Raw genomic sequence first — 43,227 nt, 5'->3', positions numbered from 1 at the left:
GGCGCGCGCCCCTTGAAGCGCGTGATCCAGAAGTACGTGCAGGACCCGCTGGCCGAGGCCATCCTCGCCGGCGAGATCAAGGACGGCGAGACCGTGCCCGTGCATGCGGGAGCGATCGGCTTGACGATCGGAGACGGGACCGTGGTGAAGGCTGCCGAGCGCGCGCCGGAAGGCGTGCGGCTGAATTAAACCGCAGCACTCACCTCATACATGAAAGGCCGGGTTCTGCCCGGCCTTTTTTATCAATGAAAACCGCTACTCCGCAGCCGTGCGGAACTCGTCCTCGTCGCGGGCGGGTGCTCTCGTGCCCTCTCGCAGGAGCATGTCCTTGTCGAGGCGCTCGGCCTTGTCTTCACGAAGCTCGCGCTTGGAACGACGAAGCTGCTTGGCCGTCTTCTGCAGGGCCTGCCGGAACGCGGCATACACGTCCTTGTTCTTGGCCTCGCCGCTCATCATCTTCAGCGCGCCCATCTGGATATTGACCGTGCAGCGGTAGGTGATGCCCTCGCGGGTCACATGCACAGAAGCATTGCTCAGCCGTCCGAAATATTTTCCGGCCACCTGGCGGATATTGGTTCTCGCGAAATCGGGAAACACATCGCCCAGGTCGACATTCGAGCTTTGCACCAGAATGCTGTTTTCGGCGCCTTCAGGACTCATTCGCTCCTCCGTTGGATGAGGTTCGGGGGCTAACGGGGCACAGGCCGGATGGTTGCCGTGCAGATTCAACATAAATGTTCTCGGATCCGCACCTTCAAGGCCTGCGAGCTCGCGGCGTGTCCTGCCCGATATCCACCACCTGAACCTCGACGTTGCGTGTCGCATCGTTGCGCATGACTTTCAGCGTGACCGTTCGACCGGCTCCGGTGCGCTCGAGGGTGTCGGTGAGATCCGACAGGCGCCGCACGGGCTCGTCCCCAATGCCGACGATCACATCGCCCACGGCACCGACGGCGGGATCGACCCCGCGCAGGCCGGCCCGTTCCGCGGGCGAGCCCGGCGCCACGCCGGCGACGATCACGCCCGTGATGCCGAGCTGAGCCGTCACCGTTTCGTCGGCGGCCAGGATGCCGATGCCGGGGGTGGGCACGCGGCCGTTGCGGATGAGCTCGGGCACGACCCGGTTGACCACGTCGACCGGTATCGCGAAGCCGATCCCGGCATTGGTGCCCGACGGCGAGTAGATCGCCGTGTTGACGCCGATCAGCCGCCCGGCGGAATCGAGCAGCGGCCCGCCGGAATTGCCGGGATTGATGGCGGCGTCGGTCTGGATCACGTCCGCGATCTCACGCCCCCCGCTCGTGGGCAGCCGCCGCTTGAGCGCGCTGATGATGCCGGTGGTGAGCGATTGATCGAGTCCGAACGGATTGCCGATGGCATAGGCCGTCTGCCCGACCTTCAGATCCGCCGAGCGGCCCACCGACACGGGCGCGGGCAAACCGCCGCGACGGTTGAGGCGCAGCACCGCGAGGTCGTAGTTGGGCGCACGCCCGACCACTTCGGCGGGCAGGACCTCGCCTGAGGCAAGACGCACCACGAAGCCCGAGCCGTTGGCCACTACGTGTTCGTTGGTCACCACATGCCCGGCCGCGTCCCAGATGAATCCGGTTCCCGAACCGGACGGCTCCGCTTCCGTCATGGGGCCCTGACGCGACACGCTGACCACCTGCACCACGGAGGGCGCCACGGTTTCGAACACGCGGATCGTCGAACGCTCCAGCTCCGACAGATCGCCGCGCGCCGCGACCGGCCGCGGCTCCCGCGCGGAGTAGAGATAGCCGTTCACGTAGGGCTGGACCACGAGCACCGCGAGCAGCACCGCCACCGCCAGCATGATTGCGCGCGTTGTCCGATCCTGCATGTCAACTCCTTCACTGCATGGGACACCTTCACAAGGGACGCACGTGAGCAGACTTCGTTCCTCCCTGGATGAAGCCGCGAACAAAATTCTCCTGCGCGCGTTCGCCACGACAGATCCTTGCAGGAGAATCCGCATGTCCTCTCGCCATCTCACGATCGCCGGAATCGCCGTTGCCTTCGCCCTTCCGGCCTTCGCACAGCAGCAGAACCAGGCCATCCCCTATCCGGTGACGCCGCAGGCCACCGAAACGCAGCCCAGCCAGGCTCTCGGACAGGGCGCCGAACAGCGCCAGCAGCGCACGCAACAGGGCGGCGCGCCGCAGGACACCCAGACGCCCATGCGCCAGGGCCAGGCCAACAGCGCGCCCGCCGCGCAGGGCCAGCAGCAATCGCAAGCCGACCGCCAATACGTTCAGCAGGCGCTCGCGTTGAGCACGGTCTCGCTTCAACAATCGAACTTCGCCCTGTCGAAGGCGCAGAATCCGCGTGTGAAGCAATTCGCGGAATTCGAGATCGGCGAGCAGAACAACCTGACGGACATTCTGCATTCCTTCGCCGATCCGGCCGCGACGGCTTCGACCACGGCAGGCGCACAGGCCTCCGCATCCACCGCACCGGAATTGAGCCAGGAGGATTCCGCCGCCATGGAGCGCCTGTCGAAGGCCCAGCCCGGCGCAGCCCTGGACCGCGACTACGTCGCCCTCCAGATCCAAGGTCACCAGAGACTGCTGAAGCTGCAGGAGACCTATCTGCAGAACTCGGGCAGCCGCGAGATGACCAACATCGCCAAGCTCGCCCGCGGGCAGATCAGGGAGCACATCGCCATGCTCGAAGCGATGCAGAAGGAGCTTGGCCGCTAAAGAGTTCCAGGCTCCGCCGGTTTGCGCCGCGGGGCCGGAACCCCTCTTGCGACAGGTCGTTGCCTGAAGAGTCGCGGGCCTTTTCCCAAGCCCGCCGGAAAACCCGAGAACGAAAGCCCAAGAACCAAGAAGAGGATGATCCGATGGCGCGAGACAAGCGCGGAAACCCGCCAGAGCCGCCGGTCGACGAGGTGCTGAACGAACTGGTTCAGGAGGAAGGCGGCGATGACTTCGTCGCAGGCCCGACTCAGCGCAACGACGTCGGCAACACCAAGCGTGCGGCGGCCAAAGCCACAGGCGTGATGGGCGCGTCGAAGAAACTCGATCCCGACCTCGACATCGACCACGTGGACGACGGCCGCGTGACCAGCGGCTCCAACGCGGGCATCCGCTCGTTCAAGGACGTGCCGGACGAGGAAGACGACGATGCCGGCTTCACCCTGTCGAACGCGGAGATCGCCGAAGGCGTGTCGACGACCGCGAACAAGAGCCCGGCGCCTCGTCCCGCCAGAACCGAGGGCGCGACGGGCCCGTCCGGCATGAGCGGTGGAGCCGCCTCGCGCAAGCGCGTGCCTGCGCCTGGCAACGCGGTGGACGTGCCCAAGGGCACGCTCGTGCGCGGTCATCCGACGGCGAGCCAATCCGGCGGGAAGTCGCTGTCCTCCACGGGAGACGAAAAGCCTCCGAAGCGCTCCGCCCGCGCCGGAGGCGGACAGCAGCAGCGTCCTCTCTCGAAGGGCGGGACGGAAGAGCGCTGACGGCGACAACCAAATTTCCTTTCACCCTGGATGCGCAAGCCTCCAGGGTGATTTCGTTGCGTCGTCATCCTGATCCAATTCTGCAAGTCAGACGGAAGATGGAGTGACAGCGGACAGCTTCCCGCTTTATGCATCGTTTCAGCCCGATCGGCTTTTACGAAGCAAAGTGACGAGGAAGCTCCCATGGATAGAAGAAAAGTTCTCAAAGGCGCGGGTCTCGCCGCAGCCGCAGGCGCCGTCGCGTCGCCGGCGATCGCGCAGTCGCAGCCGGAAATCCGCTGGCGGATGGCATCGAGCTATCCCAAGAGCCTCGACACCCTTTACGGCGCCGGCGAAATGGTCGCCAAGCGCGTGGCCGCCGCCACCGACAACAAATTCCAGATCCAGGTCTTCGCGGCGGGCGAGATCGTGAGCGGCCTGCAGGTGCTCGACGCCACGCAGAACGGCACCGTCGAATGCGGCTACACCCTGTCGAGCTATTACATCGGCAAGGACCCCACCTTCATGTTCGACACCTCCGTGCCGTGGGGACTCAACGTGCGCCAGCACAATGGCTGGATGTATTTCGGCGGCGGCCTCGAACTCGTGCGCGAGTTCCTGAAGGACTACAACGTCATCTCCTTCCCGGCCGGCCAGACCGGCGCGCAGATGGGCGGCTGGTTCCGCAAGGAGGTCAATTCCGTCGCCGACCTGCAGGGCCTGAAGATGCGCATCGCCGGCATGGGCGGCCAGATCATGGCCAAGCTCGGTGTCGTGCCGCAGGTTCTCGCGGGCGGCGACATCTATCCGGCGCTGGAGCGCGGCACCCTGGACGCCGTCGAATTCTCCGGTCCCTACGACGACGAGAAGCTCGGCTTCGTGAAGGTTGCGAAATACTATTATTATCCGGGCTTCTGGGAAGGCAGCGCGCAACCGTCCGTCTATGTGAACATGGACAAATGGAACTCGCTTCCCGCCCACTACAAGGCCATTCTCGAAGCGGCCTGCGCGGAGGCCAACGCGCTGTGCATGGCCAAGTACGATGCGCAGAACGCGGAGGCGATCCGCCGCCTGGTCTCGCAAGGCGCGCAGCTTCGCGCCTTCCCGAAGGACGTGATGGAGCAGAGCTACAAGGAAGCCTTCAAGCTCTACAACGAGATCGCAGCCTCCAATGCGAAGTTCAAGAAGATCTTCGACCATTGGAACGCCTTCCGCGAGAAGGAGCTGACCTGGTTCCGCATCGCCGAGCTGCCCTTCGACTATTTCGTGAACCAGCAGCAGGGCCAGCGCTGAACCGGACGAGGCGGCGCGAAAGCGGCGCCTTTTCCTCAAGCCTGGGATCGATGCCCGCTGTGCCGCGTTGTTTCCGTAACGCGATTCCTCAAACCTACGGAGACACGGCATGAACGAGAAGGTTCACAATCAGGACAAGTCGGCCGGCACCAAGCAGCCCAAGGACGACAGGCTGCCGGAAAACTCCAAGGAATCCCTCGACGAGAAGCTCGACGAGGGTGTGGAAGAAACCTTTCCGGCCAGCGACCCGGTTTCCGTGAAGATCACGAAGTGATTCCAGGATGCACTCGCCCCAGGCCGCTCGGCCTGGGGTTTTCCATGCCCGGTTCAGTTGCGGCTCGCCACAGCGACGCCTAGGGCGGCCAGGATCATTCCAATCATCTGCACGCCGTTCAGAGTCTCGCCGAACAGGACGAAGGCCATGAGGGCCGCGACCGGCGGCACGAGGTAGAGCAGGGTCGCCACGCCCACGACGGCGCCGTGGCGGATGAGATAGAGCAGGAGCCCGATCGCCCCAACCGACAGGCCGAGCACCGCCCAGGCCATGGCGCCCAGGAGCGGCAGCGTGAGTGCGATATGTCCTTCTTCCAGCAGCAGCACCAGCGGGAGCGTGACGAGGGCCGCGCCCACATATTGGGCGAAAGCGTTCATGCGCAGATCGAGCATATTGCCGGTGCGCTTCTGCCAGATGGTCCCGAGGGTGATCGACAGCATGCCCAGGAAGCACACCCCTAAAGCGAGAGGCGGCACGCCTCCATCGCCGATCTTGGGCGCGACCACGAGGGAGGCGCCCGCAAGGCCGGTGAGAATCCCGGTCCATCGACGGGCGGAGACCTTCTCTCCGAGCAGGGGCTGGGCCAGAGCCGCCGTCACGAGGGGCTGAAGCCCCGCGATCAGGGCCGAGATGCCCGCCGGCAGGCCATGCTTCACCGACCAGAACACCCCGCCGAGATAAAACCCGTGCAGGAGAACGCCCGCCACCATGGCCTGCCCCCATTCCCGACCATCCCGAGGCCAGGGGGCGCGCACCGCCAGGACGATGCCTCCGAGCACCAGGAGCGCCAGCAGATAGCGCACCAGCAGGAACGTCAGCGGCTCGGCATGGGGCGCCACGATCCGCGCGACGATGAAACCGGTCGCCCAGATGAGCACGAAGAGCGGGGGAGCAAGGCGGGCGAGCATGGGTAAAAGCCTGGGCGGAGCAGCGCGCCGGAACCCGGCCAGCCTTCGGCCGAGTCGCGGCGCATTCATTCGGATCGGTTGGAAGGAACAGGTTTTCAGCCGAAAGACAACTGCGGAGTGGGCACATCGCGTCACCGCGCCGGTCGACCGGGTCTGCGCTCGTCATCCACAAAAAGACCGATCGGAACGAACGGGACCGTTGCCGTTTAAGACTGATCGGGCAAAGTCTCTGCCGCGGCCAGGGGACAGGCCTTGCCTCGACCGCCTCCGCCTCACCATCTCCAGCAGCCTGGAGCCCCGCTTTTGAAACGACTGCGCCTCTACTTCGAACTGCTTGTGATCACCATGAACCGCTTCGTGCTGCACGATGCCTGGGCGATCGCGAGCCATATTGCGCTGTCGGTGCTCACGTCCTTCTTCCCCTTCCTGATCCTGGTCACGGCCCTGGCCAGCGTGTTCGGCACCGGGACCCTCGCCGACGAAGTGGCCGATCTCATCCTCGAAGCGTGGCCGCAGGAGATCGCGGGCCCCATTGCCGGGGAGGTCCACAACATCCTGACCGGGCGGCGCGGTGACGTGCTGACCCTCGGCGTGGTGCTGACCCTCTACTTCGCATCGAGCGGCGTGGAGAGCCTCAGGGTTGGCCTGAACCGCGCCTACAACGTGCGCGAAACCCGGGCCTGGTGGCTGACGCGGCTCGAATCGATCGCCTTCGTGATCGGCGGCGCCTTCGTGCTCATGGCCATGGCCCTGCTCGTGGTTCTCGGACCGTTCATCTGGCGCGGGATCCTGCGCTGGGTGCCCGCTCTCCAGCCGTTCGACGCCTTGGTCGGGTTCCTGCGGGTAGGCGTCGCAACGCTCATCATCGTGGCCGGGCTGATGATGGCCCACAAGCTCGTCCCGGCCGGCCGCCGTACGCTTCGGTCGGTCGTCCCGGGGGTCGCCGTGACCCTGTTCCTCTGGCTCCTCGGAGGCTTCGCGTTCAGCTGGTATCTCGACTATTATCCGGCAGCCTATGCCTCCACCTATGGCGGCCTCGCCACCGCGATGGTGGCGCTGATCTTCCTCTATACGCTGGGTGCGATCTTCCTGTTCGGCGGCGAGCTGAACGGGACGATCCTCGCCGCCAAGCAAAGACGCCTCAGCGCCGAACCGCCGCTGCCCACCGCCAACGACGTCATCACGCTCCCCTGACGGAAACCTGCATCGCTTCAAAGATTGGGCGAAATCGTGAGCTGCAATTGTGCCGATGCGGCAGGTCGCGCCTCCGGCGCGATGCTGTAGCCGACCGACACGTCGAGTGTCGATCGGAAGGCGGCATTATGGGAGCTGAGTATCGTCTTCCCCACCAGTTCGGACATCAGGTTCGACGTGAGAGATCCCTGCGACATGTCCACATTCATGGTGGGCGACAGCCGGAACTCCAGATCCCATGCGTTCAGAGGCAGGTCCAAAGGCACGTTCAAGTTTCCGCTGAACGACTGAAGGTAGTCGGCCTGGGCATTGTCGAGGGAGCCCGTCGTGGAGAGAACGACCCGAAGGCCGCCGAGGCTTTCCCAATCCTGCGACCAGGACGTTTCCCACATGGCCTTCGACGAAAGAAACCGGCTCTCGCCGCTGCTGCGGATCAGCTCCGTGCCGATCAGGAAGTTCCAGTCCTGGAACGGCTGCATCTTGGCTCCCACCGCCTTGTCGACGCCGGATGGCGTGAAGGCGGACATCCGCGACGCGACGAGGCCGTTCGCCCATGCCTGGGTGCGGCTCAGAGAATAGGTTACGGTGGGGGCCTGCACGCGACGCGCGGCGATATCGTCGATCGACCAGGCCGGCCCGTCGGCCGTGGTCCCGCCGCCATCCTCAAGGGCATGGGCCACCGAAGAAAAACCGAGGACCAGGGGCGGCAAGACAGCAATTTTCCAAAGCCAGAAAGTCATGGATCAGCAAAGAATTTAATCTCAAATCAGACGGATTATGTAATGCCATTCGAACGTGAATCGCTTAAAAAGGGATAAACCGCGATTTACGCTGCCCGATGCCCAAATAAGCATCAAGAGCATGCCCGTCCGCGCAGGGATACTGGAAAGCCCCTCATTCTCGGGATGAATCCGTCTTGTCGATCCATGACGGGCATAAGGACGCATCGGCTGTGAGAACGGCAACGGCCGGGACTTGCCCGGCCGGCTCGAACCGCATGTGAGAGCGCGTTAGCCCACGATGCGGTATTTCACGAAACCGTCGGACGCATCGCCCATCTTCTCGACCCTGATGCCCGCCGGCTGATAGGCGGTGGCATTCGGTCCGGTCGTGAAGGTCATGGTGACACCCGCAGGCACGGCGAGCGACCAGGAGCCGTCCGCCTTCGGCGAAACTTCCTTCTTCTCGACGATATAGCGCATGATCGCATCACGGGTGAGGTCGGGCGCCTCGAACACGATGGTGGTGCCGTCGTTGCCCGGGAAGTTGCCGCCGCCGCCGGCGCGGTAGTTGTTCGTCACCACGAGGAATTGCTGATCGTCGGTGACGGGCTTGCCGTTGTAGGTCAGGTCCTTGATGCGGTGGGCATTGGCATTCACGACCTTGCCGTTGTCATCGTAGCGTGAGGCTTGGGTTGGATCGATCTTGTACTGCACGCCCGCGATCACGTCGAAATTGTAGGCCGGGAACTTGGGATTGATGAGATCCTGCTCGCCGCCCTTGGCGGGATCGATCTGGTTGTAGATCCCCGCCGAGCGTTCCAGCCACTCGCGCACCTGCGCGCCCGTGACCTTCACCACGCGGATCGTATTCGGATAGATGTAGATGTCCGCCATGTCCTTGATGGCGAGCGGGCCGGGCTTGATGTCGGTGAAGTAGTTCGGGCCGCCGCGCCCGCCGGCCTTGAAGGGAGCCGCCGCCGAGAGAATCGGCAGGTCCTTGAAGGCGGAGGCCTTGAGCTGATCGGCCACGTACCAGGCCTGCGCCTCGGCCACGATCTTCACGGAGGCATCGTCCGACACCAGCGAGAAATAGGAATGGATCGGCACCGCGGTCTTGCCGACAGGCTCGCGCACGTATGTGAGCGTGGCGTCGTGATCGATCTGAGCGGCTGCGAGGACACCCGCCTCCGAATCCACCTTCGCCACCACCTTACGGTCCACCCGGTCGTAGATCGGGCGCGCCTCGGTGCGGAAATTCGCCACCTTCCAGGCATCTCCCTCCTTCGTCAGCTCGAGGTCGATCAAGCCCAGATGGCTGCCCCAGAAGCCGGCCATCACGGCGGGCTTGCCGTGCAGGGTGCCCTTCTGCACGTCGACGCCGGGAATGTTGTTGAACTCCTTGCCGCCCGGGAACACGAAATGCTGGTGGCCGGTCAGGATCACGTCGATGCCGTCGACCTTGGCCAGATGCAATGCCGCGTTCTCCTCGCCTCCTTTTCGCTCGCCGCCCGCGATGCCGGAATGGCAGAGCGCCACGACGATGTCGGCGCCCGCCTTCTTCAGGTCAGGCACATGCCTGTTCGCGGCATCGACGATGTCGACGGTGGTGACCCTGCCGTCGAGATGGGCCTTGTCCCACTGCACGATCTGCGGCGGCACGAAACCGATCACGCCGATCTTCAGACTCTGCTTGGCGCCTGATTCATCCACGAGCTCACGATTGAGGACCATCCACGGCTTGTAGAGCGTCTCGCCGTCGGCCTTGATGGCGTTGGCGCAGACCACCGGGAATTTCGCGGCGCCCAGCGCATTCTGCAGGAAGTCGAGGCCGTAATTGAACTCGTGATTGCCCACCGTGCCGCAATCGTAGTTCAGCGTGTTCATGGCGGCCACGATGGGATGGACGTCGCCCTTCTTCATGCCCTTGCGATAGGAAACGTAATCGCCCAGGGGCGAGCCCTGGATGATGTCGCCGTTGTCGAACAGCAGGCTGTTCTTCGCCTCGGCCCGCGCCGCCCTCACGAGGGTGGCCGTGCGCGCAAGACCGACCGTGTCGTCGGGCGCATCGCGATAATAGTCGTAAGGGAAGACGTTCACGTGGAGGTCGGTGGTCTCCATGATGCGGAGCTTCACCACCGGACCGGCGGCCCAGGCGAATGGCGGCAGGCCCGCGAGGGCGGCGGTGGCGACGCCGGTTTGAAGAACGCGGCGGCGGGTGATCGACGATGTCATGAGAAGGCTTCCTCTGATGGAACGATGTTCCCTAATCCGAGGAGAGCACACCTTTTATGACAGGATCAAGATAGCCGGCTCAACGATCCTGGCGGCTCCGGACTCGACTCGGGGATGTGTCCCGGCCGTCCACACTCTTTTCGGTGCAATTTGAAGACGGGGATCCCCGGCACAAGGCTGGGGATGACCGCGGGGAATGGCCGTGAGGGATCAAGAAGCCCTGAGCGCCTCGTCGAGATCGCGGTAGAGATCCTCCACGTCCTCGATGCCGGTGGACAGGCGCAGCAGGTCCGGTGGGCACGGGGTGCCGGGGCCCTCGATCGAGGCGCGGTGCTCGATGAGGCTCTCGACGCCGCCGAGCGAGGTCGCCCTTTTCCACAGGCCCACCTTCGCGGCGGTCCGGATGGCAGCCGCCTCTCCGCCCGTCACCTGGATGGAGAGCATGTAGCCGAAGCCGCCCTCCATCTGGCGCGCGGCGATGTCATGACCGGGATGCTGCGGCAGGCCGGGATACAGAACCCGCGCCACCTTCGGGTGCGAGGAGAAACGCTGCGCGAGGTCGAGCGCGCTTTTCGCCTGCGCGGCCGCGCGCACATGGAGCGTGCGCATGCCGCGCATGAGCAGATAGGCCTCGAAGGGGCCGAGGATCGCGCCCTGCATCTTGCGGATGGAGGCGACCCTCGCCCAGAACGGGTCGGCCTTCGCGCCCGCGAGCGCTCCCGCCACCACGTCCGAATGACCGTTGAGCACCTTGGTGGCCGCATGCATCACGATGTCGGCGCCGAGACCCAGGGGTCGCGTGTGGATCGGCGAAGCGGTCGTGGAATCCACCGCCAGCCGGGCGCCGGCTGCATGGGCGATCTCGGCCACGGCCGCGATGTCGGTGATGGTCCAGAGCGGGTTGGAGGGCGTCTCGACCCAGACCAGCTTGGTGCGGCCCGGGATCACGGCGGCGCGGAGCGCCTCGAGATTGTCCGTCTCGACGAAATCGACCGCCAGGCCCCAGCGCACGGCTTCCGTCATCAGCCAGCTGCGCAGCGCCCAGTACATCACCTTGGAGGCCACTACGTGATCGCCTGGATCGAGCGCCTGGAACACGGCGGTGGCCGCCGCCATGCCCGAGGAGAACAGCAGAGCCCCGGCCTCGGCCTCCTCCAGCATCGCCAGCACGTCCTCGGCCTCGCGGATCGTCGCGTTGTCCGGGCGGCCATAGACGTAGCCGGACGAATAGGCATTGTCCTCGTCCCGGATATAGGTGGTCGTCACATGGATCGGCGGCACCACGGCCTTCGTGATGGGATCCACACGGCCCATGGCCTGAGCGGTCAGACTGCGCTTCGACCAGGGGGAACGCGACGACGACATGGGGAACCTCCGAGAGCGTGACTGGTTTCGCCACTTAGATGAAGAGACCTGCCTCATAAAGGGATTTCGGATATGCAGACAGAGCAAACCATGCCGGGCAGCCATGCAACCCCGCCCTTCCGGCGCTTCCTGGTTGCGGTGCTGCCCGTCGTGGCTGTCGCGGTGGCGGGCAGTCTCGTGACCGAACCGAGCATCCCCACCTGGTACGCGGGTCTCGAAAAGCCGGACTTTACGCCGCCGAACTGGGCCTTTCCGGTGGCCTGGACCCTGCTTTACGCCCTGATGGCGGTTGCGCTGTGGCGCATCCTGTCCCTGCCCGCGCATCGCCCCGGGCGCTCCGGCGCGATCATGGCATTCTTCGTGCAACTGGCCCTGAACTGCCTGTGGTCCTTCGCCTTCTTCGGTGCGCACAGCCTGGTGGCGGGCCTCATCGTCATCCTCGCCCTGATCGTCGCGATCTTGGCCACGATCAGAGCCTTCTGGCCACTCGACCGCCTGGCGGCCCTTCTGCTCGTGCCGTATCTCGCCTGGGTTCTCTTCGCCACGGCCCTGAACGGGGCGATCTGGCAGCTCAACGGCTGATCATTCCGGCTTGTCGAACAGGTCGGGATTGGTGTCGTAGCGGTCGAGAACGCCCACGAACGGGAGCTGGCGGTATGAATGGGCCACGTCCATTCCGTAGCCGATGACGAACACATCCGGGCAGGTGAAGCCCACGTAATCCGGCTCGATCTGCACGGCGCGCTTGCCGGGCTTTTCCAGGAGAACGGCGGTCTTCACGCTCTTGGCGCCGCGGGCCATCAGCAGGTCCTTGGCGAAGGTGACCGTGCGGCCGGATTCGAGGATGTCGTCCACGAGCAGCACGTCGCGGCCGCGCACGTCGCTTTCCACGTCCCGCAGGATCGTGACCTGCCCGGTCGAAACCGTGCCGTCGAGATAGCTGGAGAGATGCACGAACTCCACCTGCGGCGCGAGACCGGCCCGGTGCAGGGCGCGGATCAGATCGGCCGCGAACATGAAGCTGCCCTTGAGAACGGCGACGACGAGCAGGTTCTCAGGCTTGGAATTCGCGATGTCCTGCGCCAGGGCTTCGTTGCGCCTGGCGATGGCGTCCTCGTCGAAAAGAACCCGGATACGGTGAGCAGCGGTCATCGTCGATCAGTCCAGCAAATTCAGCAATCAATGGTCGCTCCCTTCACGACCATGGCGGAGCCAGGAAGTCAAACGGACTTCACGATTTTTCCGGCAAATCGGGAGCCTCAAGGCCTCTGAAGGCGATCCTGCGGCAATGTCCCGCGACCGCTTCGCTTTCCGTCGTCACCCCGCAAGTTTATGGGTTGCTAACCATAATCGGGCGATAACAGGGCGAATCGCCCGTGACGGACCTCCCGGATCCGTTGCTTCTCCGGCTTCTCCAGGAGGTTTCAGGCGCGCGTGAGAGCCTATTACGACGAGGAATTCGATGGAAGCGCGGGCGTCCCGTCCGTGCATTTCGAGAATGTGGGCGTGCGCTACGGCATGGGGCCCGAGGTCCTGCGCGACCTGACCTTCTCCATCGAGCCCCACTCCTTCCAGTTCCTCACAGGTCCCTCAGGCGCGGGCAAGACCACGCTGCTGCGCCTCATCCTGCTCTCGGTGAAGCCCACCCGCGGATTGATCTCCCTGTTCGGCGAGGACGTCTCGAGGATCTCGAAGGACGAGCTGACGGGCCTGCGCCGGCGCATGGGCGTGGTGTTCCAGGATTTCCGCCTGCTCGATCACCTGACGACCTACGAGAACGTCGCCCTTCCCCTTCGCGTCCAGGGCAAGGACGAGTCGAGCTATCGCGCCGAGGTCGTGGAACTGCTGCGCTGGGTGGGCCTCGGCGACCGCATGCACATGCTGCCGCCCGTGCTCTCCGGCGGCGAGAAGCAGCGCGCGGCCATCGCCCGCGCCCTGATCGTGCGTCCCGACCTTCTGCTCGCCGACGAGCCCACCGGCAACGTGGACCCCTCCCTCGCCCGGCGGCTGCTGCGCCTGTTCATCGAACTCAACCGGCTCGGAACGTCGGTGGTCATCGCCACCCACGATTTCAGCCTCATGGACCAGCTCAACGTGCGCCGTCTCGTGCTCGGCGACGGCCGGCTGCATATCGACGAGTGAGCCGGATGAGTGCGCCCCAGCCCTATCTGAGGAAGGCCTCTCCACAGAAGACGAAAGGAAACGACAGGCGTCCGCTGCCCGCTTCCTTGAGCCGCAACGCGCCGCTCGTGCCCGTGGATTCGGCCGGAGGGCAGGCGCTCGCGGCCGTCATCGCGATCCTCACCTTTCTGGCCGCGCTCTGCGCGGGCGGCGCGGAGCTGGTGGCCGCCAGTTCGGCGCAGTGGCGTTCGGAGATCGCCCGCGAGGTGACCATCCAGATCCGGCCCAATCCCAAGCGCGCCATCGACGAGGACGTCGCCCGGGCCGTGACGCTGGCCCGCCAGACCCCGGGCGTCGAGCAGGCGCAGGCCTTCACGAAGGAGGAATCGGAGCGCCTCCTCGAGCCGTGGCTCGGCAGCGGCCTCGACTTCAAGGACCTGCCCGTGCCGCGCCTGATTGTCATCAAGCTGAAGGAGGATGCCCGGCCCGATTTCGGGCCGTTGCGGCAGAGCCTGCAGAAGGACGTTCCCGGCGCGACGCTGGACGATCACGCGCTCTGGGTGTCGCGACTCTCGACCATGGCGAACACGATCATTGGCACCGGCATTTTCCTCGTCACTCTCGTCCTGGTCGCGGCGGGCCTCGCGGTCATCTTCGCTACGCGCGGCGCGATGGCCGGCAACAAGGAAGTGGTGGAAGTGCTCCATTTCGTGGGGGCCAACGACGATTTCATCGCCAGGGAGTTCCAGCGCCGCTTCTTCAAGCTCGGCCTGCGCGGCAGCGCCGTCGGGGCGGGCGCGGCCCTGGCCCTCACGACCGTCCTGGGCCTGGTCACGCGCTCCTGGCGCGCGAGCCCGGCGGGCGACCAGATCGAGGCCCTGTTCGGGGCCTTCAGCATCAGCTGGACGGGCTATCTGGTCGTCGTCCTGATCGCGCTCCTGGTGGCGCTGATTACGGGCATCGTGTCGCGGCTGACGGTGAGACGTTTTCTTAACGGAAATGGTTGATCCTGGGTTACCCGTGGATCAAGAGGGCTGCCTCTCCATTGCCGCATTCACCCCTATCATCACCCAAGATGACCTCGCGAACGCAATCTTGGGTGACGCCGAGCGACATGGATACCACCGAAGCCCTGGGCTGGCGATGGTCGATGCATGGCGATCCGGCGCGTCCTACTGAAAACTCCCCGATCCGGCGGCTCCTGAGCGCCGGGTTCTGGGGCTTTGCCGCCCTTAGCCTGGCCGGGTTCCTCGGCTTTCTCGCCTTCGTCTACAGCCTCGACCGTTCCGAACAGAGCCCCGAGACGCGCGCTGACGGCATCGTGGCCCTGACCGGAGGCGCCCAGCGCATCGGCGATGCCATCGATCTTCTGGCGAAGGGCTATGCCAAGCGCCTCCTGATCTCCGGCGTCAACGAGAAGACCAGCCGGGAGCAGATTTCCCGCCTCAATCCCGGCCAGCGACAGCTCTTCGAGTGCTGCGTGGACTTGGATTACCGGGCCCGCAACACCATCGGCAACGCCATCGAGACGCGCCGCTGGACGGAGCGGAACGGGTTCAACACCATCATCATCGTGACGTCGAACTACCACATGCCCCGGACCCTGGTGGAACTCGACCATGCTCTGCCGAACCTGCAGAAGATCCCCTATCCGGTCGCGGCGACCATCGATCCCCATGACTGGTGGCGCAATCCCGGGACAGCCAAGATCCTCGTCACGGAATACCTGAAGTTCCTGGCCGTCTGGGTGCGCACGCGCTTCGAGGACGACCCGGAGCGCTCCTCGGTCGCCCATATCATCAGCGGCGGCGCTCCCAGCCAGCAGGCGCATGCGGAAGCGACCGCGCGCTAGAGCATCGCTCGGGCGGATCCGGGGGCCACGTTCGTGAAAACGGATCCACTTTTCCGCACGATGCTCTAAGGTAGACCGACTCGCGGAGCCTCATGCTCCGCTTTTTCCTTTCCACGAAGCCATGCTGTTCGTCCGTTCCCTGCTGTTCAACGTCGCCTTCTACGCCAACCTCGTCCTGTGGCTGATCATCCTGATCCCAGCCTCTCTGGTGCCGCGCCGGGCGTTCATCCGCCTCGTCCAGGTCTGGGCGCGCTCGTCCCTCTGGCTGCTGCGGGTCGTCGCCGGGACGAAAGTCGAGATTCGGGGAGCGGACAAGATCCCCCCGGGCGGCGCTCTCGTGGCGGCCAAGCACCAATCCCTGTGGGAAACCTTTGCGCTGGTGACGATCTTCGACGACCCCGCCTTCATCCTGAAGCGGGAGCTGATGTGGATCCCCTTGTTCGGCTGGTACCTGCGCAAGGCGCGCTGCGTGCCGGTGAACCGCAGGGCAGGCTCGCAGGCCCTCGTGCAGATGACGGCGCGAGCCCGGGAAGAAGCCCAGCACGGCCGCCAGATCATCATTTTTCCCGAGGGAACCCGCCGGCCGCCCGGAGCGCCGGCCGCCTACAAGTACGGGGTCGCGCATCTCTACCAAAACCTGGGCTTTCCCTGCGTCCCGGTGGCCTTGAATTCCGGCCTCTACTGGCCCCGGCGCCAGTTCATCCGCCGCCCGGGCACGATCCTCATCGAGATCCTCGACCCGATCGCCCCCGGCATGGCCCGAGAGGCCTTCTTCAAGCGCATGCAGGACAATATCGAGGAAGCCTCCGACAGGCTGCTGGCGGAGGGCCGGCGCGAGCTCGGTCTCGGCGATTCGTCGCCCGCACCCGTCACCTCGGCTTCAAATATCTGATACTGCTAAGCTTTCTCGGATCTTGACGAGTCGCCCCGGGCCTCCTACATATAAGAACATATGGCGAACAAACGGACCATATCCTGGAACACGGCCATGCGGGACCTCCGCAACGACCGGATGCGGAGGGCTGGCGTGCGCGAGGAACGCTTGAAGGCAACGGCGGGGCTTCGCTCTTCCCCCACCTTGAGTTCATGGCGCGGGCTGTCGGGCCGCCGCTACATCGTGGGCGTGCATCCGCTGGACCTCAAGGAGCTGCTGGAGGTGACCGACGCGGTGATCCTGGCCGTCCATCGCGACGACACCGGAACCGCCCATGTGGTCGATTCCGCCCTCGCGGGCGGCACCCCCGACAAGGAGCCTCGGACGCGCTGGCTCGACCGGGTCCGGGAACGCGGCGCGACCGAACTGCACATCCACCGCCTGGCCGACACGGAAGCCCGCCGCCGCGAGATCCTGGCCGACCTGCGCGAGGACGCGGATCAGGTCTCCTGATCGAGCGCCGCGACGATCCTCGTCATCAGCGGATCGACCACCCCCATGCCGAGAAGGTGCTCATGGGTCGAGCGCACGTAATCCGGGTTGGCGCCGGAAATCCCCTTCCCCTGCCGCACGAGCCTCAGCACCTCCTCGAAGGAGAGCGCGCCCGCGTATTGCTTGTGCTTGCGATCGGCCACGTAGCCCAGGGCCGTGACGGCGCGGCCGTCGTCGAGCCGCACGGGCAGGTGCCGCTCCAAGTAGACGCTCGTCGCCTGCTCGCGCTCGCGCAGGTAGTGTACGGTCGCCTGAGCCTCCTCCTTCGCGACCCGGAAGGCGACGCCGTGGCAGCGTCCGCCCCGGTCGAGGCCGAGCACGAGACCCGGATTCTCGGGCGTTCCACGATGCACATGGGAAAGAACGCAGAGCGCGCGACGATAGCCGTAGAGATGCGCATGGCGGCGCTCGACGAAGGGAAAGCCCGGCCTCCACATGAGAGAGCCGTAGCCGAAAACCCACAGGTCCCCCGATCCGTCCGTCATTGTTGCCATGCCCGAACCTTGCCCGCTTTGCCGTTTAAGCAGCGCCCGCATCGACGCAAAAGCTGAGACCGCTTTTCCTCCGGGGCGCTACCAGTTAGGAAGCGGCAGCACAACAGGAGATCTCGCATGGCTGAGGCCATTCCAGCGGAAAGCCGGCGCCACAGCCGTTTCTGGCTCTACACGCCGTTTGTCCTGCTGCTTCTCGTCGCGATTGCCTGGAGCGTGGCCTGGTTCCTCATCCGGAACCGTACGGCCGAAACGCTCGATGCGTGGCTTGCCGCGGAGGCGCGCGGCGGCCGGCAATGGACCTGCACCGACAGAACCATCGGGGGCTATCCCTTCCGCGTCGAGATCGTCTGCAACACGCTCACGCTGAAGCAGGGTGCGGTGAACGCGTCTTTCGGCCGGACGGAAGCCATCGCGCAGGTCTATCAGCCACGCCTCGTGATCGCCGAGGTTGCGGGTCCCCTGCGGGTGACCGACGGGCGGGTGACGGTGCAGGGGCGGTGGGATCTGCTGCAGGCGAGCATCCACGTCTCGCAAACCGGGCTCCAGCGCCTCTCCCTGGCCGCGAACGGCCCCAAGTTCACCGTGACGGGCCTCCTGCCGCAGGAGGTCGCGAGCTCGGGCCAACGCCTGGAGCTGCATCTGCGCCCCAACCCATCGCGCGCGTCCGAAAAGGCCTATGACGCGGCGCTCTCGGTAAGGCAGGCGAGCCTTCCCATGCTCGATGGCCTCATCGGCGGCACGGAGCTCACCGATCTGAATGCGGACGTGACAGCAACCCAGACCGCGGGCTTTCAGGGCCGCCCCCTGGCGGAAGAGCTCGAGCGCTGGCGCGGCGCCGGTGGCAGGCTCGACGTGCTCATGCTCTCGGTCGCCAAGGGCCCCCGCCGCCTGGAAGCGAAGGGCACCCTCACCCTCGACGAAGAGCACCGTCCCGCGGGCCAGCTCAGCGTGGCCGCCGCCGGCCTCGACGGCCTCATCGGCAACATCACCGGCAGCCGCACGGGCGGCGCCCTGCTCGGCGCGCTGCTCGGGCAGAACCCGCGCGCCCAGGACAGGAACAGCGGTCAGCCGCAGCTTTCGCCGCTTCCCCCGCTCACCCTCAACAACGGCTTTCTCGCCATGGGGCCGTTCGTGATCCCAAACGTCCGGCTGCAGCCGCTTTATTGAGGGTGGCCTTCCACTCCTCACTTCGTCATCCCCGGCTTGTCCCGGGGATCCACGTCTCCATGCGCAGTAGTTCTCAAGACGTGGATGGCCGGATCAAGTCCGGCCGTGACGGTGAACGAAGCTCCTGAATTACGCCTTGTCCTCGCGCCGGCGGCCGAAATCGGGCTCGGGCGTTTCCTGGCCCGACGAGATGATGCCGCGCCGGATGGCCCGCGTGCGGGTGAAGAGATCGAACAGCTTGTCGCCCTCGCCCCAGCGGATGGCGCGCGCGAGCAGCGCGATATCCTCGTTGAGGCGGCCCAGCATCTCGAGCACCGCCTCCTTGTTGTGGAGGAAGATGTCGCGCCACATGGTGGGATCGGACGCCGCGATGCGCGTGAAGTCGCGAAAGCCGCCAGCGGAGAACTTGATCACCTCACCCTGGGTGACGGTTTCGAGATCCGCGGCCGTGCCCACGATGTTGTAGGCGATGAGATGCGGCACATGGCTCGTGATGGCGAGCACGAGATCGTGATGCTGCGGGCTCATGATCTCCACGTTCGAGCCCATGGCGGCCCAGAAGGCGCGCACGCGCTCGACGGCGCTCTCGTCCGCGCCGTCCGGCGGCGTGAGGATGCACCAGCGATTGTGAAAGAGCGTCGAAAAGCCCGCATCCGGCCCCGAATGCTCCGTGCCGGCCACCGGGTGCGCGGGGACGAAATGCACGCCGGCGGGCAGATGCGGCTGGACCTGCGCGACCACGGAGGCCTTGACGGAGCCCACGTCGGACACGATGCAGCCGGACTTCAGCCCCGGCTTCATGGCCTCGGCGACGGCGCCGCACACGCCCACCGGCACGCACAGGATCACGAGGTCCGCGCCTGTCACGCCCGCCACTACGTCGGTGGTCACCTCATCGGCGATGCGCAGCTCGCGCACCCGCGCCGCCACATCCTCGCTGCGGTCGACCGCCACGACGGCTCCGGCCAGATTGAGATGCTTGACGGCACGCGCGATCGAGGATCCGATCAGGCCGAGGCCGATCAGCGCGACCCGGTCGAAAAGCGGCTTCTCGAGAGGAGGGCCAAGGCGCTCAGGCATTGTTGCCGCCCTTCATGAAGTCACGCAGGGCCTCGACGACGAGGCGGTTCGCCTCCTCGCTGCCCACGGTCAGGCGCAGGGCCTGCGGCAGGCCGTAGGAATCGATCCGGCGCAGGATCAGGCCGCGCCCGGACAGGAAGGCATCCGCATCCTTAGCGGTTCGGCCCGGCTCGTCGGGGAAGTGGATCATCAGGAAATTGGCGACGCTCGGCGTCACCGTCAGGCCCAGCGCCTCAATTTCTCTCGTGAGCCAGGCGAGCCACTGCTCGTTGTGCTCGACGGATTTCGCCAGATGGGCGTCGTCCTGGACCGCCGCGATCCCGGCCGCCATGGCCGGGCCGTTCATGTTGAACGGGCCGCGGATGCGGTTCACCGCGTCGACGATATGGGCGGGCGCCACCATCCAGCCGATGCGCAGGTTCGCAAGGCCGTAGATCTTCGAGAAGGTGCGCATCATCACCACGTTCTCCGCGGTGGCGACGAGCTCGAGGCCCGCTTCGTAATCGTTGCGGCGCACGTATTCCGCGTAGGCCGCATCGAGCACCAGCACCACATGCGAGGGAAGCCCCGCATGCAGGCGCTTCACCTCGTCGAAGGGAATGTAGGTGCCGGTCGGGTTGTTGGGATTGGCCAGGAAGACGATCTTCGTCCTCTCCGTCACCTTGGCGAGGATCGCATCGACATCGGTGCGGTAATCCTTTTCCTCGGCCACCACCGGCGTGCCGCCGGCGGCGAGGATCGCGATGCGATAGACCAGGAAGCCGTGCTGGGTGAAGATGCCTTCGTCGCCCGGTCCCACATAGGCATGGGTGATGAGCGCCAGAAGCTCGTCGGAGCCCGCTCCGCAGACGATCCGGCTCGGATCGAGGCCGTACTTCGCGGCGATCGCCTCGCGCAGCCTAGTGGCGGAGCCGTCGGGATAGAGCTCAAGATGGTCGGCGTTCCGCACCGCCTCCACGGCCTTCGGCGAGGGTCCGAGGGGCGTCTCGTTCGAGGAGAGCTTGTAGATCTTCGAGCCCCCCGAGGCGGCGCTCTTGCCGGGCACATAGGCCTCGATCTTCATGACGCCGGGACGGGGTTCGGGACGAGCGGACATGGACAGGTTCCTACACAATCAGTTGCGAATGGGAATTTTTCGATTTTGGAGCATGTCCTCATCGGCGAACCGGTACCCACTTCGCCGGGACATGCTCTAAAGCATCGGACCCAAAAGTGGAATCCACTTTTGGGTCCGATGCTCCACTCTTGAGCAGCGCATCGTTGAGGCAGAAAACCGGATCCACTTTTCTGCACGATGCGCTGGCAGCTTCGCGATCATTTCACGTGGAAACGTTCGGCATGGCTTCCGACTTCCGCCAGCTGGACGAGGCTCGCGCCGGCCTCCGTCAGCTCTTTCTGGAGACGGGAGGCCGCCATCGTGCCGGGCACGGCGATCAGCTCGGACAGGCCGCTGGCGTCGGCCGCGCTCGCCACCACCTCGCCGCCGAGCTGCGTCAGCGCCTCGTTCGCCCCCCGGTGCCAGCGCTCGAACTGGGCCGCGTAGAGCACCACGTCGCGCACGGCGGCGTCGGTGAGGGGCTTGGAGATCACGAAGACCGGGGTGCCCGCCGGATGATCCGGCCGCTCGATGAAGGGCAGGCGCGCGATGATCTTCGGACGGTCCCTCTCGGCGAGCGTCCGCCACCAGGCGCCGCTGGTGGCTCCCTGGTCGAGCCGGAAAATGCCGAGATCTCCCTTCGAACCGGCCACCGCCTCGATCACGGCGGCCGCGCTCGGATGGGTGACGTAAGGCACCGTGAAGCCGAAATGGAACCGGGCCGAGTCGCGCATGGGCGCATCGCCGCCCGAGACGTCCGCGTGGACCGCGTAATTGGACTGCACGTACGTGAAGGTGCCGATGATCACCCGCCAGATGCTCTCCACCGTGTCGAGCGGAAGCAGGCCCTCGTGGCGCTCGGCCAGCGCCTTCATCATCGAGGCTTCGCGGCCCGGGCGGAAGGCGGAGCTCAGACCGGTCTCCGACGCCTTCTTCGACTCGATCAGCCGGTCGATGATCGTGCCGCGCTCCATGAGCAGACGGTGCATCGCCTCGTCGATGCGGTCGATCTCCTGGCGCAGCTCGGCAAGGGACGGGACGGGCTTCTCGCTGGTCATGGTTTCAATCCGGAACTCTCAGGGCCTTCTTTGGCCCGTTTGCAGCCGCTTGTCATCCCCGGCCATGACGGAGGCAGCCCGAGGGAGACCTCATGTTCGTTGACGGCTCGATCCGTCCGAAGTACCCGTTGTTCGGAAAACCGAACGAGACTGACGGATCCATGACCTTGTCCTCCCTCTCCCTGGAAGCGCGAAGCCAAGCCGACGATCCGTCGAGCCTTGTCATGCGCTTCGGTGCGGACGAGCCTTTGATGATGGATGCCGGGATCGCGCTCGCTCCCTGGCAGATCGCATACCAGACATACGGCACGCTCAATGCCGACCGGTCGAACGCCGTGCTGATCTGCCATGCGCTCACCGGCGACCAGCATGTGGCGAACGACAATCCCGTGACGGGCAAGCCTGGCTGGTGGCGGACCATGGTCGGCCCGGGCCGGCCGGTGGACACGAACCGCTTCTTCGTCATCTGCGCCAACGTGATCGGCGGCTGCATGGGCACCACGGGCCCGGCCTCCACCGATCCTGCGACGGGCCAGCCCTATGCCTTGAACTTTCCCGTCGTGACGATCCGCGACATGGTGCGCGCGCAGGCCGCCCTCCTCGACAGGCTCGGCATCGAGACCCTGTTCTGCGTGATCGGCGGCTCCATGGGCGGCATGCAGGTGCTGCAATGGGCGGCGAGCTACCCTGACCGGGTCTTCGCGGCTCTTCCCATCGCGGCCGCCGCCCGCCACTCGGCCCAGAACATCGCCTTCCACGAGGTCGGCCGCCAAGCCGTGATGGCCGACCCCGACTGGCGGGGCGGGCGCTACCTGCTCGAGGGCACCCGTCCGTCCAAGGGCCTCGCGGTGGCCCGCATGGGCGCCCATATCACCTATCTGTCCGAGATCGCCCTGCACCGGAAATTCGGGCGCAATTTCCAGGACCGCAGTGCGCCGACCTTCTCCTTCGACGCCGATTTCCAGATCGAGAGCTACCTGCGCTATCAGGGCATCTCCTTCGTCGAGCGGTTCGACGCGAATTCCTATCTCTACGTGACGCGCGCCATGGATTATTTCGACCTCGCCGCCGAACATGACGGCTCGCTCGCCAGAGCCTTCAAGGGTTCGGCCACGCGCTTCTGCGTGATCTCCTTCACGTCCGACTGGCTGTTCCCCACATCGGACTCGCGCGCCATCGTCCATGCGCTCAACGCGGCTGCCGCCTCCGTCGCCTTCGTGGAGGTGGAGAGCGACAAGGGCCATGACGCCTTCCTGCTCGACGAGCCTGAAATGTTCGCCGCGGCCTGCGGCTTCATCGACGCGGCCGCACGGGTGCGGGGGATCGCGTGATGGCGCCCAGTCTCGCCGTGCCGACCACGGACACGCTCACCGGCCACCGTCTCGACTTCCTGCTGGTCGCCGACATGGTCGAACCGGGCTCCCGGGTTCTGGACGTGGGCTGCGGCGACGGTGCGCTGCTCTCGCTCCTGCGCGAGCGCAGGAACGTGGACGGACGCGGCATCGAGCTGTCCCGCGAGGGGGTGAATGCCTGCCTGGCCAAGGGACTTCCGGTGATCCAGGGCGACGCGGACACGGACCTCGCCGATTATCCCGACGACGCCTTCGACTACGTGATCCTCTCCCAGACGATCCAGGCGACGCGCCAGCCCCGCGTGGTGCTCGAGCATCTCCTGCGCATCGGCCGCCGCGCCATCGTGTCCTTCCCGAATTTCGGCCACTGGCGCGTGCGCGTGGATCTGGCGCTGCGGGGACGGATGCCGGTGACGGAGAACCTGCCCTATTCCTGGTACGACACCCCCAACATCCACTTCTGCACCATCCGCGACTTCGTCGAGCTGTGCCGCGAGGTCGGCGCGCAGATGGAGAAGGCGGTCGCCCTGAATGCCGGCGGCAAGCCCATGCAGGTGAGCCTGCCCTGGTGGGTCTGGAACCTGCTGGGCTACCAGGGCGTGTTCCTGCTGAAGAGAGGGTAATTGGCTTCAGGCTCATTCCCGGCCGGAGGGGGCAAAGCCCTTGCAGGGGAAGGGAAGCCGTCGGGCAGAGCGTGCGGGTGGCCCCCTTCCCTCGCCTTGGGCTCGCCGGGGATGCACCGGAGGCGATGCACCGCAGGCTTGGCGCGCGCTGGGAATGACGTTGCCGCCTCAGGTCGACGCCAGCGGGTGCAGATCGCGCACCATGCTCTTCAGGCGCTCGTCCAGGACATGGGTGTAGATCTGGGTGGTCGAGATGTCGGAATGGCCGAGCAGCTCCTGCACCACGCGCAGATCCGCGCCGTTTTGGAGCAGGTGGCTCGCAAAGGCATGGCGCAGCACGTGGGGGCTGATCGTGTCGGCGCGCAGGCCCGCGCCGGATGCGACAGCCTTCAGGTCCCGCGCAAAGGCCTGACGGGTGAGATGGCCGGCTTCGCTTTCGGCCGGGAACAGCCACGGCCCCACGGCCCTGCCCTGTTCCTCCAGCAGCACGACATAGGCGCGCACCGCATCCCGCGCGGCATCGGTGAGGGGCACGAGGCGCTCCTTTGCGCCCTTGCCCCTCACCACCAGGAAGCGCTCGCGGGTCCGGGCCGCGCTGCGCGGCAACGAAACCAGTTCCGAGACGCGCAGACCCGTGGCGTAGAGCAGCTCCAGCAGGCAGGCCATCCGGGCAGCCCGCAGGCGCTCGGCGGGCGAGGCCTCCGGCCGGGAGACGCCCTCGTGCGCCACCCTCAACAGGCGATCGACCTGGTCGACGGAGAGAACCTTGGGCAACGCCCTGCCCCGCTTGGGGGCCGACACGGCGGCCGTGGGGTCGGCGGGAGCATAGCCTTCCACATACAGAAATTTGTGGAACTGGCGAACGGCCGAGAGCCTGCGGGCGGCGGACGTGGCCTTCAGGCCCCGTTCCTCGAGGCCTGCCATGAAGCTCCGGATGGTGGCGGCGGTCGCGCTGCCGGGCTGAACGCCCGTTTCGTCGAGAAAGCCGAGATAATCGTCGAGGTCGCGCCTGTAAGCCTCGAGCGTGTTCTTGGAAGCGCCACGCTCGGCGGCGAGCATATCCAGGAAAAGGCCGGCTTGGCGCGCGCCGCTCATGAGGACGAGGGGGAGCGCTGGGTGGGAACCGGCACCGTGATCTCGCGCGGCTCCGGATTGACGAGGGTTGCCAGCGCGAACATGGCGGCAAACCCTAAGCCCGCCAGAATGGCAACGACGAACAGAAACCGGAATAGAGTGGGCACGGGATCCTCTTTGAACGTTACCTCGGTAGAACCATGCATGGACCGCAAAGGCAAGACCTAACCTTAAGCGACTCTTCCGCCCGTCACCCGGTAAGCTCCCTGTGACAGAGCCGGAACCCCGTGCTAGGACAGGGGAATGAACACCATCAGCCGCTTCAATCCGCTCGATGAAGCCGGCGAGCAGACGCAAGGCAGCCGGCGCGGCCATCCCATCAGCCGCCAGCTCGGCGCGCGGTCGATTGTGCTCGTCGGCCTCATGGGCGCCGGAAAAAGCACGGTGGGCCGTCGACTGGCCCAGACGCTCAAACTGCCGTTCCGCGACGCCGATCACGAGATCGAGGCGGCCGCCGGCATGACGATCCCCGACATCTTCGCCATCCACGGCGAGGAGCATTTCCGTGACGGGGAGCGCCGCGTCATCGCGCGCCTGCTCCAGGAGGGCCCGATGGTGCTGGCCACCGGGGGCGGAGCCTTCATGAACGAGGAAACCCGTCAGAACGTGGCCGAGCACGGCATTTCGGTGTGGCTGAAGGCCGATCTCGACATCCTCATGCGCCGCGTCCGCAAGCGCGACACCAGGCCCCTCCTGCGCAATCCCGACCCGGAAGGCACCATGCGCCGGCTCATGGAGATCCGCCACCCGGTCTATGCCCTGGCGGACCTGACCATCGACTCGCACGAGGCGCCGCACGACCGGGTGGTGGCCGACGTCGTCGCGGCCCTCGGGGAATGGCTCGACAAGGAAAAGCAGGGGAATGCCGAATGAGCAGCGTACCGGCTCAGACCAGCGCCGCGGACGTCATCACGGTGTCCGTTCCGCTCGGCGACAGGGCTTATGACATCTTGGTCGGACGTGGCCTGATCGAGACGGCAGGCTCCCGCATCGCGGCCCTCGGCGCCCGCGCCGCCGCCATCGTGACGGACGAACATGTGGGCCCGCTCTATGCTCAAGGCTTGAGCCATGCCCTCGCGGCGAACGGCCTGCGCACCTCCCTGACCACACTTCCGTCCGGCGAGGCGACGAAATCCTATGCCAGCCTGGAGCAGGTGTGCGACGCGGTGCTCGAAGCCAGGATCGAGCGCGGCGATCTCGTTGTCGCCCTTGGAGGCGGTGTGATCGGCGATCTCGCAGGCTTTGCCGCCGCGGTGGTGCGTCGCGGCGTGCGCTTCGTTCAGGTGCCCACCACCCTGCTCTCGCAGGTCGATTCATCCGTCGGCGGCAAGACCGGCATCAATTCTCGCCATGGCAAGAACCTGGTCGGCGCGTTCCACCAGCCGAGCCTCGTTTTGGCCGACACCGCCCTTCTCGACACGCTCCCTCTTCGCGAGATGCGCGCGGGCTATGCGGAAGTGGCGAAATACGGGCTCATCGACGATGCGCGGTTCTTCGCCTGGTGCGAAGCGCACTGGAACGGCATCTTCGACGGCGGCCGCGAACGCGACGAGGCCGTTGCGCAAAGCTGCCGCGCCAAGGCCGCCGTGGTGGTGCGCGACGAGCATGAGACCGGCGACCGCGCGCTTCTCAATCTCGGCCACACCTTCGGCCACGCGCTCGAGCGGATCACGCGATACGATTCCACGCGCCTCGTCCACGGCGAGGGCGTCGCCATCGGCCTTGCCCTTGCGTTCCGCTTCTCGGCCTCCCTCGGGCTGTGCCCGAGCTCGGACGCCGAGCGCGTCGAGGCCCACCTGAAGAGCGTTGGACTTCCCACGCGCCTGTCCCATGTACCGGGGGGTTGCGGCACGGTCGACGAGCTTCTGGACGCCATGGCACAGGACAAGAAAGTGAAGGGCGGATCGCTCACCTTCATCCTCGCGAGAGGCATCGGGCAGAGCTTTATCGCACCGGGCATCGAAGCCGAGAAGGTCCGCGCCTTCCTGACGAGTGAAATCGACGCATCGTCACCATGATCGAGGAATCCGCTTCCGGCGACCTCTGGTTTGCTGCCCTGGTCGTCGTCTTCTGCCTTCTGCTGTCCGCCTTCTTCTCGGCGGGCGAGACCGCCTTCACGGGCGCGTCCCGCTCCCGGATGTTGATGCTGGAAAAGGGCGGCGACAAGCGCGCCCGCCTGGTGAACCGCCTGCTCGAAATGCGCGAGCGCTTCATCGGCACGGTTCTGATCGGCAACAACATCGTCAATATCGGCGTATCGGCCTTCGCCACCAGCGTTCTCGTCGCGATCTTCGGCGACGGAGGCGCGCTTTATGCGACCGCGATCATGTCGGTGCTCGTCATCGTCTTCGCGGAGGTGCTGCCGAAGACCATCGCCATTTCCTCGTCCGACAGCGTCTCGCTGTTTCTCTCACGCCCCATGTCCTGGGTTGTGGCGCTGCTCGGGCCGCTGGCAATCGCCATCGAACGCTTGGCGCGCCTGATGCTGCGGCCCTTCGGGATCCGCATCGGAGAGAACACGCCGATCCTGTCCGCGTCTGAGGAAATCCGCGGCCAGGTCGCCCTGCTGCACAAGGAGGGCGGCGTCGCGAAGGTGCAGCGCGACATGCTGGGAGGGCTGCTCGATCTGGAAGACCTCACCGTCTCGGAGGTCATGGTCCACCGGACGAAGATGCGCACCATCAACGCGGATCTGTCGTCTGAGGAGATCGTGCGCGAGGTGCTCTCCTCCCCCTATACGCGCATGCCGCTCTGGCGCGGAAGCCAGGAGAACATCGTCGGCGTTCTTCACGCCAAGGATCTGCTGCGCGCGCTCGACGCGGTCGGCGGCGATGCCGGCAAGCTCAGGGTGGAGGCGATCGCACTGGAGAGCTGGTTCGTGCCGGACACCACGTCCCTGCGCGATCAGCTCAAGGCGTTCCTCGCCAAGAAGACGCACTTCGCGCTGGTGGTCGACGAATACGGCGAGGTGATGGGCCTCGTGACCCTCGAGGACATCCTCGAAGAGATCGTGGGAGACATCAAGGACGAGCACGATCTCTCCGTGCAGGGCGTGCGCCTCCAGCCGAACGGCTCGGTGAACGTGGACGGATCGGTTCCGATCCGCGATCTCAACCGCGCCATGGAATGGAACCTGCCGGACGAGGAGGCCACCACCATCGCGGGCCTCGTGATCCACGAGGCGCAGACGATTCCCGATACGGGACAGATCTTCACCTTCCACGGGTTCCGGTTCCAGGTGCTGCGCAAGTCGCGTAACCGCATTACCGCCCTCCGGATCACTCCTCTTGCGCCGGTGCGGGCCAGGGAGAGCTGACTCACGTCTTGAGAAAATCGATCAGCGCCGCATTCACCGCCTCGGCCTCCTCCAGATGGACCCAATGGGTCGCTCTCGGCAGAGGCAGGGCTCGGCCGTGAGCGCAGAGCGCCAGGCTCTGTTCGCAGAGGCCGAATTCCAGGAATCGGTCCCGCATGCCCCAGATCGCCAGCACCGGCATCGCAAGAATGCCCGGCGGTCGACGGGGCGGCCTGAGCGGCAATGCACGATACCAGTTCAGCATGCCGGTGAGCGCGCCGGGACGGCTCCAGGCGCGCTCGTATTCCGCGAGATCCTGGTCCGAGAACGTACCGGCCCGGCTCGTGCGCTGGAGGGATCGCTTGAGCGTCCGGTGGTCTCCTGCCGAGAACAGGGCCTCGGGCAGATAGGGCAACTGGAAGAAGCCGATATAGGAGCTTCTCAGCATCTGGCTCGGATGGCGGCGCATATAGGGGCCGGCAACAGAGGGATGCGGCGCATTGATCGCCACCAGCCGCTCGATCCGGTCAGGATGGCGCGAGGCCGTCCACCAGGCCGCGAGGCCGCCCCAATCGTGGCCGACGAGAGAGCACGTGCCGTATCCCAACGCATCACTCAAGCCGATGACGTCCTGCGCCAGCGTGTCGAGATCGTAGGCCCTGCGGCCCTGCGGCTTGTCGCTGAGATTGTAGCCGCGCTGATCCGGCGCGAGAACACGATAGCCCGCCCTCGCCAGCGCCTCGATCTGGTAGCGCCAGGCCCACCAGAACTCGGGAAAACCATGCAGCAGAATGACAAGCGGACCGTCCTTCGGACCAGTCTCGACGCCGTGAAGCGTGATGCCGTCGACCTGGAGGCGAATGCCCGGTGTTCGGGGATCGATTGCCTGCGCCATGCTTTGCTTTCACCGAGGGTTCGAGGAGCCTGTCTCACGCGCGCGCAGCGGCAGCTTCCCGTGGCGCCTGCCGTGACGGTTCCTCCGCCGCCATGAACTGCGCACGGGCCAAATCGGCGAAGCGTCCGCCCTTGGCCACGAGTTCGTCGAACGTCCCGGTCTCGATGATACGGCCCTGATCGAAGACGAGGATGCGGTCGGCGTTGCGGATCGTGGCGAGGCGATGCGCGATGACGAATGTGGTTCGCCCTTTCATCACCTCGTCGAGGGCGCGCTGCAGCTTCTGCTCGGTTGCCGCGTCGAGGGCGCTCGTGGCTTCGTCGAGAATGAGGATCGGCGGGTTCTTCAGCAAGGCACGCGCAATGGAAAGGCGCTGGCGCTCGCCGCCCGACAGTGAGCGCCCGCGCTCGCCGACGACCGTGCCGAGGCCGTCCGTCTGGCGGGAAATGAACTCGATGGCCTGCGCCCGCTGCAAGGCTTCGATCATCTCGGCATCCGTGGCTTCGGGACGTCCGACCTGCAGGTTCTCGCGGATCGTGCGGGCAAACAGCATCGGCTCCTGGAACACGACGCCGATGTTGCGGCGCAGGGAGGCAAGGGTCAGGTCGCGAATGTCGTCGCCATCGACGCGGATGCAGCCCGATTGCGGATCGAAGGCCCGGTGCAGGAGACCAAGGGTCGTCGACTTGCCGGACCCGGTCGCGCCGACCAGGGCCACGGTTTCGCCGGGCCGGATCGCGAACGACACGTCCTGCACGGCGGAGCGCTTTCCGTCGTAGGAGAAGCTCACATTGTCGAACACGACCTCACCCTCGAAGCGTTCGACGGTCTTGGCGCTCGGCCGGTCGTGGACGGCGGGCGCCGTATCGAGGATCTCGAAGAATTCCATCAGCTTCGGAGCCTGCATGAAGAGCTGGTTGATGAAGCTCACCGCCTGTTCCAGGCGGCCGATCAGCATCGTGGCCATGCTCATGAAGGTGACGATCTCGCCGATGCTGGCGAGGCCGTGAAGATGCAGCCAAGTGCCGAGGAGGAAGATGGCCGTCACCGTGATGGTGGCCGACGCGCGAGACGCCACGGAGGCCAGCGCCCACCAGGACAGGACCGGGTTCTGCGCCTGCAGCAGCTGGTGGATGATCGTGCGCAATGAGCGGCTCTCGGCCTCGATGCGCGTGAACGACTGGATCACCGGCACATTGCCGAGGGCATCGGAGGCATGCTCGGCGAGGTTCGAGTGATAGCGCTCGACGGAGCCCTGCAGGGTCTCCGTCTTGCGCAGCACGATGGCGGTGAGCACCGCGAAGATACCGACGAGCGCCACGAGAAGAAGCCCCAGCCGCCAGTTCAGGAAGACGGTGAGCGGCAGGAGCACCACGAGGGCGACGAGTGCCGCCAGGTGCTCGCGGAAGAACCCGAGCCAGAGCCAGGACATGCCGCCCGAACCCTCCAGCATCACCTTCAGAACGCGGCCGGAATGGGTGGAGGTGTGAAAGGCGAGCGGGAGTTCGAGAACATGTTCGAAGTAATTGGCGACCACGGCGAGGCGGCGCCGGTGGGCCAGCCTGTCCGCATGAAGCGCCACGAGAGCGCCCGCCGCGATGGAGAAAAGGCCGAAGGCCACCCAGGCGACGATCAAGGGCGAGAGCACCGAAAAGGTGACGGGGGCCGAACCCGGGATCTGCGCGCGGGTGAGAACATCGATGATGCGGCCGAACAGAATGGGCTCGGCGAAGGCGGAGATCGCCAGAGCGACATTCGCCAGGGCGAGCAAGGCGCCGACCCTCAAGTCCGACCCGAGTTGCCCGAGAACCCGTACGTAAAGTCTGATCAGGTGCATGGGATCAACCTGCCAGCAGGGCGAAGACCGGTGCGAGAACTCCGCTCATGATAGGGTATTTCGTCATCCTGTTCACCCGGAATGCCATGGCTCGTCCGCATCGGCGCGTCATCCTTCGCTTCGAGCGTGGACACGATGGGTACTTCCGAGCCGCTTGCGCAGACTGCCGATCCATCTCCGCTGCGGATGTTCAGCCCGCCGGGGGCGTGGCTTCGCGAGGAGAATCGCCCCCTCCTCGGTCTTCCTGATGTGAAGGGTTCGCGTGTGGAACTCCTCGAGCCCCGGTCGATGGCCGATCGACATCACGGTGGCGCCGTTCAGTTCGTTCTCGAACAGGGAAAGCATGGAGGCCTGGTTTTCCTCGTCGAGGGCGGAGGTGGCCTCGTCCATGAAAACCCAGCGCGGCTTGTGCAGCAGGACGCGGGCGAAGGCGACACGCTGCTGCTGGCCGAGCGACATGGTCTTGTCCCATCGCTCGTCCCTGTCGAGGGTGTCCACGAACTCGCCCAATCCGCAGCGCTCCAGGGCGGCTCGGATGGCCGCATCGTCGAAGGTATCGGGCGAAGCCGGATAGCTGAGCGCGGCCCGGAGCGTTCCCAAGGGCAGATAAGGCCGCTGCGGCAGGAACATCATCTCGTGCCCGGGCGGCAGCCGGATCGTGCCGGCGCCCCAGGGCCAGAGTTCGGCGATCGCCCTGAACAGCGTGCTCTTGCCGGCACCGGACTCGCCCATGATCAGCACCCGCTCTCCGGGCCTGATCTCGGCCGTCGCGTCCTCGATGAGGATGCTGCCGTCGCTCAGGGCGATCGATAGACCTTCGAAGCTGAGCCAGCCCTTGGGATGAGGCTGAATGTCGATCTTGCCGTTCTCGTCCGTCGCCTCTTCGAGGTCGATGGCGGCCTGCCGGAACGTGGCCACGCGCAGCACCGCCGAACGCCAATCCGCGATCTTCGGGAAGTTGTCCACGAAGTAGCGCAGGGCCGCCTGCACCTGGTTGAAGGCGCCGACCACCATCATCATGCCGCCGAAGGAGAGGCGGCCGCTGAAATAACCCGGCGCGGCGGCCAGAATCGGCACGACGATCGCCAGCCAGCCATAGCCCGAGGTGATCCAGGTCAGGCGCGCCAGAGCCCCCGACAGGCGGCGTGTCGCCTTGAGAACCGCTTCCACGAACCCGTCGAGATTGCGCCGCTCGTCGTCCTCGCCGTTGTAGAGAGAGACGCTCTCCGCGCTCTCGTTGACGCGCACGAGCGCGAAGCGCAGATCGGCCTCGCGGGCGTAGCGGAGCGTGTTGAGGCGGATCAGGGGACGCCCGACGAGCCAGGTCAGGCCCGAACCGATGCCGGCATAACCGATGGCGACCCACACCATGTAGCCGGGAATCGTGATCTCGTCCCCTCCGATGACGAAGGTCGTCGCGCCGGAGAGCGTCCACAGGACGCCGATGAAGCTGACGAGCAGGAGGAAAGCCTGCAGCATGCCCACACCCAGCTCCGTCGAGAGCTCGGAAAAGAGCCGACAATCCTCCTGCAGGCGCTGGTCTGGCTGGCGGGCGGCCTCTCCCATGAAGCCGAGCTGGTAGGCGTGATTGGGCTTGAGCCAGAGATCGAGCAGAATCTGCGTCAAGCGCTGCCGCAAGCGGATCTTCAGCCGCTCCTGCAGCCATGTCTGCGCCACGACCAGGGCCAGCAGCGCGGCGACGATGACGACAAAGACGAGAAGCTGTTCGAAGAAGGCCGACGCATTGCGTTTCTCCACCGCGTCGAAGAAGGCGCCGTTCCATTGGTTGAGGCGAACCTGTCCCACCATGTTGCCGATGAGGACCACCAGGATGGCGATGGCGAGCCGCGTCATCGGCCAACCCTTCCGTTTCCGGACCATGTCCCGGAACAGCACGAACAGCTCCCGGCCGATGCTCGGCGTCATCTCAGGGGTGGTGTCCAGCTTGTGGGGCTCGGGCTGATGGGCACCGGCGTGGTCGGCTTCCTTGGCGAGCGTCGTGTCCTGACCGGGCCCGACATCCTGATTGCTCGCCGCCGCGGGAGGCGGGGGCATCTGCTTGCCCAGCTTCGGGTCAAAGTCCGGCATGGCTATTCAAAGCACGCTCTCGAACACCGCCAAACGTGGCTTGAAGCTAAAGAGCTACGCTTCGATTTCGGTTCCAGACCGCCTTGGAAATGCCCGGTTTCAGCTCAGGACTTACCGGCTGCGACCACCAGAGCCCAATAGACCTTGTACTTTGAGTTCGGCGTGTAGGCCGTGGCGATGCCGATCCGCGTCGCCTTGGGATCGAGCAGCACCCGGTTGTGCTGCGGGCTCTCGCGCCAGCCGGAGAAGGCCTCCGCGAGGGTATGATAGCCCGCGGAGAGATTGGCCGCCGGCGCGGCGAAGCCGTCCGAGGACAGCCGGCGCTTGAACGCATCGGCGGAGCTGGGCTTGTCCGCCGCCGCCATGGCGTCGGCCTCGGCTTGCGCGGCCGCCTGCAGCTCGGGATCGAGGGTGAGCAAGCCCAGGCCGTTGTTCCGGCGATAGGCGCCGATCATGTCCCGCGCCATGGCCGCATCCACCGTGGCCCCGGCATCGGCCATGGAGGCGTAGAAGCTCGGCGTCTGCGAGCGGGCGTGGCGCTGCTCGGACTGGCAGCCTGCCAGGGCGAGCGCGGAGAGACTGAGACAGATGAGGCTCTTCATGCAGGCGACTTATCCTTGAGAAGGGTTAAGGTTTCATCCTCATCCCCCTCCTTTTTGGACGCGTCCGCTTTCTCCTCCTCAGGCGCGGGTGCAGGAGCCTCGGGCATGGGGACGCCGATCCCCGCCTTGCGCAATCCGCGGAAGACCTCGAAATAGAGGTCGCTCGACACCCGGCCAGCCGCATCGATGTCGTCGACGAAGCAGACGAGATCGAAATCGATCGTGTTCTCCGTCGCCTTCTTGAAGATCACGCGCGGAGAGGGCTCGCTCATCACCTCGCGATGGGCCAGCGCGGCGGTGCGCATGATATCCGCCATCAGGTCCGGATCGGTCGAGCGCGGGACGGGCACCGAAACGATCACGCGTCCGACGCGGTCGTTGCGCACCCGGTTGCGGACGATGCCCGATATCAGGTTCGAGTTCGGCACGATCAGCGTGGAGCGGTCGAAGGTCTGGATCTCGGTGGAGCGCACATTGATCCGGCGCACATAGCCTTCCCCATCGCCCACGACCACGAGATCGCCGACACGGATCGGACGCTCCCACAGGAGGATCAGGCCCGAGATGAAGTTGTTGACGATGGACTGCAGGCCGAAACCGATACCCACCGACAGGGCGCCGGCCACGATGGTCAGGCGCTCCAGGCTCAGGCCCAGATAGGTAAAGGCGATGACGCCTGCCGTGATGATGCCCACATACCCCGCCGCCGTGCGGATCGAGTTGCGCAGGCCCGCATCGAGATCGGTCGCCGGCAGGAAGGTGTTGTCGAGCCAGCGCTGAATGATCCGCGTGACAGTGAAGCCCGCCGCGAAGAGGAACGCCGCGATCAGGATCGACGACAGGGAAATCGTGACATCGCCGACGCTGAAGCCGAAGAACAGAGCCCTCAATGAACTCGTCACGTCCGCCGATTCGATGCCCCAGGGCAGCAGGATCATCAGGATGGCGAGAACGATGAGCGCCAGCCGCGCGATGCCGCTCGCCAGGACGCCGATCTGCTCCAGGGAGCGGCGGCGGATGCCCGTGTTGGCCTGCAGGGTCGTGGCGAGCCTGCTCGGGCCGCGCAGGGATCCGGCGATGAACTCGTCCGCAAGCGTGATGCAGAGAACGAGCAGCGCGACGATCAGCGAAATCGAGATCGCCTGATCGATCACGAAGGACGCGAGCGCCGTATAGCCGCCGAGCACGCTCCCGATGACGACGGCGACGACGAACCAGCCCAGGCTGCGCAACGGCCCGCCGATATCGACCTCCGGTGCGACATAGGGACCGAGACAGTTCTCCTCCTGGCTTTCTCGCGCCGCGAAGCGCCGCAGCAGCTCGGCGAAGACGAGCGCCATGGCCAGGGCGAAGACGGCCCTCGTGATCACCGTGATCGGAAGGACCGCAGCCACCGCTTTGTTGAACGCTTCGATGACCTTGCCGACGCTCAGAATCGTCGCCAGGGTGACCGAGAACCCCATGATGCGCGCCGCCGATGCATCCCGGACCGGAATCAGGCGCCAGGAGGTATGGTCGGGCGCCAGAATGGAGTCGATGAGGGCGCGGACGAAGGCGATGAAGGCCAGGCCCCCGAGAAGGGATTTCGCCACCTCCTCCAGGCGCGGCGAGACGATATCCGCCGAGTCGAAGGCGACCCAGACGATCCAGCTCCCTGCGATCGCCGGGCCGGCGCCGAGCGCGAGAACGCCGATGGCCGCCATCAGGCGGCTGCGGCGCGACGGATCGGCGATGGCCGGATCGCGTCGGACGAGACGAGGCGCAATGGAGCGGCGGCCGATGTAAAGCGCAACGGCGACGCCGATGGCCAGCCCGAGGACGAGGAGAACGCCGATGGTCGCCGTCCGCTGGACCTGCTCGAGGGCATCCGAGAGGACGACCCGCTGGGCTCTCAACTCCTGCGGGATCGCCTGGATCACGCTCATCCATAGGTTCGGGCTGAGAAGGCCCTCGCTCTGTGCGAAGAGCGCCCGTGCGAAACCGGCCCGGCGCAGGTCGCCGATCCGGGCGCTCAGCTGCTCGGCCTGAACCAGAAGCGCCCGCCCGAGGCGCTGGGTTTCGTCGAGTTCGGCGACGGCGGCCTCTCGGTCCGAGCGGTCACGGGCCACGTCGGCGCTTTCCTCGGGCTGTCCGCTGGCGGGTTTCGGTCCGAGTTGGGAGAGGCGCTCGCGGCTGGCCTCCAGCCTCGGCGCCTGCTCCTCGATCACGGTGCGGATGTCGACGATGATCGGCTCGATCTGCTGGCGCAGGTTCTGCAGTTCCGCATCGGACAGGGTGCGCCCTTGGAGCGCCAGCTCCTTCTGGTCGAGATCGGCCTTGAAGCTGTCGAGCTTGGCGCGGGCCGCCTTGGTCTCGGCGGAGACATTGCCGCCCGGCGCATCGGGGGCGGGCGGGGGGGCCGGCGCCGGAGCCTGTGGTGCAGGAGCTTGAGGCTGGGCGGCAGGCGGCGCCTGCACCTGCTGAGCAGAGGCAAAGCCGCCCGCTGCGAGGCCGCATGCAATGATTGCGGCCGAAAACAGCCGCTTCAGTCCAATCCCGGTCATTCAGTCCGCCTTATCGCATTCCCTTGCGGGCTGGTTCATTGCGAATCAATAAGGCGAAAACTCGCCGCCAAGCTGGAGAAGTGCAACAAAAAAGCCTGGATGGGCCCTCCCCCGTCCAGGCCTGCGCTGAGAAAACGTTCCTTAGCGCTGCGCCGGCTGGTTGGCCGAGGGCTGAGCCTCCGGAGCCGGATAGGCCGGGTTTGCGGGTGAGATCCGGTTCGTGGGGTTGGCATCCGACGAGCCGGTGGTGGAGCCTGTCGTGGCGGAGCGGGCGGTATCCGTGCCCGGGTCGTCGGGCGATTGAGCGCCCACCCAGATCATGTAGCCTCCCACGGCGACCGCAAGCAGGAGCAGGGATCCGATCAGAACGCCCAGAACCGGGCGGCCGGAGGCGCCCTGGCGGGCGCGATCGTCGGGAACTTGTTGAGCCATCTGAAGCCTCTTCGGAAAGCAGGGATTTAGGGCGAGCAGCAAGGCTCGGCGCTATCAGGGCAACGCCAGATCCGGGGGGCGGTTCCTGTCAAGCCACAATACGAGCCACGACAACGGACACCCTCTCCCCCGTGCCCGGCCCTGGATCCAATGTTGGGTTTTGCCGTTGTCCGAAACGGGCCACTAACCAGTGTCAGAGACGAGGGCCGATGGTTCGGGCAGAGTTTGGAAGCATCGATTGTCGCACCCCCGGGCAGCGCTTCCGTCTCCCGGTCCGCAGCCTTTTTTTCGCCGTCTTGGGCGCCCTTGGGTAATCTCTGATTCAAGGAGAAATCATGCAGGACAATCGCATCAGTCTGGACGGGACTTGGGAATTTTTGCACGTGGCCGACGACCGCCTGTCTGGCCCGGCGGAGGTTCGCCAGATCGTGGTGCCAAGTCCCTGGCAGGCCCAGTTTTCGGATCTGCGCATGCGGGCGGGGATCGGCATCTATCGTAGGACGATCGAGATCGACGAAGCGTGGTTGCACGACAGCGTCTGGATCCGGTTCGGCGCCGTCTTCCACAACACGAAGGTCTTCATCAACGGCGAGGCCGTGGGCCACAACGAAGGGGGCTTTCTGCCCTTCTCCTTCGACGTGACCACCCACCTGAAGCCGGGACCGAACGAGATCAAGGTTCGGGTGGATTCGCCCACCGACAACCCGGCCGAGTTCCCCGACTCGCCCTTCGCCGAGATCCCCTTCGGCAAGCAGAGCTGGTACGGCCCGCTCTCCGGCATCTGGCAGCCGGTCTATCTGGAGCGCCGCATTCCCGATCACATGAACAGGGTGCGCCTCGTTCCGCATCTGGCCACGGGTCGCGTCACTTCCGGGGTGTTCTTCGCACGGCCGCTCTCGGATTCCACCCAGATCCACATCGAGGTGACAGACCCGTCCGGCAACCTCGTGATCGACGAGATGCACGAGACGCAGGTCGGCGTCACCAGCATGCCCTTCGAGCTGACCGTGCCGGACGTGCAGCCCTGGTCGCCGGATCACCCGAACCTGTATCGCGTCCGCCTGGAGCTGATCCGCGGCGGTGAGGTGAAGGACGAGATCTCCGACAGTTTCGGCTTTCGCACCATCGAGACGCGCAACGGCAAGTTCTATCTCAACGGAGAGCCGCTCTACCTGCGCTCGGCTCTCGACCAGGACTACTATCCGGACACGATCTGCACCGTGCCCTCCGTGGAATTCCTGGAGGATCAGTTCCGCAAGGCCAAGGAACTCGGCCTCAATTGCCTGCGCTGCCACATCAAGGCGGCGGACCCGCGCTATTACGAGGTCGCGGACCGCATGGGCATGCTGATCTGGACGGAGCTGCCCAACGGCGGCATGGCCACCGACCGCTCGCGCGGGCGCAAGGAAAAGCTCCTGAAAGGCATCGTCGACCGCGACGGGAACCATCCGTCCATCATCATCTGGACAATCATCAACGAGAACTGGGGCGTCGACCTCGTCAACGACGCGGACCACCGCGACTGGCTCAAGCGCACCTTCGCCTGGCTGAAGGCCTACGACCCGACCCGCCTCGTCGTCGACAATTCGCCGCTCGCCCCGAGCTTCCACGTGGAATCCGATATCGCGGATTATCACTTCTATGCCGCCTATCCCGATCATCGGGCGCAGTGGGACCAGTTCGTCGACGAATTGGCAAACCGTGCATCCTGGCTCTACTCACCGCACGGCGATGCGGTAATCACCGGCCGCGAGCCCCTCATGTGCTCCGAGTTCGGCAACTGGGGCCTGCCCTACCCGAAGGACCTGCGGGACGCCAAGGGCGAGGAGCCCTGGTGGTTCGAGACGGGTCACGACTGGGGCGAAGGCGTGATGTATGCCCATGGCGTGGAGAACCGTTTCTCCGACTGGAGCCTGGACCGGGTGTTCGGCGATCTGCGCCGCTTCGTCATCGCCGCGCAGTGGCAGCAATTCCGTGCTTTCAAGTACGAGATCGAGGCCATGCGGCGGAAGCCCAATCTCGCTGGCTATGTGATCACCGAGCTGCACGACTGCCACTGGGAGTCGAACGGCCTGCTCGACATGCGTCGCAACACGCGCGTGTTCCATGAGCTGTTCCACATCTTCAATTCCGACACGGTGATCGTCCCGAAATGGGAGCGGGCCTCCTATTGGTCGGGCGAGACGGTGGCGCTGGACCTGGCGATCGCCCACGGCGCGGGAGCTCCCCTCGAGAACTGCCATCTGGAGATCACCATCTGCAACGAGACTCAGCGCATCGACCTGCCGTCCGTCGAAGCGCCCGATGTCCTCGATATCGGTCGGGTCGAGATGAAGCTGCCGGAGATGGACGAGGCCTCGCTCCGGCGCATCAGCTTTGCGCTGCGCACGTCCGACGACCGCCTCATCGCACAGAACCATCACGACATCGCCATCCACCCGAAGCGGACGCGGCCGGTGCATGTGCGAGAGCTGGTATGGTCCCCGGACGAGGACATCCGCGAGCGGTTCCGCGCCCTGGGCTACACCATCGCACGCGCTTTCGAGGAATCGACCCTGATCGTCGCCCGCACGCATAACAAGGCGATCGCCGACCATGTGCGCGCGGGCGCCAAGCTGCTGCTGCTGCCTGAAGAGGATATGAGCCTCTACCCGTTCTTCCCGCATTGGCAGGCCGTGAAGGTGCAGGCCCGTCACGGCACGCTGTGGTCCGGCGACTGGGCTTCCTCCTTCGCCTGGCTGCGCCGCGCGGGCCATTTCGCCCGCTTCCCCTCGGGTCCGCTACTCGACGAAACCATGGACCGGGTGCTGCCCGATTACGTGATCTCGGGCTGCAACCTCCTCGACTTCCAGGCCCGCGTTTTCGCCGGCCTCGTGGTCGGCTGGATCCACAAGCCCGTAGCTTTGGGTGTCGAGCGCTCCTATGGGCGCGGCCGCCTCGTCGCATCGACGCTTCGCCTGCTGCGGGACGCGCCACTTGCCGATCCCAGCGCCACCATGCTGACGGATGCCCTGGTGGAGCTCGCGGTCGAATCGCGGGCGTCTCGGCTCGAGGAGGCCGTACGGGCGGCGGAAGCCGCCGCGTAAGGTTCAACGATCTGAAAGCGAAAGCGGCGCGGAATGACCCGCGCCGCTTTCTCATTGACTGAACGGGGGAGCCGCTATTCGGCCGCCACGTTGAGGCTCTTCTCGGACCAATCCACCTCGCTGTCGATGAAGAACCGGTCGAGAGCGCTCTCCAAACGCGGCATCAGGATACCACGCTCCGTCGAGAGAGACGTATTGAGAACCGGCAGGTCGCCCGCATCCGTCACGAGGCCCGGATCGAAGCCCGCCCGCTCGGCAGCCTGCGCGGCCAGATCGCGCCAGGAAACCTCGCCGATATTGGCCATGTGCCAGATGCCGGTTCCGCCGTCGATCAGAAGATCGAGGGAAGTATTGACGAGATCGGGCACGTAGGTCGGCGACACCACGTCGACGCTGGCTGCCACGCCTTCGCCCTTGCTCAGGGTATTGAGGACCGACCAGACGAAGTTGTGGCGGTCCCAGGGACCGAAGAAGGCACTCGTGCGGATGACGAGCGCCTGATCATGCGCTGCCAGAACCCGCCGCTCGGCCTCCGCCTTGCTCGCGCCATAGACCGTGGTGGGGTTGACCTCGTCACTTTCCATATAAGGACGCTCGAGCCTACCGTCGAAGACGAGGTCCGACGAGAAGGTCACGAGTGGGATTCCGAGATCGGCACAGGCCTTCGCCAGAACCTCGGGGCCGATAGCGTTCTCACGGAAGCAGGCCTCCGCATCCTCCTCAGCCTCGGACACACGGACGTAGCCTGCGGTGTTGATCACCGCCCAAGGCCGGTAGCACACAAGAGCTTTCTTCACGCTCCTGGCGTCCGCAATGTCCATCTCCCGGCGGGAGAGCAGCACATGGTTCAGGCCGCGGAACTCCGCGAGCCGTGAGAAGGCGCATCCGAGAGTGCCGGTGGCACCCGTGATCAGGAGCTGGCGCGGCTCGTCCGCAAGCCAGCAGGAGCGCGATTGCTTGGCCGGACGCCTGTAGAAGCGGATGTCCCGCTTCCACCAGCCGGCGCGGTCGAGAACCGGATGGTCGTAGGTGCCGGTCTTCGCCAGGGCCTCGGCGGCATGGGCCAGAGCCGTGCGCCGAGGCTCGGGCGCGCGCGCGTCGAAGGGGCCGGGTTCATAAAAACCGTTGCGCCGGGTCAGCAGGCTGTTCCAATCCACCGCCCCGAAGAGCGACCAGACGGTCACGGCGCGGATGTCGGCGCCCTCGTCCCTCAGCGTGTTCACGTCGTTCCACACCTCGACCAGCCAGCGCAGCTGATCGTCGCGTGTGCTGCCATGATGGGCCTCCGTCACCGCGACGGGACGTTTGTAGCGCTCCCAAACCTCCCGCAGCCGGGCGGCGGGTCCGAGATTCTCGGCAGGCAGCGGCATGCGCACGGCCTCGGCATCGGCATAGTCGTGCCTGCCGTTTCCGCCCCAGTGATGCTTGGGGTAGCGCTTCATGTTCTCATCGAGATAACGCTCGCTCGTGAGATAATGGTTGATGCCGATGATGTCGGGCGCGGTATCCATGGCCCCGAGGAAGAATTCGAGCTCGCTCTCGCTCACGCCATTTCTGATGAAAATGTCCCACCAGGGGTGATCGCGGTCGACCATTCCGCACAGGAGATCGAAGCTCAGAAACCGGCGCTGGTTCTCGTGCTCGGCCTGATAGGCCAGCAGAGGCGTCGAGAACGTCTTTCCCATGTCGTCCGTCTGCACGAGCTTCGCATCGGGCCGCACCTTGCGGATCGCCCGCATGGCCAGGACGGTCGCCTTGCACTCGTTCACGAGGATCTTGAGGAAAGCCTCGTAACTCGTGCCGTGCGGATACCAATGACCGTAGAGACCCGAGAAGCGCGCCGTGGTGAGCGGCTCGTTGACAGGGGTGTACAGGTCGAGATGGGGATATCGCTCCGCCACGTTGGCGGCATGACGGGCGAGAAGCTCGGGCCAGGCCGGATCAAGCATATGGGTGTAGCGCGGGCCGCTGCCATGGTGGCACAGGCCTGCGATGGCGCGGATGCCGAGCGTCTGCAGGCGGGCCAGGCGCTCGTCATGCCACGTGAAGTCCGTGCGGTCCGGGCTCTCGGGAGAGATCGTCTCCCAGAGCACCGGATGGCGCAGGGTGCGGATTCCGAGTTCGGCGATCCGGTCGAGATCCTCGATCCGGCTGCTGTGCCCGGTCTCCAGGCTTTGGTCGCGGTATTCGTCGCCCACACGCGCGACAGTACACTCGATACCGCCCCAAAGCTCGAGGGGTCGTTTCATCATTCAGCTCCGAGCTACCTTACATCAACTCACACAAACGATGATCAGCGCGGATCGTTCGATGAAATAACGCCACTACGAAACCAGAGCCGCAGATCCCGACATCACTTTCACGGTCGACGTGTCCGCGCCCACAGGCAGGGCTTCGTTGATGCGCCGGAACGTGGCAAGAGCCTGACCGACGATCTGATCCATGTTGTAGTAGCGGTAGGTCGCTAGTCGGCCCACGAACCACACATCGGGGGTCGCAAGAGCCAGACGCTCGTACTTCTTGAAGAGCTCCTGATTTTCCGGCTTCGGAATCGGGTAGTAGGGGTCTCCTTCGGCTGAAGGATATTCATAGGTCAGGGCGGTTTTGGCGTGCTCCTGGCCCGTGAGGTGCTTGTATTCCGTCACACGGGTATAGTCGTGCGTCTGCGGATAGTTCACCACCCCGACCGGCTGGTGCCAGGGCTTGTCGATGGTCACGTGCTCGAAGCGCAGGGAGCGGTAAGGCAGCTTACCGAACTGGTAGTTGAAGTATTCGTCGATCGGGCCCGTATAGATGACGCGGCGATGAGGCACGACATTCTTCACGTCCTCGTAGTCCGTCTGCGTCATGATGTGGATGTTCGGATGGCTCACCATCTTCTCGAACATCCGGGTGTAGCCGTGCTTGGGCATGAACTGGAACTCATCCGTGAAGTAACGGTCATCCCGGTTCGTGCGGGTCGGCACGCGGGAGGTCACCGACTTGTCGAGTTCGGAGGGATCAAGGCCCCATTGCTTGCGGGTATAGCCACGGAAGAACTTCTCGTAGAGCTCGCGGCCAACCGTGGAAACCACCACGTCTTCCGACGTCTTGATCTCGCCGATTGTCTCGGCCCGTTGGGCGAACCAGTCTTGCAGCTGCTCGGATGTGAGGTTCAAACCGTAGAGCTTGTTGACGGTGTCGAGGTTGATCGGGATCGGCACTTGCATGCCGTCCACTTCCGCCAGAACCCGATGCTCGTAGAAGCGCCACTCGGTGAACCGGGAAAGATAATCGAAGATCTGCTTCGAATTGGTGTGGAAGATATGCGGCCCATACTGATGGATCAGCAGGCCATCGTCGTCGTAACGATCGTAGGCGTTCCCGCCGACATGGTTGCGGCGGTCGATGAGAAGGACGCGTTCGTTGCGCTCGGTTGCGAGGCGCTCGGCCAGAACGCTACCTGCGAAGCCGGCACCGACAATCAGCCAGTCGTACATTCATTTCACTCCGCAGGCGTGGTGGCATAAATCGGAAGGGAGGCGGCAGCCGGGCGATCGGCAGTCGCGCCGTCGGTCGCATCGAGCATGAGCTTGTGCATCGCTCCCCAGGTTTTGTCCCA

Annotated in this window: 41 protein-coding genes (1 of these 41 running past the window's edge); 19 read left to right on the top strand and 22 right to left on the bottom strand. The window is 65.4% G+C overall.

What is annotated here, in order from left to right; genetic code table 11:
* Nucleotides 1-189, top strand: a 189-nt coding sequence (locus tag E4K09_RS26035) for a hypothetical protein (RefSeq protein WP_134500529.1), incomplete at its 5' end; no start/stop codon positions are given.
* A 66-nt stretch (nt 190-255) separates the two neighbouring features.
* Here the strand turns inward: E4K09_RS26035 and hpf are convergent.
* Together hpf and E4K09_RS26025 are read right to left on the bottom strand one after the other, a co-directional pair.
* On the bottom strand, nt 256-660 hold the full coding sequence (gene hpf, locus E4K09_RS26030; RefSeq protein WP_134500528.1) for a ribosome hibernation-promoting factor, HPF/YfiA family: 405 nt from the start codon (nt 658-660) through the stop codon (nt 256-258).
* 94 nt (nt 661-754) lie between these two features.
* Nucleotides 755-1,861 carry a S1C family serine protease gene (locus E4K09_RS26025; protein WP_134500527.1) on the bottom strand — a complete coding sequence of 369 codons (1,107 nt, stop codon included), beginning with the start codon at nt 1,859-1,861 and terminating at the stop codon, nt 755-757.
* Nucleotides 1,862-1,994: 133 nt separating this feature from the next.
* On the opposite strand from E4K09_RS26025, the gene E4K09_RS26020 reads away from it, so the two are divergent.
* The 4 genes from E4K09_RS26020 (at nt 1,995) to E4K09_RS29510 (ending at nt 5,024) form a co-directional block, all read left to right on the top strand.
* Nucleotides 1,995-2,720, top strand: a complete 726-nt coding sequence (locus E4K09_RS26020) for a DUF4142 domain-containing protein (protein WP_166802522.1) — start codon at nt 1,995-1,997, stop codon at nt 2,718-2,720.
* Between the two features lie 143 nt (nt 2,721-2,863).
* Nucleotides 2,864-3,478, top strand: coding sequence for a hypothetical protein (locus tag E4K09_RS26015; RefSeq protein WP_134500525.1), 615 nt, complete (start codon nt 2,864-2,866; stop codon nt 3,476-3,478).
* 183 nt (nt 3,479-3,661) lie between these two features.
* A complete protein-coding gene (locus tag E4K09_RS26010; protein WP_134500524.1) occupies nt 3,662-4,750 on the top strand; it encodes a TRAP transporter substrate-binding protein in 1,089 nt (362 codons plus the stop codon).
* A gap of 109 nt (nt 4,751-4,859) precedes the next feature.
* On the top strand, nt 4,860-5,024 hold the full coding sequence (locus tag E4K09_RS29510; protein ID WP_166802521.1) for a hypothetical protein: 165 nt from the start codon (nt 4,860-4,862) through the stop codon (nt 5,022-5,024).
* 53 nt (nt 5,025-5,077) lie between these two features.
* Here E4K09_RS29510 and E4K09_RS26005 read toward each other — a convergent pair whose 3' ends face one another.
* Nucleotides 5,078-5,932 (bottom strand): DMT family transporter, encoded by an 855-nt coding sequence (locus E4K09_RS26005; protein WP_134500523.1) that lies wholly within the window; start codon nt 5,930-5,932, stop codon nt 5,078-5,080.
* 303 nt (nt 5,933-6,235) lie between these two features.
* Here E4K09_RS26005 and E4K09_RS26000 point away from each other — a divergent pair, with 303 nt between their 5' ends.
* Nucleotides 6,236-7,126, top strand: a complete 891-nt coding sequence (locus tag E4K09_RS26000; protein ID WP_425293886.1) for a YihY/virulence factor BrkB family protein — start codon at nt 6,236-6,238, stop codon at nt 7,124-7,126.
* Between the two features lie 17 nt (nt 7,127-7,143).
* On the opposite strand, the gene E4K09_RS25995 is transcribed toward E4K09_RS26000, so the two are convergent.
* The 3 genes from E4K09_RS25995 to E4K09_RS25985 form a co-directional block, all read right to left on the bottom strand.
* Nucleotides 7,144-7,836 (bottom strand): hypothetical protein, encoded by a 693-nt coding sequence (locus E4K09_RS25995; RefSeq protein WP_134500522.1) that lies wholly within the window; start codon nt 7,834-7,836, stop codon nt 7,144-7,146.
* Between the two features lie 300 nt (nt 7,837-8,136).
* Entirely contained in the window at nt 8,137-10,080 is a 1,944-nt protein-coding gene (locus E4K09_RS25990) for a bifunctional 2',3'-cyclic-nucleotide 2'-phosphodiesterase/3'-nucleotidase (protein WP_134500521.1), read from the bottom strand.
* Nucleotides 10,081-10,290: 210 nt separating this feature from the next.
* Nucleotides 10,291-11,445 carry a trans-sulfuration enzyme family protein gene (locus E4K09_RS25985; RefSeq protein WP_134500520.1) on the bottom strand — a complete coding sequence of 385 codons (1,155 nt, stop codon included), beginning with the start codon at nt 11,443-11,445 and terminating at the stop codon, nt 10,291-10,293.
* A gap of 72 nt (nt 11,446-11,517) precedes the next feature.
* Here E4K09_RS25985 and E4K09_RS25980 point away from each other — a divergent pair, with 72 nt between their 5' ends.
* On the top strand, nt 11,518-12,027 hold the full coding sequence (locus tag E4K09_RS25980) for a TspO/MBR family protein (RefSeq protein ID WP_134500519.1): 510 nt from the start codon (nt 11,518-11,520) through the stop codon (nt 12,025-12,027).
* On the opposite strand, the gene hpt is transcribed toward E4K09_RS25980, so the two are convergent.
* On the bottom strand, nt 12,028-12,597 hold the full coding sequence (gene hpt, locus E4K09_RS25975; protein WP_134500518.1) for a hypoxanthine phosphoribosyltransferase: 570 nt from the start codon (nt 12,595-12,597) through the stop codon (nt 12,028-12,030).
* Nucleotides 12,598-12,963: 366 nt separating this feature from the next.
* On the opposite strand from hpt, the gene E4K09_RS25970 reads away from it, so the two are divergent.
* The 5 genes from E4K09_RS25970 (at nt 12,964) to E4K09_RS25950 (ending at nt 16,805) form a co-directional block, all read left to right on the top strand.
* Nucleotides 12,964-13,587: a cell division ATP-binding protein FtsE gene (locus E4K09_RS25970; protein ID WP_244610695.1), complete on the top strand. Its 624-nt coding sequence runs from the start codon at nt 12,964-12,966 to the stop codon at nt 13,585-13,587.
* Between the two features lie 5 nt (nt 13,588-13,592).
* Nucleotides 13,593-14,573, top strand: coding sequence for a cell division protein FtsX (locus E4K09_RS25965; RefSeq protein ID WP_134500516.1), 981 nt, complete (start codon nt 13,593-13,595; stop codon nt 14,571-14,573).
* A 107-nt stretch (nt 14,574-14,680) separates the two neighbouring features.
* Nucleotides 14,681-15,418, top strand: a complete 738-nt coding sequence (locus tag E4K09_RS25960) for a YdcF family protein (protein ID WP_244610689.1) — start codon at nt 14,681-14,683, stop codon at nt 15,416-15,418.
* Nucleotides 15,419-15,539: 121 nt separating this feature from the next.
* Nucleotides 15,540-16,310: a lysophospholipid acyltransferase family protein gene (locus E4K09_RS25955; protein ID WP_134500514.1), complete on the top strand. Its 771-nt coding sequence runs from the start codon at nt 15,540-15,542 to the stop codon at nt 16,308-16,310.
* Between the two features lie 96 nt (nt 16,311-16,406).
* Nucleotides 16,407-16,805, top strand: a complete 399-nt coding sequence (locus E4K09_RS25950) for a hypothetical protein (RefSeq protein WP_244610688.1) — start codon at nt 16,407-16,409, stop codon at nt 16,803-16,805.
* Here the strand turns inward: E4K09_RS25950 and E4K09_RS25945 are convergent.
* The gene (locus E4K09_RS25945) at nt 16,793-17,338 is read right to left on the bottom strand and encodes a gamma-glutamylcyclotransferase (RefSeq protein ID WP_425293885.1); all 546 of its coding nucleotides are present in this window, start codon (nt 17,336-17,338) and stop codon (nt 16,793-16,795) included. The two genes, E4K09_RS25950 and E4K09_RS25945, sit on opposite strands and share 13 nt — an antisense overlap.
* Nucleotides 17,339-17,455: 117 nt before the next feature.
* Between E4K09_RS25945 and E4K09_RS25940 the strand changes: the two genes are divergently transcribed.
* Nucleotides 17,456-18,505, top strand: a complete 1,050-nt coding sequence (locus E4K09_RS25940; RefSeq protein ID WP_134500512.1) for a DUF2125 domain-containing protein — start codon at nt 17,456-17,458, stop codon at nt 18,503-18,505.
* Nucleotides 18,506-18,634: 129 nt separating this feature from the next.
* Here E4K09_RS25940 and E4K09_RS25935 read toward each other — a convergent pair whose 3' ends face one another.
* From E4K09_RS25935 to E4K09_RS25925, 3 genes are all read right to left on the bottom strand, one after another.
* Nucleotides 18,635-19,585 (bottom strand): prephenate/arogenate dehydrogenase family protein, encoded by a 951-nt coding sequence (locus E4K09_RS25935; RefSeq protein WP_134500511.1) that lies wholly within the window; start codon nt 19,583-19,585, stop codon nt 18,635-18,637.
* Complete coding sequence (hisC, locus tag E4K09_RS25930; RefSeq protein ID WP_193557358.1) at nt 19,578-20,687, bottom strand: histidinol-phosphate transaminase; 1,110 nt, start codon at nt 20,685-20,687, stop codon at nt 19,578-19,580. The genes E4K09_RS25935 and hisC overlap by 8 nt, the downstream gene beginning before the upstream one ends.
* Nucleotides 20,688-20,899: 212 nt before the next feature.
* Nucleotides 20,900-21,739 (bottom strand): chorismate mutase, encoded by an 840-nt coding sequence (locus E4K09_RS25925; RefSeq protein WP_134500509.1) that lies wholly within the window; start codon nt 21,737-21,739, stop codon nt 20,900-20,902.
* A gap of 161 nt (nt 21,740-21,900) precedes the next feature.
* On the opposite strand from E4K09_RS25925, the gene metX reads away from it, so the two are divergent.
* Both metX and metW read left to right on the top strand, forming a co-directional pair.
* Entirely contained in the window at nt 21,901-23,070 is a 1,170-nt protein-coding gene (gene metX, locus E4K09_RS25920; protein WP_134500551.1) for a homoserine O-acetyltransferase MetX, read from the top strand.
* Nucleotides 23,070-23,714 carry a methionine biosynthesis protein MetW gene (metW, locus tag E4K09_RS25915; protein WP_134500508.1) on the top strand — a complete coding sequence of 215 codons (645 nt, stop codon included), beginning with the start codon at nt 23,070-23,072 and terminating at the stop codon, nt 23,712-23,714. Before metX ends, metW begins: the two co-directional genes overlap by 1 nt.
* A 168-nt stretch (nt 23,715-23,882) precedes the next feature.
* Here the strand turns inward: metW and xerD are convergent, their stop codons facing one another.
* Both xerD and E4K09_RS25905 read right to left on the bottom strand, forming a co-directional pair.
* Nucleotides 23,883-24,809: a site-specific tyrosine recombinase XerD gene (gene xerD, locus E4K09_RS25910; RefSeq protein WP_134500507.1), complete on the bottom strand. Its 927-nt coding sequence runs from the start codon at nt 24,807-24,809 to the stop codon at nt 23,883-23,885.
* Complete coding sequence (locus tag E4K09_RS25905; protein ID WP_134500506.1) at nt 24,806-24,955, bottom strand: histidine kinase; 150 nt, start codon at nt 24,953-24,955, stop codon at nt 24,806-24,808. Before E4K09_RS25905 ends, xerD begins: the two co-directional genes overlap by 4 nt.
* A gap of 136 nt (nt 24,956-25,091) precedes the next feature.
* Between E4K09_RS25905 and E4K09_RS25900 the strand changes: the two genes are divergently transcribed.
* The 3 genes from E4K09_RS25900 to E4K09_RS25890 are packed head-to-tail and all read left to right on the top strand — an operon-like array spanning nt 25,092 to nt 28,164.
* Nucleotides 25,092-25,721: a shikimate kinase gene (locus E4K09_RS25900; RefSeq protein WP_134500505.1), complete on the top strand. Its 630-nt coding sequence runs from the start codon at nt 25,092-25,094 to the stop codon at nt 25,719-25,721.
* On the top strand, nt 25,718-26,866 hold the full coding sequence (gene aroB / locus E4K09_RS25895) for a 3-dehydroquinate synthase (RefSeq protein ID WP_134500504.1): 1,149 nt from the start codon (nt 25,718-25,720) through the stop codon (nt 26,864-26,866). Before E4K09_RS25900 ends, aroB begins: the two co-directional genes overlap by 4 nt.
* A complete protein-coding gene (locus E4K09_RS25890; protein WP_134500503.1) occupies nt 26,863-28,164 on the top strand; it encodes an HlyC/CorC family transporter in 1,302 nt (433 codons plus the stop codon). Before aroB ends, E4K09_RS25890 begins: the two co-directional genes overlap by 4 nt.
* A 1-nt stretch (nt 28,165) precedes the next feature.
* Here E4K09_RS25890 and E4K09_RS25885 read toward each other — a convergent pair whose 3' ends face one another.
* From E4K09_RS25885 to E4K09_RS25860, 6 genes are all read right to left on the bottom strand, one after another.
* Nucleotides 28,166-29,038 (bottom strand): alpha/beta fold hydrolase, encoded by an 873-nt coding sequence (locus E4K09_RS25885; protein ID WP_134500502.1) that lies wholly within the window; start codon nt 29,036-29,038, stop codon nt 28,166-28,168.
* 34 nt (nt 29,039-29,072) lie between these two features.
* A complete protein-coding gene (locus tag E4K09_RS25880; protein WP_134500501.1) occupies nt 29,073-30,875 on the bottom strand; it encodes a glucan ABC transporter ATP-binding protein/ permease in 1,803 nt (600 codons plus the stop codon).
* A gap of 108 nt (nt 30,876-30,983) precedes the next feature.
* Nucleotides 30,984-32,963: an ABC transporter ATP-binding protein/permease gene (locus E4K09_RS25875; RefSeq protein WP_134500500.1), complete on the bottom strand. Its 1,980-nt coding sequence runs from the start codon at nt 32,961-32,963 to the stop codon at nt 30,984-30,986.
* Nucleotides 32,964-33,067: 104 nt separating this feature from the next.
* Entirely contained in the window at nt 33,068-33,565 is a 498-nt protein-coding gene (locus E4K09_RS25870) for a CAP domain-containing protein (RefSeq protein ID WP_134500499.1), read from the bottom strand.
* Nucleotides 33,562-36,108 carry a DUF3772 domain-containing protein gene (locus tag E4K09_RS25865; RefSeq protein ID WP_244610687.1) on the bottom strand — a complete coding sequence of 849 codons (2,547 nt, stop codon included), beginning with the start codon at nt 36,106-36,108 and terminating at the stop codon, nt 33,562-33,564. The genes E4K09_RS25870 and E4K09_RS25865 overlap by 4 nt, the downstream gene beginning before the upstream one ends.
* A 141-nt stretch (nt 36,109-36,249) precedes the next feature.
* Nucleotides 36,250-36,540: a hypothetical protein gene (locus E4K09_RS25860; protein WP_134500498.1), complete on the bottom strand. Its 291-nt coding sequence runs from the start codon at nt 36,538-36,540 to the stop codon at nt 36,250-36,252.
* Between the two features lie 335 nt (nt 36,541-36,875).
* On the opposite strand from E4K09_RS25860, the gene E4K09_RS25855 reads away from it, so the two are divergent.
* Nucleotides 36,876-39,626: a glycoside hydrolase family 2 protein gene (locus E4K09_RS25855; RefSeq protein WP_134500497.1), complete on the top strand. Its 2,751-nt coding sequence runs from the start codon at nt 36,876-36,878 to the stop codon at nt 39,624-39,626.
* A 74-nt stretch (nt 39,627-39,700) separates the two neighbouring features.
* Here the strand turns inward: E4K09_RS25855 and E4K09_RS25850 are convergent, their stop codons facing one another.
* The 3 genes from E4K09_RS25850 to E4K09_RS25840 all read right to left on the bottom strand — a co-directional run.
* Nucleotides 39,701-41,875, bottom strand: a complete 2,175-nt coding sequence (locus E4K09_RS25850) for a family 1 glycosylhydrolase (protein WP_134500496.1) — start codon at nt 41,873-41,875, stop codon at nt 39,701-39,703.
* Between the two features lie 75 nt (nt 41,876-41,950).
* Entirely contained in the window at nt 41,951-43,105 is a 1,155-nt protein-coding gene (gene glf, locus E4K09_RS25845) for a UDP-galactopyranose mutase (protein ID WP_134500495.1), read from the bottom strand.
* A 5-nt stretch (nt 43,106-43,110) separates the two neighbouring features.
* Nucleotides 43,111-43,227 carry the 3' portion of a glycosyltransferase gene (locus E4K09_RS25840; RefSeq protein WP_134500494.1) on the bottom strand. 1,104 nt of this gene lie beyond the right edge of the window, so the window shows 117 of its 1,221 coding nt (coding positions 1,105-1,221); the start codon falls outside the window, past its right edge — the gene reads right to left on this strand; it ends in the stop codon at nt 43,111-43,113.

The sequence above is a fragment of the Microvirga pakistanensis genome (genome assembly GCF_004458765.1).
Taxonomy (GTDB): domain Bacteria; phylum Pseudomonadota; class Alphaproteobacteria; order Rhizobiales; family Beijerinckiaceae; genus Microvirga; species Microvirga pakistanensis.
Note: the sequence above shows the minus strand (reverse complement) of the source record. Positions and strands in the feature narration are given on the sequence as shown.

Bases quoted from the DNA above. Each gene is read 5' to 3' on its own strand.
- E4K09_RS25900 (WP_134500505.1), top strand. From the start codon at position 25,092: ATGAACACCATCAGCCGCTTCAATCCGCTCGATGAAGCCGGCGAGCAG.
- E4K09_RS25855 (WP_134500497.1), top strand. From the start codon at position 36,876: ATGCAGGACAATCGCATCAGTCTGGACGGGACTTGGGAATTTTTGCAC.
- E4K09_RS25870 (WP_134500499.1), bottom strand. From the start codon at position 33,565: ATGAAGAGCCTCATCTGTCTCAGTCTCTCCGCGCTCGCCCTGGCAGGC.
- E4K09_RS26025 (WP_134500527.1), bottom strand. From the start codon at position 1,861: ATGCAGGATCGGACAACGCGCGCAATCATGCTGGCGGTGGCGGTGCTG.
- E4K09_RS25940 (WP_134500512.1), top strand. From the start codon at position 17,456: ATGGCTGAGGCCATTCCAGCGGAAAGCCGGCGCCACAGCCGTTTCTGG.
- E4K09_RS26010 (WP_134500524.1), top strand. From the start codon at position 3,662: ATGGATAGAAGAAAAGTTCTCAAAGGCGCGGGTCTCGCCGCAGCCGCA.
- hpf (WP_134500528.1), bottom strand. From the start codon at position 660: ATGAGTCCTGAAGGCGCCGAAAACAGCATTCTGGTGCAAAGCTCGAAT.
- E4K09_RS25990 (WP_134500521.1), bottom strand. From the start codon at position 10,080: ATGACATCGTCGATCACCCGCCGCCGCGTTCTTCAAACCGGCGTCGCC.
- E4K09_RS25945 (WP_425293885.1), bottom strand. From the start codon at position 17,338: ATGGCAACAATGACGGACGGATCGGGGGACCTGTGGGTTTTCGGCTAC.
- E4K09_RS25985 (WP_134500520.1), bottom strand. From the start codon at position 11,445: ATGTCGTCGTCGCGTTCCCCCTGGTCGAAGCGCAGTCTGACCGCTCAG.
- E4K09_RS25965 (WP_134500516.1), top strand. From the start codon at position 13,593: ATGAGTGCGCCCCAGCCCTATCTGAGGAAGGCCTCTCCACAGAAGACG.
- hpt (WP_134500518.1), bottom strand. From the start codon at position 12,597: ATGACCGCTGCTCACCGTATCCGGGTTCTTTTCGACGAGGACGCCATC.
- E4K09_RS25970 (WP_244610695.1), top strand. From the start codon at position 12,964: ATGGGGCCCGAGGTCCTGCGCGACCTGACCTTCTCCATCGAGCCCCAC.
- E4K09_RS25960 (WP_244610689.1), top strand. From the start codon at position 14,681: ATGGATACCACCGAAGCCCTGGGCTGGCGATGGTCGATGCATGGCGAT.
- xerD (WP_134500507.1), bottom strand. From the start codon at position 24,809: ATGAGCGGCGCGCGCCAAGCCGGCCTTTTCCTGGATATGCTCGCCGCC.
- E4K09_RS25850 (WP_134500496.1), bottom strand. From the start codon at position 41,875: ATGAAACGACCCCTCGAGCTTTGGGGCGGTATCGAGTGTACTGTCGCG.
- glf (WP_134500495.1), bottom strand. From the start codon at position 43,105: ATGTACGACTGGCTGATTGTCGGTGCCGGCTTCGCAGGTAGCGTTCTG.
- E4K09_RS25880 (WP_134500501.1), bottom strand. From the start codon at position 30,875: ATGCACCTGATCAGACTTTACGTACGGGTTCTCGGGCAACTCGGGTCG.
- E4K09_RS25860 (WP_134500498.1), bottom strand. From the start codon at position 36,540: ATGGCTCAACAAGTTCCCGACGATCGCGCCCGCCAGGGCGCCTCCGGC.
- E4K09_RS25935 (WP_134500511.1), bottom strand. From the start codon at position 19,585: ATGCCTGAGCGCCTTGGCCCTCCTCTCGAGAAGCCGCTTTTCGACCGG.
- E4K09_RS25925 (WP_134500509.1), bottom strand. From the start codon at position 21,739: ATGACCAGCGAGAAGCCCGTCCCGTCCCTTGCCGAGCTGCGCCAGGAG.
- E4K09_RS25865 (WP_244610687.1), bottom strand. From the start codon at position 36,108: ATGACCGGGATTGGACTGAAGCGGCTGTTTTCGGCCGCAATCATTGCA.
- metX (WP_134500551.1), top strand. From the start codon at position 21,901: ATGACCTTGTCCTCCCTCTCCCTGGAAGCGCGAAGCCAAGCCGACGAT.
- E4K09_RS25955 (WP_134500514.1), top strand. From the start codon at position 15,540: ATGCTGTTCGTCCGTTCCCTGCTGTTCAACGTCGCCTTCTACGCCAAC.
- metW (WP_134500508.1), top strand. From the start codon at position 23,070: ATGGCGCCCAGTCTCGCCGTGCCGACCACGGACACGCTCACCGGCCAC.
- E4K09_RS25885 (WP_134500502.1), bottom strand. From the start codon at position 29,038: ATGGCGCAGGCAATCGATCCCCGAACACCGGGCATTCGCCTCCAGGTC.
- E4K09_RS26015 (WP_134500525.1), top strand. From the start codon at position 2,864: ATGGCGCGAGACAAGCGCGGAAACCCGCCAGAGCCGCCGGTCGACGAG.
- E4K09_RS25890 (WP_134500503.1), top strand. From the start codon at position 26,863: ATGATCGAGGAATCCGCTTCCGGCGACCTCTGGTTTGCTGCCCTGGTC.
- aroB (WP_134500504.1), top strand. From the start codon at position 25,718: ATGAGCAGCGTACCGGCTCAGACCAGCGCCGCGGACGTCATCACGGTG.
- E4K09_RS25875 (WP_134500500.1), bottom strand. From the start codon at position 32,963: ATGCCGGACTTTGACCCGAAGCTGGGCAAGCAGATGCCCCCGCCTCCC.
- E4K09_RS26005 (WP_134500523.1), bottom strand. From the start codon at position 5,932: ATGCTCGCCCGCCTTGCTCCCCCGCTCTTCGTGCTCATCTGGGCGACC.
- E4K09_RS25950 (WP_244610688.1), top strand. From the start codon at position 16,407: ATGCGGGACCTCCGCAACGACCGGATGCGGAGGGCTGGCGTGCGCGAG.
- E4K09_RS25980 (WP_134500519.1), top strand. From the start codon at position 11,518: ATGCAGACAGAGCAAACCATGCCGGGCAGCCATGCAACCCCGCCCTTC.
- E4K09_RS29510 (WP_166802521.1), top strand. From the start codon at position 4,860: ATGAACGAGAAGGTTCACAATCAGGACAAGTCGGCCGGCACCAAGCAG.
- E4K09_RS26020 (WP_166802522.1), top strand. From the start codon at position 1,995: ATGTCCTCTCGCCATCTCACGATCGCCGGAATCGCCGTTGCCTTCGCC.